At 52.7% G+C, this 57671-nt stretch carries 44 protein-coding genes and 2 tRNA genes (1 of these 46 only partly in view); 8 read left to right on the top strand and 38 right to left on the bottom strand.

Annotated elements, in window-relative coordinates:
• Positions 1 to 41: 41 nt before the first annotated feature.
• From ACNPM8_RS17640 to coaD, 12 genes are all read right to left on the bottom strand, one after another.
• Entirely contained in the window at positions 42 to 3677 is a 3636-nt protein-coding gene (locus ACNPM8_RS17640; RefSeq protein WP_448940327.1) for a CDP-glycerol glycerophosphotransferase family protein, read from the bottom strand.
• A gap of 379 nt (positions 3678 to 4056) precedes the next feature.
• Positions 4057 to 5331: a CDP-glycerol glycerophosphotransferase family protein gene (locus tag ACNPM8_RS17645; RefSeq protein ID WP_448940328.1), complete on the bottom strand. Its 1275-nt coding sequence runs from the start codon at positions 5329 to 5331 to the stop codon at positions 4057 to 4059.
• Between the two features lie 46 nt (positions 5332 to 5377).
• The gene (locus ACNPM8_RS17650) at positions 5378 to 5839 is read right to left on the bottom strand and encodes an adenylyltransferase/cytidyltransferase family protein (RefSeq protein ID WP_448940329.1); all 462 of its coding nucleotides are present in this window, start codon (positions 5837 to 5839) and stop codon (positions 5378 to 5380) included.
• Between the two features lie 156 nt (positions 5840 to 5995).
• Positions 5996 to 7093, bottom strand: a complete 1098-nt coding sequence (locus tag ACNPM8_RS17655) for a stealth conserved region 3 domain-containing protein (RefSeq protein ID WP_448940330.1) — start codon at positions 7091 to 7093, stop codon at positions 5996 to 5998.
• 480 nt (positions 7094 to 7573) lie between these two features.
• Complete coding sequence (locus ACNPM8_RS17660) at positions 7574 to 8464, bottom strand: glycosyltransferase family 2 protein (RefSeq protein ID WP_448940331.1); 891 nt, start codon at positions 8462 to 8464, stop codon at positions 7574 to 7576.
• Positions 8465 to 8503: 39 nt separating this feature from the next.
• A complete protein-coding gene (locus tag ACNPM8_RS17665; protein ID WP_448940332.1) occupies positions 8504 to 9325 on the bottom strand; it encodes a CDP-alcohol phosphatidyltransferase family protein in 822 nt (273 codons plus the stop codon).
• A complete protein-coding gene (locus ACNPM8_RS17670; protein WP_448940333.1) occupies positions 9322 to 10359 on the bottom strand; it encodes a glycosyltransferase in 1038 nt (345 codons plus the stop codon). Before ACNPM8_RS17670 ends, ACNPM8_RS17665 begins: the two co-directional genes overlap by 4 nt.
• 7 nt (positions 10360 to 10366) lie before the next feature.
• On the bottom strand, positions 10367 to 11086 hold the full coding sequence (locus tag ACNPM8_RS17675) for an ABC transporter ATP-binding protein (RefSeq protein WP_448940428.1): 720 nt from the start codon (positions 11084 to 11086) through the stop codon (positions 10367 to 10369).
• 148 nt (positions 11087 to 11234) lie between these two features.
• Positions 11235 to 12083, bottom strand: a complete 849-nt coding sequence (locus tag ACNPM8_RS17680) for an ABC transporter permease (protein ID WP_448940334.1) — start codon at positions 12081 to 12083, stop codon at positions 11235 to 11237.
• A 143-nt stretch (positions 12084 to 12226) separates the two neighbouring features.
• Positions 12227 to 13291 (bottom strand): LCP family protein, encoded by a 1065-nt coding sequence (locus tag ACNPM8_RS17685; RefSeq protein ID WP_448940335.1) that lies wholly within the window; start codon positions 13289 to 13291, stop codon positions 12227 to 12229.
• A 113-nt stretch (positions 13292 to 13404) separates the two neighbouring features.
• The gene (galU, locus tag ACNPM8_RS17690) at positions 13405 to 14307 is read right to left on the bottom strand and encodes a UTP--glucose-1-phosphate uridylyltransferase GalU (RefSeq protein ID WP_448940336.1); all 903 of its coding nucleotides are present in this window, start codon (positions 14305 to 14307) and stop codon (positions 13405 to 13407) included.
• A gap of 55 nt (positions 14308 to 14362) precedes the next feature.
• Complete coding sequence (gene coaD, locus ACNPM8_RS17695) at positions 14363 to 14833, bottom strand: pantetheine-phosphate adenylyltransferase (RefSeq protein ID WP_448940337.1); 471 nt, start codon at positions 14831 to 14833, stop codon at positions 14363 to 14365.
• Positions 14834 to 14943: 110 nt separating this feature from the next.
• Here coaD and ACNPM8_RS17700 point away from each other — a divergent pair, with 110 nt between their 5' ends.
• Entirely contained in the window at positions 14944 to 16155 is a 1212-nt protein-coding gene (locus ACNPM8_RS17700) for an aminotransferase class I/II-fold pyridoxal phosphate-dependent enzyme (RefSeq protein WP_448940338.1), read from the top strand.
• The gene (locus tag ACNPM8_RS17705; protein WP_448940339.1) at positions 16152 to 16934 is read left to right on the top strand and encodes a spermidine synthase; all 783 of its coding nucleotides are present in this window, start codon (positions 16152 to 16154) and stop codon (positions 16932 to 16934) included. The genes ACNPM8_RS17700 and ACNPM8_RS17705 overlap by 4 nt, the downstream gene beginning before the upstream one ends.
• Here ACNPM8_RS17705 and rsmD read toward each other — a convergent pair.
• Genes rsmD through ACNPM8_RS17725 form a run of 4 tightly spaced genes read right to left on the bottom strand, consistent with a single transcriptional unit; the run spans position 16911 to position 21741 of the window.
• On the bottom strand, positions 16911 to 17495 hold the full coding sequence (gene rsmD / locus ACNPM8_RS17710) for a 16S rRNA (guanine(966)-N(2))-methyltransferase RsmD (RefSeq protein WP_426734633.1): 585 nt from the start codon (positions 17493 to 17495) through the stop codon (positions 16911 to 16913). The two genes, ACNPM8_RS17705 and rsmD, sit on opposite strands and share 24 nt — an antisense overlap.
• Positions 17496 to 17514: 19 nt before the next feature.
• Entirely contained in the window at positions 17515 to 19701 is a 2187-nt protein-coding gene (locus ACNPM8_RS17715) for an ATP-dependent DNA helicase RecG (RefSeq protein ID WP_448940340.1), read from the bottom strand.
• Positions 19694 to 20662, bottom strand: a complete 969-nt coding sequence (locus tag ACNPM8_RS17720) for a DAK2 domain-containing protein (protein ID WP_448940341.1) — start codon at positions 20660 to 20662, stop codon at positions 19694 to 19696. Before ACNPM8_RS17720 ends, ACNPM8_RS17715 begins: the two co-directional genes overlap by 8 nt.
• Positions 20663 to 20685: 23 nt before the next feature.
• Positions 20686 to 21741, bottom strand: coding sequence for an LCP family protein (locus tag ACNPM8_RS17725; RefSeq protein WP_448940342.1), 1056 nt, complete (start codon positions 21739 to 21741; stop codon positions 20686 to 20688).
• A gap of 195 nt (positions 21742 to 21936) precedes the next feature.
• Here ACNPM8_RS17725 and ACNPM8_RS17730 point away from each other — a divergent pair, with 195 nt between their 5' ends.
• The gene (locus tag ACNPM8_RS17730; protein WP_448940343.1) at positions 21937 to 22332 is read left to right on the top strand and encodes a DUF3515 domain-containing protein; all 396 of its coding nucleotides are present in this window, start codon (positions 21937 to 21939) and stop codon (positions 22330 to 22332) included.
• A 77-nt stretch (positions 22333 to 22409) separates the two neighbouring features.
• Here the strand turns inward: ACNPM8_RS17730 and ACNPM8_RS17735 are convergent, their stop codons facing one another.
• From ACNPM8_RS17735 to leuC, 6 genes are all read right to left on the bottom strand, one after another.
• Positions 22410 to 23522, bottom strand: a complete 1113-nt coding sequence (locus tag ACNPM8_RS17735) for a D-alanine--D-alanine ligase (protein WP_434690153.1) — start codon at positions 23520 to 23522, stop codon at positions 22410 to 22412.
• Positions 23522 to 24562, bottom strand: a complete 1041-nt coding sequence (locus ACNPM8_RS17740; RefSeq protein WP_448940429.1) for an NAD(P)H-dependent glycerol-3-phosphate dehydrogenase — start codon at positions 24560 to 24562, stop codon at positions 23522 to 23524. Before ACNPM8_RS17740 ends, ACNPM8_RS17735 begins: the two co-directional genes overlap by 1 nt.
• A 27-nt stretch (positions 24563 to 24589) precedes the next feature.
• On the bottom strand, positions 24590 to 25273 hold the full coding sequence (locus ACNPM8_RS17745) for a lysophospholipid acyltransferase family protein (RefSeq protein ID WP_105661158.1): 684 nt from the start codon (positions 25271 to 25273) through the stop codon (positions 24590 to 24592).
• A 95-nt stretch (positions 25274 to 25368) separates the two neighbouring features.
• Positions 25369 to 26688 (bottom strand): UDP-N-acetylglucosamine 1-carboxyvinyltransferase, encoded by a 1320-nt coding sequence (murA, locus tag ACNPM8_RS17750; RefSeq protein ID WP_105659152.1) that lies wholly within the window; start codon positions 26686 to 26688, stop codon positions 25369 to 25371.
• Between the two features lie 257 nt (positions 26689 to 26945).
• Positions 26946 to 27551, bottom strand: a complete 606-nt coding sequence (leuD, locus tag ACNPM8_RS17755) for a 3-isopropylmalate dehydratase small subunit (RefSeq protein ID WP_448940344.1) — start codon at positions 27549 to 27551, stop codon at positions 26946 to 26948.
• Positions 27552 to 27565: 14 nt separating this feature from the next.
• On the bottom strand, positions 27566 to 29005 hold the full coding sequence (gene leuC / locus ACNPM8_RS17760; RefSeq protein ID WP_448940430.1) for a 3-isopropylmalate dehydratase large subunit: 1440 nt from the start codon (positions 29003 to 29005) through the stop codon (positions 27566 to 27568).
• A gap of 122 nt (positions 29006 to 29127) precedes the next feature.
• Here leuC and ACNPM8_RS17765 point away from each other — a divergent pair, with 122 nt between their 5' ends.
• Complete coding sequence (locus tag ACNPM8_RS17765; protein ID WP_105659150.1) at positions 29128 to 29853, top strand: IclR family transcriptional regulator; 726 nt, start codon at positions 29128 to 29130, stop codon at positions 29851 to 29853.
• A gap of 27 nt (positions 29854 to 29880) precedes the next feature.
• Here the strand turns inward: ACNPM8_RS17765 and thiL are convergent, their stop codons facing one another.
• The 9 genes from thiL to ACNPM8_RS17810 all read right to left on the bottom strand — a co-directional run bounded on the left by thiL (position 29881) and on the right by ACNPM8_RS17810 (position 40033).
• Complete coding sequence (gene thiL / locus ACNPM8_RS17770; RefSeq protein ID WP_448940345.1) at positions 29881 to 30897, bottom strand: thiamine-phosphate kinase; 1017 nt, start codon at positions 30895 to 30897, stop codon at positions 29881 to 29883.
• A 6-nt stretch (positions 30898 to 30903) separates the two neighbouring features.
• Positions 30904 to 32547, bottom strand: a complete 1644-nt coding sequence (locus tag ACNPM8_RS17775; protein ID WP_448940346.1) for a GTPase — start codon at positions 32545 to 32547, stop codon at positions 30904 to 30906.
• Complete coding sequence (locus ACNPM8_RS17780) at positions 32547 to 34313, bottom strand: dynamin family protein (protein ID WP_448940347.1); 1767 nt, start codon at positions 34311 to 34313, stop codon at positions 32547 to 32549. The genes ACNPM8_RS17775 and ACNPM8_RS17780 overlap by 1 nt, the downstream gene beginning before the upstream one ends.
• Positions 34314 to 34412: 99 nt before the next feature.
• A tRNA-Glu gene (locus ACNPM8_RS17785) sits at positions 34413 to 34488 on the bottom strand.
• 48 nt (positions 34489 to 34536) lie between these two features.
• Positions 34537 to 34608 (bottom strand) — tRNA-Gln (locus ACNPM8_RS17790).
• A 691-nt stretch (positions 34609 to 35299) separates the two neighbouring features.
• Complete coding sequence (gene gltX, locus ACNPM8_RS17795; RefSeq protein WP_448940348.1) at positions 35300 to 36805, bottom strand: glutamate--tRNA ligase; 1506 nt, start codon at positions 36803 to 36805, stop codon at positions 35300 to 35302.
• Between the two features lie 101 nt (positions 36806 to 36906).
• On the bottom strand, positions 36907 to 37671 hold the full coding sequence (locus tag ACNPM8_RS17800; protein WP_448940349.1) for a fumarylacetoacetate hydrolase family protein: 765 nt from the start codon (positions 37669 to 37671) through the stop codon (positions 36907 to 36909).
• A 93-nt stretch (positions 37672 to 37764) separates the two neighbouring features.
• Entirely contained in the window at positions 37765 to 38859 is a 1095-nt protein-coding gene (locus tag ACNPM8_RS17805; RefSeq protein ID WP_448940350.1) for a branched-chain amino acid aminotransferase, read from the bottom strand.
• Positions 38860 to 38974: 115 nt separating this feature from the next.
• Complete coding sequence (locus ACNPM8_RS17810) at positions 38975 to 40033, bottom strand: 3-isopropylmalate dehydrogenase (protein ID WP_426734658.1); 1059 nt, start codon at positions 40031 to 40033, stop codon at positions 38975 to 38977.
• Positions 40034 to 40228: 195 nt separating this feature from the next.
• Between ACNPM8_RS17810 and ACNPM8_RS17815 the strand changes: the two genes are divergently transcribed.
• Together ACNPM8_RS17815 and ACNPM8_RS17820 are read left to right on the top strand one after the other, a co-directional pair.
• Positions 40229 to 41449 carry a sensor histidine kinase gene (locus tag ACNPM8_RS17815; RefSeq protein WP_448940351.1) on the top strand — a complete coding sequence of 407 codons (1221 nt, stop codon included), beginning with the start codon at positions 40229 to 40231 and terminating at the stop codon, positions 41447 to 41449.
• Positions 41450 to 41456: 7 nt separating this feature from the next.
• On the top strand, positions 41457 to 42149 hold the full coding sequence (locus tag ACNPM8_RS17820) for a response regulator (protein WP_426734661.1): 693 nt from the start codon (positions 41457 to 41459) through the stop codon (positions 42147 to 42149).
• A 76-nt stretch (positions 42150 to 42225) separates the two neighbouring features.
• On the opposite strand, the gene metG is transcribed toward ACNPM8_RS17820, so the two are convergent.
• Together metG and ACNPM8_RS17830 are read right to left on the bottom strand one after the other, a co-directional pair.
• On the bottom strand, positions 42226 to 43776 hold the full coding sequence (metG, locus tag ACNPM8_RS17825) for a methionine--tRNA ligase (protein ID WP_448940352.1): 1551 nt from the start codon (positions 43774 to 43776) through the stop codon (positions 42226 to 42228).
• A gap of 57 nt (positions 43777 to 43833) precedes the next feature.
• A complete protein-coding gene (locus tag ACNPM8_RS17830; protein ID WP_448940353.1) occupies positions 43834 to 44841 on the bottom strand; it encodes an NYN domain-containing protein in 1008 nt (335 codons plus the stop codon).
• 796 nt (positions 44842 to 45637) lie between these two features.
• Here ACNPM8_RS17830 and ACNPM8_RS17835 point away from each other — a divergent pair.
• On the top strand, positions 45638 to 47272 hold the full coding sequence (locus ACNPM8_RS17835) for a hypothetical protein (RefSeq protein WP_448940354.1): 1635 nt from the start codon (positions 45638 to 45640) through the stop codon (positions 47270 to 47272).
• Between the two features lie 4 nt (positions 47273 to 47276).
• Complete coding sequence (locus tag ACNPM8_RS17840) at positions 47277 to 49955, top strand: bifunctional glycosyltransferase/CDP-glycerol:glycerophosphate glycerophosphotransferase (protein ID WP_448940355.1); 2679 nt, start codon at positions 47277 to 47279, stop codon at positions 49953 to 49955.
• 189 nt (positions 49956 to 50144) lie between these two features.
• On the opposite strand, the gene ACNPM8_RS17845 is transcribed toward ACNPM8_RS17840, so the two are convergent.
• The 5 genes from ACNPM8_RS17845 to ACNPM8_RS17865 form a co-directional block, all read right to left on the bottom strand.
• Positions 50145 to 52508: an accessory Sec system protein Asp2 gene (locus ACNPM8_RS17845; RefSeq protein WP_448940356.1), complete on the bottom strand. Its 2364-nt coding sequence runs from the start codon at positions 52506 to 52508 to the stop codon at positions 50145 to 50147.
• Positions 52509 to 52693: 185 nt separating this feature from the next.
• Positions 52694 to 54289: a phosphoglycerate dehydrogenase gene (serA, locus tag ACNPM8_RS17850; protein ID WP_448940357.1), complete on the bottom strand. Its 1596-nt coding sequence runs from the start codon at positions 54287 to 54289 to the stop codon at positions 52694 to 52696.
• A gap of 459 nt (positions 54290 to 54748) precedes the next feature.
• The gene (gene wecB / locus ACNPM8_RS17855) at positions 54749 to 55948 is read right to left on the bottom strand and encodes a non-hydrolyzing UDP-N-acetylglucosamine 2-epimerase (RefSeq protein ID WP_448940431.1); all 1200 of its coding nucleotides are present in this window, start codon (positions 55946 to 55948) and stop codon (positions 54749 to 54751) included.
• A complete protein-coding gene (gene wecC / locus ACNPM8_RS17860; protein ID WP_448940358.1) occupies positions 55941 to 57224 on the bottom strand; it encodes a UDP-N-acetyl-D-mannosamine dehydrogenase in 1284 nt (427 codons plus the stop codon). Before wecC ends, wecB begins: the two co-directional genes overlap by 8 nt.
• 151 nt (positions 57225 to 57375) lie before the next feature.
• On the bottom strand, positions 57376 to 57671 hold the final stretch of the coding sequence (locus ACNPM8_RS17865; protein WP_448940359.1) for a glycosyltransferase family 4 protein. Its footprint extends 1456 nt past the window's final position; only the last 296 of its 1752 coding nucleotides appear in the window; its start codon lies beyond the right edge, outside the window; its stop codon occupies positions 57376 to 57378.

Here is a 57671-nt window from a genome sequence, read left to right on the forward strand (position 1 = left end):
TTCTTCGCCCCACCTCTTTCGGTCTGGCTAAACTCCGTCGCCTAGGATTTCACCGGGCTAAGTAGCTCCTCAAACTGGGCGAGCGCACCAACTTGGTATAGCTCTGCGTCAAATTCCTTCTCTGCCTGATAGCCATCTAGGTATGCTTGCATTCCATCGATCAATCCCTCGGCCGAGTTTTCTACAAGTTGCCCGTAACCGCCAACAAGAACACTATGTGAGCCAACAACGTCAGTGGAAATTGCTGGTAGACCTAGCATCATTGCTTCAATCATCGCCAAACCCTGGCCTTCGTAGTCAGAAGAAAAGACAAAGCAGTCGGCCGTCTTCAAAGTTGGGAATGGGTTGGACAGCAAGCCGGTGATTACGACACGCCCGGTGAGCCCGCGTGCTTTGATTTCCGTTTCCAGGTCACTACGCAGTGGACCATCTCCGATCAATAACAATCGGGTTTCCGGATGGTCCGCATTGATCTTTGCGAATGCTTCGAGCAGCTTCAGTTGCCCCTTTTCAGGAGACAAGCGTGCCATGTTGGCAAATACCTTAAGATCATTACCTTCGAAGCGATGCACTGGCTCCGCTGCTTCGGACCACTCTAAAGGCTTACGCAGATCCAACAAGTTCTCTGAGACGGTGAACTGGTCAGGAAGAAGCCCGAATAGCTCAGTCAATTCTTGCTTGTTCTGCTGGCCAACGCTCTCAGTAACAGAAACCAATCGGTCATAGTGACGATAGGTGGCAAATAAGCCCGGCATAGTACCGAAACGCAGCTTCCACTCCCCTACCATGTCATTGTGCAGGTAAATGTAGTTGCGCTTCGCATGAGTATGGGACGCAGCAAACAGCATGGCCCAGAATCGCGAGTAACCCTCGAAATCGATGGCTACATCGAAGCGTGCGTCCCCGAAGGAACGCTGCATTTCGCGTTCCATCGTGTTCAGATGGATGCGCTCGGCTACCGGAGAGGCGAAGCCGCGCTGCGCGTGGTAACTATCGGAAACCCAACGCTCTTCGGCCGACATGATAGTTGCACCTGCGCGCGGAAGAATCTTCACATGATCAGGAAGCGCATCGAGGATCTCCAGCGATTCTGCATTGCTTCCAACAGCGCTCATGTCCACAGCAACCGACACCAAGTATTTTTCTGGATCAAGCGAGCCGATCAAATTGGTGAATGCAGTCGCAATGCCGTTGGGCTTGAACGGACCCTGATAGAACAACAGCTTGATCCGCTCATCTTGTGGTGGCTCAAGCAAATAGCTCTCGTCATCTAGGAAGAAGAAATCAATAACCCGCTGGGTGGCTTTCCCGTCCTCCATGGAAGCAAATTCAGCCACGTTCTTCTCTAAGTTTTCGTGCGGGACTATATCTCCGCTGCTAAGTTGGCGATTAAGTTCAACGCAGACTTCCTCAATCGAGTCCAAGACGTGGCCAGGCCAGGTAGAGCGCTCGAAGTACAGGCCACGTTCTGCATCATAAGCTTCAAAGTCAGGCGTGTAGAAAATGATTGGCTTCTTGGTTGGCAAGAAATCATAGAAGATTGAGGAATAGTCGGTGATCAGTACATCAACTACGGCCAAAAGCTCATTTGTATCAATCGCAGCAGGCACGACGGTAGCGTCCAAGGCCGCATCGCCAATAAGCTGTTCAGCGAAACGATGTGCCCGGAAAAGCATGTGGTGTTCACCTTGCGCCATCGCCGCCAGATCCTCGACCAGACCGGTGACGTCGTAAGAGCGATCCGTTAGCTGACCACGCCACGTTGGCGCAAACAAGACAATCTTCTTGGTGCTGTTCGGATCGATACCGAGAATCTCCAGGATTTCCCGTCGTCGTACTTCGCTCATATTGATCATCTGATCAATTCGAGGACTACCGGTCAGCGCTACCTTCGCGGGGAACAATCCGTCAAGGTCATGGTCGGTGCTGAGGGTTTTAAGTGTGTGCGCATTTGGAACCATCATATGAGTGGTTTGAAGGAAGTTGCGCTGAACGTTACGGTGCTCTGCGACGCCGTCCTTGACTAGCTTGCCCATATACTTCAAGGGTGTGCCATGCCAGGTGTTCAGAACTCGTTGCCCTTCCCGACGGGCAAAGTATGTTGGGAAGGTCGCGTTGTTCACCAGGTACTTAGCGGTTCCAAGCAACCGGATATATTTGTCCGAATGCTGCTTTACAATCGCTACATCCGGTTCTTCACTCAGCTGAGCAGGAACTTCGGAATATTCGTTATAGACCCACGCGAAACGGAAATTTTCAAAGCGTGGATCCTTCCGCATTTGTCGGAAAATCGCCAGCGGATGGCAATGGACATTTTTTCCATGTGACGATTCGAAAACTACTAGCTTCTCATCTAGCGGTTCTATTTCTCGCGCATGGATAGCCAATGCTCCCCGTCGACGGCCAAGTCCCTTCAATGCGCTTCCGAGCCCCGCCACGGAGATCTCTGTGAACAGCAGCATGCCCACATAGTATTCACACGCCGATTCGAACAGCCCAAGTTCTGCGAAAGCATGTCCAGCTTTTGCCTGCCACTGGCGCTCGGTAGAGGAAGAATGCCACAATGCTGACGCATAGGCAGAAGCAGCCGTCTCCCAGTCTCCACTAGCCGCAGCAATCGCACCGTGCTGGCGATGGTAGTTTGCTCGTGCTCCCGCGGCTTTAGACCCTCTAAAGCTACCGTTCAGATAGCCCCAGGCCTCTGCCGCCTCACCGAATCGAGCACTGGCTTCCTCGAACCGGCCTAGTTGTTTAAGCCCATACGCATAACGGAACAACGCAACCGCTGGTTCAATTCTTTTCTGTTCTGGCAACAGGTCAACAAATTCAGAAAAACATGCTACCGATTCTAATTGTTCTCCTGCGCGAGCGAGTAGTCGTCCACGGGCATACCCAGCTAATACTCGCTCTTCAGCGGTATCTGCATAGTTCTCCGCGCGCTGGAAGTATTCGTTTGCCTGGCGGAACTCGAAAAGTCTTGCTGCCGTTTCGCCAGCACGGTAATTCAAGAGGTATAGATTGGACTCACTTGAACCATTCTGCAGTTCAAGTTCGTAGGCATCCAACGCTCGATTCCAGTCTTCTTCATTTTCATGGATTTTGCCTACTCCAACGTTCAGAACCATCTTGTCTGTGGAGCGAAGCACAGCGTTAGAGTACGCGTTTTGGGCTTCAGCGGTTCTACCCAGTTCTTCTAAACAACGACCAAGACCGTACCAGTACCTAGGCTGTTGGTCATCCAAGTTCAAAGCCTTTTGCAAGTACTGCTCAGCTTGCTCAAAACGAGACATGAAGGATGCCGCTTGCGCAGTCAGAAACATCCAATTTGCGTCGTCTACATGCTGACTTTCGTATTGAAGGCGAACATCTAGTTCGCGCCAGCGTTGACCAGTCTCAAAAAGGAATTTCGCGATAGCCGCGGAAGCTGCTGGATCGTTGGGGAAATCTGCCACCAATCCGTCGAGGATAGCTGATGCGAGATCTGGTTTACGGGCCAGGCGCGCGCAACGTGCCCAGCGCATCCGCCAAGTAATTTTGCTTGGGTCTCCATCGCAGGCAGCTGCAAATAGTTCGAGGGAACGCTCATATTTTTTCATTCGCTGCATGTTCATGGCGAGCGTTTGAATCCACCCATAACGGTGCGGCTGACGGGCAATGGCAGATTCAAGCTCGTTCATGGCCGCTTGATATTGCTTGCACTTGTACAGACTGTATCCGTAGCGGAATTGCACTTCTGCCGACTTGGTCAGGCCTTTGCTTAATGTCTGACCGTAGTAGATAGCCGCAATACGGTATCTACCTAGTCGTTCAATTCGACGGCCTACGCCGAGAGCTATACGCGTACGAAAAATATCCACCGGGGTCCTTCAGAAGGGGGTCTTAACCATAGGCGCCAGCTAAACAGTGCCTATGTACCATCCGATTCTCTCGCACGCCACGGCCGAATTGCCTAATTAAGGGCAGAGTGTTGTTGGTTTGAAAACACAACGACAAGAAAGACGACCCCAGATCCCTACGATGATAGGAATTTGGGGTCGTAATCAAGTGTTCTGCTGATTAGTTGTGCCAACCTCGGAAGTTTTGCAACTTGCTCTCGCGTTCGTCGATGAGCTTTTTTACTACGGCTTGGAAGCGCTTGGTGGAGTCCCCTCGGCCTAATTCGCCGAAGTAGAACTTACGCATTTCATTTCGTTGCTCTTTATGCCGATCATGCACCAGCGCGTCATTAAGAACTTCGCTCACGTTTGCCACAGTGTCACGATCAATGACATGACATGCCTTAGCGACTGGAGCATCCCTGTGCAAGATTTCGCGATTCGTACGACGATCTGAAATCACCAATGGATTGCTAGGCTGAAGGTACAAATAGTCCAGCCCTACGCTTGATACATCTGTTATCAGTGCATCAGTGGACTCAAACATCGCCAAGATATTGCCCTGTTCAGAAATAACGTGCGTCGCACCGGATTCATTGGCGCTACTAATAAGATCCATAATGCGTGAATGGGCTTGGGCAACACCATGATTCTTGCTTGTCTGGATACGAGGATGGGGCTTGTAAATAATCCGCCAGGATGGATTCGCCAGTAACGCTTCAACGATGGCGACCCCATACGTATCCAACGAGGTGTAGTTGTTGTCGTCGTTCTCGCCTTCCCATGTTGGCGCGTACATCACATCCAACTTGTCGCTCGGATCCAGCTCCGGCACAAAATCGATGTCCAGCTGCGGACGGCCGGTGACTTCAAGCTTGGTGTGGTCAAAATCGATCAGCATCGCCTCGTGACGCTTGATGGCGGCTGGGCCAGCGACGAAGACCTTGTCGTAAGCCTTCGCCTTGTTCGAGACCATCGACAGCTTGTCGCTCTCACCGTGGTTCACGTGAACATGCACCAAACGAGGGTGATCAAGAGACTGGAAATTGCTACGCGAGTTATTCGTATAGATGACCAGCTTGAGCTCGTTGTCGTCATACAAATCCATCAGATCTGAGAAGCGACGGATGTATATCCTCGGAAGATCGGTGAACTTCTCGGCGGCTTTGAAAGCGCTCAAAGTTCGGAAGACCAACAGAACCTCTTGCTTCACATGAAGTTCTTCAAGTACTGGTAGCCACTGAGTTACTTGGTAAATTTTGTCTGCGCCATCGCCGAAGTACACCGCGACAGCACCAGGAACAGGAATACCGGAAACGCCAACATTGAGAATTCCAGGGCGGGAATTCAAGCCCATTACCCGCGATAGTCGCTTTGCCCCTGGACGGCGCCCCACCTTCATCAGGGCATTTTTGACGCTGGATTTAATAGTGGCTGAAATATGGTCGCTAGACATAGGAACTTTCAAAAATCAAGAAAAAGCAAGTGTGCAAACGGAATAACTAGCTCAGTTCTTTCACGATCTGGCTAAGCGTGTCTAGCGTATCCTTCAAGGAATCCACGTGGCGCTCATCAAATTGGCTCAGGACGCGCTTCAACTCGGTTGTGGAAATGCCCGATGTGCGTGGAAGGTAGACAACTTCGACTTCGTCACCGAGGTCGTCAAACTTGCCCTTCCAGTCTTCCCCGATGCCGAAGACCTTGGCATCGTACTTCTTGATATCCAGGCGCTTCTGTTCCCAATTCTCTTCCGGGATGGCTAGATCGACGTACTTTATGGCTTGCACGATCTCACGGCGCTGTTCGAACGGTACTACCGGCTTCTTGCCCTTGATTGCGTTGAACTCATCGGTGGAAACGCCAACTACCAAACGGTCGCCCTTTTCCTTAAGGCGCTTCAAGATGTTTAGGTGACCAATATGGAAAAGGTCAAACGTTCCATAGGTCAGTACCGTCTTGGTCATTGGATGCCTCCTGCTGTAATAAACGGTAGCCCCAATTCTGTAGCGCTACCGCACCTGTCGCTGCACCGCAGCACCTGGTACTTTTCTTACTTGAACGATAAATAATGCTTCACAAGTTTTTCATGCCGAACTTGGTGAAACCTGAATGCTTCCGGATTACTTTTCGAAAGATGACTTGTACGGAAACAGCGTATCGAGAACTTTCTTGGCCAGCTGGCCACGTTTTTCCGTACCACTCACACTCGACACTTCATTGAAGCAGAACATCTGCGTGCCGCGTCCGCGTACCAGTCGATAGAGTTTCATCGGCAAGTGTTCGCCACCAAGATCAACATAAGAATAATCGATATCAACAGGAACGCCGATACCTTCAGCTGCCGCAACGTAGTGTGCCAAAGAAGACGGTAAGGAAATATCGTCAACGTGCCTGAACTTGTGCCTTGCAGTGGACTTAACCTCAGCCTTAAACGAAGACCGGACTATCTCGTGGACGCTCTTCCGTTGCGGGTGCGCTACATGGCGGAACTTTAGTGCAGTTGTCTTCCCATATTTATCCTGGATCAAGTCTGCATTCAATTGAGCTGCCAGGTTTACTGCAAGCCTAGGGTTCGTCGCTTCAGCATAATGTGCATTGGCCAAAGAATACTTAACGGCACCGCTGCCGGTGTAGAACACATTTGGTGACATCGGCCTCCCAAAGAAGATGTCATCATTCACATAAATGAAATATTCGGACAGGCCTCTGATATTGGAAAGCTGCGTTTCAATCGCATGTGAGTTGAACGTTGGTAGGCATTCTTCGGGAGAATCAAATATCTCGCTGTGACTCACCAGCTTGATTTTGGAATTTTCCGTGTTGAGCCAATGCGGAGCTTGACCTGCAGTCACCAAGTAGATATTACGAATCCATGGCATATTCATTTCCAGAGAGCGCAACGAGTACTTCAGTTCGTCGCGAGAAGTGTACCGCGCCAAATCACGGCTGCTCGGATGTGATGCACCGGCAGGGATTGACTGCTTAAATTCGCGATACGCTTTTTGCCATGCTGGATCTGCCGAATCAACCCACGTGTATACGGCATCTACTGGCTCTGTGAAATCTTGAATATCCGGCATCAATGATTTGCCATCGGAGTAGACAGCCCATATCGAACCTAGACCCGAGTGGCGTCTAAACGATGCGCCCTGCTCAGCCGCTTGGGAATGGACCGTCCAAACGCTCAACGCACCATAGCTCGCTGCATCCAAGCTCACTTTCGTCAGCTTGTAGCCAGCCTCCTGTAGTGCTGAAGAAAGCTTTTGCCACCCCGACTTCGAAACCGTCGAAACGCCACGTAGCCGATCATCAAGATACTCGATCCCTAAAGATGTTGCTACGGCGCGCGAACCATCAATGCTAATTGATCGGATTCGTTCGATATCAAGATCTAGTGAATTTTGGCCGCTCGTAGACCACGTGAGGATCTTCTCCCAGAATGCATCGGGTAGCTTACGACCAAGCTGGCCCCTCCATCCACGGAAACTCAAATCTCACACCATCCAGCACTTGTTGGTAAATCGCGACAGGCAAATTCGCTTCGCTACATTCAGGAACATTTTACAGGCTGTTCACTTTAAATTTGAACGACCAAAAAACCATATTAGTCTAAATCAGTTAATCCGTTACACGATACAACCACATCTACTGGCTCAGCTGAGCATCACGGCTCAGAGCAGTGTCCACAACTCCGAAATCTAAATAACGGGCGGACGTCCGGACAGCGTCATTCGCAACACCGTGTTCCAACGAAGCTTGGCGCGCGGTTCCTGGTACCAGGGACTGCCCTTCCATCCTGCTTTCCAACCCGCTAGGTACTGCTTCACTGCAGACGAGTTTTTCCGCAATCGCAAGCACTCGATTAACGCCCATGAAATTGGATAGATCCATAGGAATGGAGCCGGCAGGTTACGACGAGCAAGCCAAACACGATTGCGAGCATTCAATCGATAGAACTCATCGTGACGTCGAGGATCGACCACGGGATGCCCGATTCTCATATCACCTGCATACCAAACGTAGGTGCCGGTATCCCAGATCCGCCAGGCAAGTTCGATACCTTCATGGGCATACCAGAAGCCCCCCGCCCAGCCGCCAGTGGCTTCGAAGAGTGCCCGAGTGGTAACTAGGCAGGTCTCCCCCACATGGAAAACCTTGCTTGGCTCTGCCGCAGTTCGTTTCTTCAAACGGGGGATCCAACGCGTAGGATCCATATCACTATTTTCAGGATCCGTGATCCTTGGCTGCAGCAATCCGAGTTTTGGATAATGCTTAAAACGCGCTATTGCGGTAATTAAGAAATCATCGTCTAGGAACCAAGAATCGTCATCCAGGAAACAGAGATACTCACCCGAAACTTGGGAAACTCCCGCGTTTCGGCCAGCAGGAATCCCAAGATTCTCCGGGAGGTGCTGCGTTTTTATGGTTTCGGGAATCCCAGTAGGGTCCCAACCGTTGCCAACTACTACGGCATCGATTTCTACGCCGCGTTGGGATAGCAATGAGTCCAAGGAACGACGAAGCTCAATGGGACGGTTGCCCATCGTTAGAACAACCACGCCGATCTGCGGTGTTAGCGGCTGACTCATGCGCTACCCTTTCAATTCAAATTCAACGGTGGAGCGGTTCTAAACCTTCAACCGCGCAGAAACCATATTCGAGAGAAAATGACCCATATTAACTAGGAGGCACGCCGGCAGAAGAATCCAAATCAGCCATTTCTCTGCAAGTCCAGGGGCACCGCTAACTACCGAAATTATGGAACAAGCCAAAATGATCAAACTCAGTTCCACAGCGTGCAACAGCTTGTGGAAGGGTAGGAACTTCGCCAAGGAGCGCAACCGGCCAATCACCGTGTTCGTAGGAACCGCACGTGCGGCTGCCGTGTCCGGCAGTTTCGGTAGCCCCGCCATACCGCGGGCGGCATGGACCATAAGTGATTGTGAACGGTTCAGCACTAGAAGCACAGCCAAACAGGCGCCCATGAATAGAGTAGGCCAAGCTTGGGTTGCTGTTGCACCGTTTGTTGAGAGTTCTTTGAAAACGCGATACCCAAGGGCTATCGGGATCAAGGCCTCTGTTGTGTGGTGCCCAACCATATCGATGAATATGCCACGCGGGGATTGGGAGGCGCGCCAACGTGCGACTTCACCATCCGAGCAATCGAAGTACAGCTGCACCTGCGACAACGCCACGGCCAAGACTGGCCCCCAAATACCGGGGATAAGCAGGGCCAATGACATGCACCAGCCGGCCATGATCATCAAACCGGTAACGCCGTTTGCACTGATCCTAGTGCGGACCAATACTGCAGTCAGATAAATAGAGATATGACGCAAATAGAGCTCAGCTGTCCAATGTTCAGCGTTCTTGCGCGCCTTTACTTCTGGCGGCTGACACACGGCGCGCAGCTGATCCAGTGTGGGATTCTTGGGTCGTTCTACGCTCACTTAACGCGTCCTTTGTCCACAGTTCCTGCGGCACCGAATATACGTCCCTTGATATATCCCGCTGCCCAAGGCAGGTGGATTGCTTGGAACGCGCCGGCAGTTAGTACCTTTTCCGGAACCCCCCGCGCACTGGATTTGAGACCTGCGGCGAGAGTCGCGGCGGTATAGACAACTGGAGCTAGTCGAGCCGTATCGAACAGTAACTGAACTGGTCGAGATACGTGTCCCCGAGTCAGCGGAGCTGCAACCATCGCGAGAATACCTGATATTATCCCAGCCAGTAGAACGGGTGGCATGTCGTGGCGAATTGATTTGCCTTCAGGGAAACGCCGGGCAATCTCTCCTCGCCAAGTTCCCGATGCATATGACTGACGAGCCAATGCCTTGAAATTATCACGGGGGTAGTAACCCACCTTCAATTCTGGATCGAACCAGACCTTGTGACCAGCTTGACGTATTCGCAAGCAAAGCTCCCAGTCCTGGGCTCGCCACATGTCTTCATCATAGAAACCGACTTCATCGAATACCTCGCGACGGAAAATACCAAGATACGCGGACTCGGCCTCCCCCTCTGGAGCGCCAGAGTGATAAGCCGGACCACCAAAACCAAATTTTGAGTGGTAGGCGGCCGCGATAGCGCGTTGTTTCGGAGTGCGTCCCCGCGCATCCATCAGCCCTCCGACGTCATGCGCTCCTACTCGGAAAAGCGTTTCCACACCACGGCGAGTGTAGTTTGCTGGTAGCTCACTGTGCGCATCCACACGCATGACAATTGGATAAGTTGACTTTTTGACCGCTAAGTTCAGAGCAATCGGGGTACGTCCTCTAGGGTTGTCCACCAGGACAATGCGGGGGTCTGATCCAGCCAAACGCGCAGCAACTACATTAGTATCGTCGCTACTTGGCCCCAAGGCTAAGACTAGCTCTTTTTCACCATCATAATCTTGAGTCAGGATCGATCGAACGGCTTCTTCTAGATACTCGGCTTCGTTCAACACAGGCATGACGTAGGATACGCCAGGAATTTCAGTCATTCGTCTCTTACTTTTTATGCTGCTGATAGGCCTTAATGACCGTGTCTGGATCCCCGTCCATTTTCTGGACACCCTTTTCAATCCATATGCAACGGTTACAAGTTTCCTTGATGGAATTCATTGAGTGCGAAACGAGGAAGACAGTACCGGCGTTTTCACGGATCTCACGGATCTTCGCTTCACTTCGCTTACGGAACTTGGCGTCACCAACTGCCAGTGCTTCATCGACGATCAAAATATCGTGCTGTTTTGACGCTGCGATGGCGAACTTCAAACGTGCTGCCATGCCAGAAGAATAGGTCCTCATTGGGAGATCGATGAATTCTTCCAATTCAGCAAACTTGGTGATTTCTTCTCTCATCTGTTCGACCTGTTCACGGTTATAACCCAGAGCCAAGCCACCCAAGGTGATGTTCTTATCCCCAGATAAATCCGGAATCAGAGCAGCGCCGACACCCAAAAGGCTGGGACGGGATCGTGCATAGACGGTACCTGAGGCAGGTGGCGTGAGTCCAGTGATAGCACGCAACAGCGTCGACTTGCCTGATCCATTTGAACCTATAATGCCAATGGATTCGTTTTCATAGGCAACAAATGAGATGCCCTGAAGCGCATGAACCGTCCGCACTCCCCGCATCTTAGGTTGCAATAGTCTGCGTGCCCCGGCGTTGCCCACAGCTTTACCACTCGAGAAGACCTGATACTTGACATGCAAATTATCAACCATAACAACTGGTTGACGGCTTTCATCAATTTTTAGAGTGGACTGTTTAATCTGGTCAGGATGGACCACATCAATAAAGGAGGTGTCATCCGAAAAAATAGGGGCTGGCTCATATTCAGGATGTAATCCCGGGTTGATCAGGTCATCAAAACTAATTGGCACGACCGTAACGCTCCTCAGCTTTCCAGAAGAAAATAAGTCCAAAGACAAGCGCGACAATGGCCCATGCACCGATTACCAACCAGCCAAACGGATTATATTCAGCATTATCCATAATCATGGCTCGAGCCAACTGGAGTGTTTGATAGAGCGGATGGTAATCAAAGACTGTCACAAGCCAAGGCCAGCTGGCGAGAATGCGGTCTACGCTAAAGAGTACGCCAGACGTATAGAAAAGCATTCGAGTCACAAGCGGCAAGATTTGCGTGAAGTCCCGGACATGCACAGTGATTCTCGCACAGATGAGCGCTATGCCCATGTTGAATACAGTGAAAATAACAATAATCGGAACGATTCCAAACCAAGTCCATTTAGGGACTGTGCCGAGAATGACCGAGTAAATGAACATGACAATGAGCATGGGCATCAGCGTAAGCAAATTCTGAGTAATTTGCGCCACTGGCAGACTCAATCGTGGGAATGATAAAGACTGAACCAAGGCTTGATTACCTGTGATCGATTTCGCGCCGCCATTCATAGAGCTCGTGAAAAATTCGAATAAGAACACACCGATGACCACGAAGACAGGGAAATCTGCCGTTTTCTTGTCGCCCTGCAGGATACCGAAAATTACTCCATACATAACCGCGTTGAGAGTCGGCTTCAAAATGACCCAAATCATTCCCAGCCGGTTTTGCTGGTTCTGTTTTTGCACCCGAGCCTTAGCTAGCTCGTATATGAATTCACGGCGTTCCCAGGTCTGCCTCAGATAGTTGGCCAACGTTGGCCGCGCACCTACACGGTGCAAGCCACTCTTGTCGGCCTCCTCTGCAACTGTCATGCCCAAAAGTCCTCATTTTCTTATGCAAACTACTGCTCTGTTCGTGAGCAAAGATGTTCAAAGTCTAGTGGATAGCTCGTGCGAACCTCACACTTCGCCATGCGCAACACACGAATTGTCATGTCAGTCACCTTGGCCAAATTCTACTCTGGCGGATTAGCTGCAAGGTACTCCCCCATAGAGTCAGTACGAAGCGCTTCACCGATTTGTCTAATGGCCGTCTCACTGGCCAGTTCAATTGATTGACCATCGACGCTGGTTGCTGTGCCCGCGGTCGGCATCGTGAACATTGCCATGTTCTTTGTATCGACATTCTTCAACTGCAGGCCAAGCCCAACAAGAGTTGCAGCATCGAAATTCTCATCTAGGGTCAAATATGGGGAAACCTTATCTACGATTTCATAGAGCTTGGCAGGATTTGTAAGAGTTCCAGAAGAAAGCACTTGGTTAGCGGCCGCAGCAATAAACGTTCGCTGATTCATCACCCGCTGATAATCCCCATTCGAGAAGGACTTGCGCTCGCGCACGAAACGAAGAGCGCGGTCCCCTTCAAGTGTGATTTCACCAGCGGGATAAAAATAGTCAGTGTCGTTCGCGGTAAACTGCTTTTCGTTATGTACTGTCACGCCACCCAAGGCCGTTGAGAGTTCCTTGAAACCTTCAAAATCGATCATAGCCACATGGTCGATTTTAGTTTCAAATAGCCCCTCGACAGTTTGCAAGAGAAGTGGAACGCCACCTAATGAGATGGCCGCGTTCAGTTTGTTTTGACCGTGCCCAGGGATGTCCACATACATATCGCGCACCATCGACATCACGTAAATCTGGGAACGATCTTCTGGAATATGAACCAGCATCATTGAGTCGCTTCGTTGCGATACCGCGCCTCGTAAGGCTGCCGATTCTTCCGTGTCACCATCAGCGTGATCGACACCCAGCATTAATACGTTCATGGATTTATCGTCAGGATCTTTGATCGGACGAGCTCGCTGTTCCGCTTCAGAGAATTCCAAAGCCACTGTATTAGATTTCGTATTGAACTGCCGTTGCAGGTCAAACAAGATGTACCCGAGACCAATCAAGGCGACTAGAAAGATGACTACCGCTGAGACAACGATGCCCTGCGTTCGTTTTTTCCGTTGCCGGATTGCTCGGTTCTTCGCACTACGCGTTAGAAGTACCAAGTTCCCGCCTTCTTGTTTTTTCAATTCAACTCCACCCGAGCCACGGTCCCCAATGTCAGCGCCGTCTGGGGCGACTTTGCGCAATGAAAAAGACTACCCAAGATAATTGTGATTATCCTGAGTAGCCTTGGTCATATCTAAGCTTCGAAGCTCTGCACAAAGGACTTCAGCCATGTCTTCAACCCTGGGCCTAGCTCCTCATTTTCAACAGCTAGGCTAATGTTCGCTTGTAGATAGCTAAGCTTGTCGCCCGTGTCATATCGACGGCCCCGAAAAACAACCGCATGCACTCCTGATCCTTCACCTTCAGAAGTCGCCAGTTCTTCGAGAGCATCAGTGAGCTGGATTTCATTTCCACGTCCCGGAACAGTATGCTCCAGTATCTGGAATACCCGGGGATGCAGTAAATAGCGTCCAATAACTGCAAGATTACTTGGAGCTTCTTCAACACTTGGCTTTTCAACTAGGCCACGCACCCGAACATAGTCTTCACCTTGAACAGGCTCCACATCGGCACAGCCATAGGAACTAATTTGATCCGGTTCAACTTCCATCAAGGCGATCACAGATCCGCCGGTCTTTTCCTGTACCGCAATCATCGTGGTCAGTAGGTCATCGTGCTCGTGGATTAAGTCATCGCCAAGCAGTACTGCAAATGGCTCATCACCTACATGCTGTTTTGCGCATAAGACCGCGTGTCCTAAACCCCGCGGATCCCGCTGGCGAATGTAATGAATATCGCCTAGCGCTGTGGCTTCCTCCACTAACGAAAGCTTTTTCTTGTCGCCCTTCGCCTCCAAGGAAGCTTCCAATGAAGGAACTCGGTCAAAGTGGTCTTCAAGAGCGCGCTTGTTTCGTCCGGTAATCATCAGGACATCATTAAGCCCAGCACGAGCAGCTTCGGCGACAACATATTGAATCGCTGGCTTGTCGACAACAGGGAGCATTTCCTTGGGCATTGCTTTTGTTGCTGGAAGGAATCGTGTCCCTAAACCGGCTGCCGGAATGACCGCTTTAGTAATGGCGCGAGGTGCAGACATAGTGTTGAATCCCCTATCTTCGGATTAGTTAATGGCGACAGTATTACGCAACTACCTACGGATGAGTAAGCCTTTTGATTACAGCGCGCGGGAAGTACTCATCTACGTCCCCGCCAAGAGCCTGTACTTCCTTGAGCAGAGATGATGAAAGATGCGTGTATCGCGTATCAGCCTGAAGGAAGACCGTTTCAACACCTGTCAGATGCCGATTCATCGTGGCCATGGGAATCTCATAGGCGTAGTCAACAGTGCTACGCAATCCCTTGACGATTGCTTCCGCTCCCTGCTCCTTGCAGAAATCAGCTAGCAGGCCCTGGCCCATCGGCACAGCGGAAACCCCACGCAGTCCACCGACAGTTTCTTCTACCATGGCGACTCGTTCGTCTTCGCTGAAGCGATACTTCTTGGAGTAATTAGTGGAAACTGCCACGATCACCTCATCAAAAAGGCTCGACGCGCGCGCAATGATTTCGACGTGTCCATTATGAATTGGGTCAAAAGAACCCGGGCATACCGCTCTTCGCATGAACTGAATCTATCAAGAACTCATGTCAAATTAGCGATCTGGTGTGAATGTCTCGTAAAGATTCCATGACTTAATACCCTTGTTCCTGTGTACGAGACGATAATGGACTCATGAGCATTGCATTCACTCCATGGCAGCGAGCCGCATATGGTGCCAACCTACTAGATTCCAATGGACAGCCCGGAGTGACAATCTTTGAAGAAATCACCGCATTAGCGAATCATCACAAGGCCATCAACCTAGGCCAGGGGTTCCCCGATTCCGAGGGTCCACCAGAAATCAAGAAAATTGCAATCGACGCAATACAAAATGGCGCTAACCAATACGCACCAGGTTCAGGGACGTTGAACCTCCGCGAAGCTATCGCTGCGCATCAGGAGCGGTTCTATTCGTTGAAGCTTGACCCGGAGACTGAGGTCGTCGTTTCCACTGGCGCGACTGAAGCCATCGCCGCTTCTCTGCTGGCTTTCCTGGAACCTGGCGATGAAGTTGTGACCTTTGAGCCTTATTACGATTCCTATGCAGCCATGATTGGGTTGACCAACGCTGTGCATAAGGTCGTTCAGCTCAAGGCTCCGAATTTCGAACCAAATTTGGATGACCTTCGGCGTACGGTCACTGACCAGACGCGGGTAATCCTCGTGAACAATCCGCATAATCCAACTGGCACCGTATTAGATGTTTCAGTGCTCCAAGAAATCATTGCCCTGGCACATCAGCACGACTGCATCATCATCGCCGACGAAGTCTATGAACATCTGACTTTCGGTGTGCGACATGTTCCTATCGCGAGCCTGCCCGGTGGATCAGAACGGACCATCACCATTTCTTCAGCGGGCAAGTCCTTCTCCTTTACCGGCTGGAAAATAGGCTGGGCAACCGGTCCTCGCCAACTGATCACTGCTGTCCGTACAGTGAAACAGTTCCTGACCTACTCCTCGGGCCCAGCTTTCCAACCCGCAGTAGCGCAAGCCCTGCAACTTCCAGACGCCTTCTTCGAGCGCTTCGCTGCCGATCTCGGACAGTCGGGAGAAATTCTCGCATCAGGCCTGGAAACAGCTGGCATCCCAGTGATTCGCCCAAAGGGTACCTACTTCTTGGTTGCTGATGTACGTGGCTTTGAATTGAATGATGCTGCTGAAGTAGCACGAATGATGCCCGAGCGCATCGGCGTTGCAGCGATACCGATGTCGGCCTTTGTCCATCCCGAAAACCGAAGTGATTATCAGGGTCTGCTGCGCTTCGCCTTCTGCAAAAAGCCTGACGTGATTTCCGATGCGGTTCAGCGATTGCAGCGCCTGCCAGAGGTGCTCTCCAATTGACACGAAAGCCGGCTAAACGGTGGCTTGGTTTCGTCCAGGAACACGCCACGATTTACGACGATGACTTGGTCCCCGGGTCAAAAATACTCGCCATAGGCGACGCGCCCCAGTCGCATGTCAATCTTTCGCATCCGGAAGAAGTCTTCTACGAATATCTCGCGCGCATTGCCAATCATCTGAAGGTCCTGCGCCCAGAAGAGCGTCCAATGAAGATGCTGCATCTCGGCGCTGGCGCCTTGACTCTGGCTCGCTGGGCGAGTGTGGTTTATCCATCGAGTACTCACGTAGCTGTAGACATTGAGCGGGAACTTCTTGATTTCGTTCTCACGCATCTGCCTTTGCCTCAAGGCTGCGACCTGTCTCCAATTGTTGCCGATGCAAGGAGCGTGCTTGCTGAACAACTGGTCGATGAAAAATTTGACGTCATCGTTCTGGATATCTTCTCTGGGCCGGACGCACCAGAACACCTCACCACCGACGGCTACTACGCAGAACTCAAGAATTCATTGGCCAACGACGGATTGCTGTTTGTGAACATTGGCGATGATCCTCCCTTGGATTTCACTTGTTCTCAAGTTGAGGCAGCAGGTTCCAGCTTTGAATTCGTGATGCTGAGTTCAAGTCCGGAAATGTTTACCAACCGCTTCCCCGGGAACTTGATATTGACAGCGTCCCGCCAACGATTCCGGGACGATCTAATACTCCAATGCCAGGCAGCGGGACCATACCCGTCAGAAGTTCGCCATTCGATGGATCTAGATGGGTTCTGCAAACCATAGGTGCGTTTCGCCGTATTTCTTGTCGGCGAACTTCTCCATGGCGCTCGGCCATGTTGGTTCTGGTGAACGACCGGAACGCTCGACGATCACGGTGGCATCTTCAGCTAGGATTCTGGATATCTTCTCGAGCGTGACAGCTAGTTCTTCTTCAGTCAGCGGGTAAGGAGGATCCAGCAAGACAACGTCAAAAGTCTTGCTGGGCACTCCAGAAACCGCGTTGTAATAACCATCAAGGACGCTATCAACGCTCCCGCGCTGAACCGACACTGTATCGGTCTTCAATACCTTATTCACCAGTGCCGCATTTTGCTGGCAAACAGAGACCGCTTTGGGCGCCTTTTCTACAAGAACAACCTGCCGCGCACCGCGACTGGCTGTCTCGACTCCTAGCGATCCTGATCCTGCAAAGAGATCCAGTACTCGTGCACCGGAGAGGATGTCCCAGCTTTCCAAACGGGAGAAAAGGGCCTCTTTGACCCGGTCCGTTGTAGGGCGTGTTGCATCACCAGGTACGGACTTCAGTGGACGCCCGCCAGCGGCGCCAGCGATTATTCGGCTCATTGCCTAGATCTACCTTCAATCAGTTCTTATTCAAGTATTCTTTGGTGGGTTCATCAAGCCAATTCCCGGCAGCCACCAGGAGCCCGGGGTGTTGACGTCCCCAGTTGCCATCGGCAAGGAGGAGACCCGCATCGGTTCTCGCCCGCTCAATAAGCGAGCGATCCTTGATGATGCTCAGTTCCCGCAACGACGATCGGCTACCCGATTGCTGAACGCCGAGGATGTTTCCTTCTTTGCGTTCTGCCAAGTCTGCTTCGGCTAGCTCAAAGCCATCGATTGTTGACTCGATCGTCTTCAAACGTCCAACCGACGGATGGTCCGCGTCCAACCATGTGGTCATGAGGCACGTCCCGGGAAATCCGCCACGGCCTACGCGGCCACGCAGCTGGTGGAGCTGCGAGATGCCAAAGCGCTCAGCATCCATGATCACCATCAACGTCGCATTATGAACGTCAACACCGACTTCAATGACTGTGGTAGAAATCAGCACGTCAATTTCGCCACGTGCAAAGGAATCCATGGTTTCTTGCTTGTCTGCTGCATCCAGTTGCGAGTGCAACGCTTCGGTACGTATCCCAACAAATTCAGGCATACCACCCAGCAACTCCTGCATGGCTTCGACGCTCATGGTTTGTCCGGCAGAATCTTCATAGGTCGCTAGGAGAACGCCTTGTTCCGCTGTCGTGTCTGAAATTCTTGGACACACCACATAGACCTGGTGGCCCTTCTCCACTTCCTCAATGATCCTTGAGAACAACCTGTCGCGGAAACCGGTCAGCTGCATGGGCACAATATGCGTTTGGATCGGTGCGCGCCCGGCGGGCAGGCGCTTGATTGTCGACGTGTCCAAATCGCCGAACACGGTCATAGCGACGGTTCTCGGGATCGGCGTAGCGGTCATAACCAGGGTATGCGGAACAGAGCCAGCTGTCTTAGCCCGCAAGGCATCGCGCTGTTCAACGCCAAAACGATGTTGCTCATCCACGACGACTAGGCCAAGTTCAGCAAATTGCACCTGATCGCCCAGCAGGGCATGCGTACCAATCACCAGTCCTGTTTCACCGCTGGCAATACCTAATAGGGCTTCACGACGCTGTGCAGTTTTTGCCGAACCTGTCAGGAGCGCGACTCCAGTTCCTTCGCCTTCGCCGAACAATCCGGGTTCTGCAAGGTTGCCAAGCATCTTCTTGATAGACGCATAGTGCTGTGCGGCCAGGACTTCTGTCGGTGCAAGGAGTGCTGCTTGGCCTCCGGCATCGATCACCTGCAAGATGGCACGTAGCGCGACAATGGTCTTGCCGGAGCCCACCTCTCCCTGCAGCAATCGATGCATCGGATGTGGCTGTGCCAGATCGGCAGAGACTTGTTCGCCGACAAGGAACTGGTCTTCAGTGAGGGTGAACGGCAGGATGGCATCAAATTTATCGGCCAGTCGTCCTGGCACCTGTGGACGCGCGATAGCTTTCTGCGCTCCCAACTGGCGACCGCGTTCCCCTAATGCCAGCTGCAGCATGAAGGCTTCTTCAAAGGCGAAGCGCTGTCGAGCCACGTAAGCCTGCTTGATTTCTTTGGGAAAATGTCGATCCAAGAACGCTTGATGGCGTACTGGGTAATGATGGGTGCGTAGGAGTTCTGCTGGAAGAAATTCAGGAAGATTCTGATCTGTGAATTGTTCCATCAACAACGCCATCAAATCCCTGATGCGCTTATTCGGCATCTTCGCCGAAGCCGGATAGATCGGGATAGGGCGCGGATCCGCTTGTGATACTTCATCCAGGATTGCGTATTCGGGCTGGCTCAGCTGCAGGTGGTCCTGGTACCAGCCAACCTTGCCGCTGAACATTGCAATAGTTCCAATATCCAAGTCGGTTCGGGCTTGATAACCATTGAAGAAGGTCATCTTCAGTTCTTGGCGGCCTGCACTTAGCTCATCGCTAACGGTCACTTCAAAAATGAAACCGCGACGCGAGTGCATCTGTCGCTGGCTAACGTCAACCACCTGGGCCACAACGGTGACGTGCTCGTCAAAGGGAAGCTCTGAAATTGGCGTAAGTTCGCCTACTTCGACGTAGCGCCGCGGAAAATGCCAGAGGAACTCCCCCACTGTGCTGTAGCCGAATGCCTTTTCCAGCGCGGTGGCGTTCTTATTTCCGAGGAATGTTGAGAGTTCTGCATTCTCAAACGTGGTCGGCATTGTTTCAGCCATCGTTGGTGCACAGATCGGTGACGCTGATATTGACTGGGTCACCATGTTTCCTTATCAGTTCCAACGCCGGTTCGGCTTCAGGCACGTGGACGTGGACACGCCATCTGTAGGTGTCTTCCTCCAGCTGGTTAACGGGAGACATGATCACTGAGTTGCCCATTGAATCTAGCTGTCCGCGCAGCGTGGCGGCGCCCAAGGCGTCTAAGGAAACGGTACACATCACCTCAACACCTGATTCCGTTTCTTCAGTCAGATGAATGTGAGGGTCTTGCAGTCGGTAGCCGTGGAAGTCGTCGTAGGAATCAAAGTCGGTGGATTCGCTCCGAATAGCGGCACAGAGTTCATCAATTATGATCAGCATTCCGACGGCTCCAGCGTCGACAACGCCAGCGTTAATGAGACTCGGAAGTTCAGATTCTGTACCTTTGACGGCAAGTTGCGCTGCTTGGGTCATTTGGGTGAGAACAGCATCGAGCGCTGCTCGACTATCCGGATCTGTCTTCAAGTGCGCCAGCGTTGAGCCAGCCGCCAAAGAAATTGCGTTGATCACCGAAAGCATAGTGCCTTCGACGGGTTCGCTGAGAGCCGACCATGAACGCACCTTGGCTCGTTCAAGACCGAGCGCAAGCAATGGTGCAGTTAGTCGTTCGTGACCAATCCACGGCTCGCTTAGTCCGCTCAAGAAGACTGCGAGTAGAGTTCCTGAGTTGCCGCGCGCTGATTCCATAGAAGCCCGCGCGGCAACTTCAAGAAAACCGCCAATGTCGTCGCTTTCCAATTTGCTAATGGCGTCATGCCCCGCTCTGGCGGTCAGATACAGGTTGCTACCGGTATCTCCATCTGCCACTGGGAACACGTTAATCGCGTTCAACCTGTCAGAGTGGTTCCCGAGACTCTTGACGCTTCGGGCGAGCCACTCTCGGATGGCGCGCACGGAGGTATCGAGTTTGTGGGGAGTCATGGAAAGTCGTTCCTTAGGTGGTCTTACTGCGACAAGTCGGTTGATGAAACGAATTCATCGACCGTGTCATTCTGCAATGCTTCGCCAAACTTAGCAATCGTATCCATGTCCGGAATGACGATTGACTGCCCATCAGCTGAACGGCCTGGACCGTTATTTGGCAAGGTGAAGAATTCCATATCACCGGAACGGACGTTGATCATCGAAGACGCTATTGACGCAATTTTACCCGCGTCCAAAGTCTCGTCAACGGCCACATATGGTGCGATTTCTTCAACTACGGACTGAATCTTCGTGGGGCTGGTCAGAGTTTCCTTGGAAAGTATTTGACCAATCAAAGCCTTGACGAACAGCTGTTGATTCTTCACACGACGGTAGTCGCTTCCACCTGGTCCGGTGAATGCCTTACGCTCACGGACAAACGCTAATGCTTCGTCTCCGTCGAGCGTCTGCACGCCCTGTGGGAAGAAGTAGCCTTTGACATGAACAGGACTGAAAGCGATCGGGTTATCGACGGTTACACCACCCACAGCATTAGTCAGGCCCTTGAAGCCTTCAAAGTCAATCGAAGCTACGTGGTTGATACGGATGCCGAAGAGACCTTCAAGAGTTTCCACAGCCTTTGGAACACCGCCGCTGGCGAATGCACGGTTAATCTTCGCAGTACCGACGCCAGGGATATCTAGCCAAGTATCGCGCATGATCGAAGTGACAAAGACGTTTTTTCGGTCCGAAGGTATATGCACCAACATCATGGTGTCGGAGCGTCCGCCACCCGGGAGCGTCGCGAAATCATCATCCGACGCATCATCGCTACGCACGGCACGGGTATCGGTACCCAGCAGAAGTACGTTTACCGCATCCTTCGATTCTTCTTTAACCTCCGGACGCGTTTCCTCCGCAGGAAAAGCATCCGTTATTTTGGTGCTGTTGTCATTGAAAGTTCTACTGAGGTTCCAGGCGTAACCGCCAGCGACAAGTCCTGCTATAACCACCAGAGCAAGGATGCTCAGGATAATAGTTCGACCCGTCCGCTTCTTTGTCTGGCGTGGTCTCACCGAATGCTCTTCAAACGACATATGCTACCTTTCACAGTTTCAACTGACTACATCTTATCTTTCAGACTGTCGATGTAGGCTTATAACGTGTTTAAAATCAGTGTCTCCGCACGACTGTCACCAAAACTTAACCGAATAGTGGGTCGTGGTTCAGCAATAGCCGGAATAGGGCTACTTTCCGTAATCGGGCTAGCCGGGTGTGCTTCAGTCGCTTCCGTGGATGCTGCCCCGGACGCAGCCAACCCGCTTTGTGCGGAAATGATGGTTGTCCTGCCCGAAGCCATCGATGATGCCGAGCGTCGTTCAACGACCTCGCAGGCAACCTCGGCCTGGGGCGACCCGTCAAAAGTTGTCTTGCGTTGCGGTGTCGAAGTTCCAGGACCCACTACTGACCCCTGCGTATCCGTGAATGACGTCGACTGGGTAGCGAATGAGGATGAAGAATCAGGTATCTGGACCCTGACTACTTACGGCCGGACGCCGGCGACCGAAGTCGTCTTGGATCCTAACGTCATCCCGTCAAGTACCGTACTAGCCACGCTGTCGGATGCAGCCCAGAAGATCCCGGCTTCCAAAAAGTGCGTCAGTGTTGACAAGTCAGTTAACTTGTAAGCGGATCGTCTACAAGCAAAGCGTGAGGGTGTGTTGATTCTTCAACACACCCTCACCCTTTAACGGCTATTCCCGGATTAGCGCAAACCGATATTCCGGTCGGTAGCCAGCCCAATCAGCTCATCAATAAGTTCACGGTACTCAATTCCCGTTTTGGCCCACATTTGCGGGTACATGCTTGAAGGCGTGAAGCCAGGCATGGTGTTGATTTCATTGATGATCCATTCCCCTTCAGGAGTGTAGAAGAAATCAACTCGAGATAGGCCTTCTGCATCAATAGCGTCGAAGGCCTTCACTGCAAGTTCGCGGATCTCGCGAGTGGCTTCTTCGCTCAGATCCGCTGGGCAGCTGAGCTCGGCGGCGGCGCCATCAACATATTTCGCTTCAAAATCATAGAAAGTGTGCTCATTATCTGCCACCGCGATTTCGCCTGGCAATGAGGCACGCGAAGGTTCGCAGCCGCGGCCTTCAAGAACACCGCATTCGATTTCACGGCCGACAATCCCCTGCTCGATGATCACCTTGGGATCTTCAGCACGGGCAATTTCAATAGCGGCACGAAGCCCCGAAGACTCGTCTACCTTGGTGATGCCTACCGAAGATCCTGCACGGGCCGGCTTGACGAACAACGGGTACTGCAGGTCTTCGCAACGCTTCATGGCAGCTTCGCTGTTGCGCAGCCACTGCTTGTTGGTGATGACTTCGTACGGGCCTACTTTGAAGCCTGCTCCTTCGAAGACTACCTTCATGAAATGCTTGTCCATGCCCATCGCGCTGGCTGCGATACCCGAGCCAACGTAGGAAACGCCAGCCATTTCCAGCATGCCCTGGATTGATCCATCCTCGCCAAATGGACCATGAAGCAACGGGAAGACCACGTCGATCTCGCCCAGATCTGCCACCGTGGAGTCCGAGTAGGACAGCAATGATGTCTTCTGCGCGTCGGTGGAAAGATGCACCGGATGATCCACCGAGGAAATTTCTGGCAGCTTGCCAGTATTGAGTGCCCAGCCTTCTGGATCCTCGTCCAGCAGGGTCCAGCCGCCGTCGCGGGTGATACCCACCGGAACAATTTCGAAACGCTCGCGGTCGATGGCGTGCATGACGCCGGCCGCAGTAACGCAGGAAACGGAGTGCTCTGAGGAACGGCCACCGAAGAGCAAGAGGACGCGGAGCTTGCGTTCAGTCATTAGTGACGTTCTCCTTCAGATTTCAATTCACGCGCCAACAGGCGTGCAGCCATATTTTCAACGCTCAAGGTGCCCTCCAGGACCATGACCACTGCTTCGGTGATTGGCATTTCCACGTGATGGGCCTGGGACAAGTCGAATACGGCACGTGCTGACTTGATGCCTTCCGCAGTCTGCGACATGCGGTCATTGACCTCTTCCAAGAAGAGCCCCTGGCCAAGCAGGCGTCCTGCAGTGTTGTTGCGGGAGAGCGAGGAAGAACAGGTAGCCACAAGGTCGCCTAAGCCAGAAAGACCTGCCAAGGTGTCCAAACGGCCACCCAGGGCGAGGACCAAGCGAGTGGTTTCAGCCAAGCCGCGCGTGATGACGGTGGACTTGGTGTTATCGCCCATTCCCATGCCATCGCACATGCCAACGGCAAGGGCGATGATGTTCTTGACGATTCCGCCAAGCTCAACACCCAAGACATCGTCATTAGTGTAGGGACGGAAGTATGCAGCGGAGCACAGTTCAGCAATCCACTGCGCAATATCAGAATCGGTGCAGGCCACGACCGAAGCCGTTGGCTGCTCGCGTGCGATTTCCATTGCCAGGTTTGGTCCGGACAGCACAGCGATCTGCTTTGCAGGCAGCCCGGTGACTTCGGCGATGACCTGGCTCATGCGCAGATCGGTCCCGCGTTCAAGACCCTTCATCAGTGAAAGCAATACCGCACCGGGTTCAAAGAATTCTTTGAACTTCGCCAATTCCTGGCGCAACGACTGAGCCGTAATAGCCAAGACGACAAGGTCAGCGTCGTTGAGAACGGTCTTCGGATCCGATGATGCCGTGATGTTTGCCGGAAGCTTGGTTTCGCGCAGGTAGCGTGAATTGGTGTGGCGTTCATTGATTTCGTTGGCGGCGTCTTCGCGACGGGCCCAAATCTGAACGTCGATGCCCTTGTCTGCAACGGAATCAGCAAGCACCTTGGCGAAGGTTGTCCCCCAACTGCCAGCGCCCATGACGGCGATTTTGCGTGGTAGCGGCTTAGTCAATGTCAGTCCTCTGGAAGGTGTTGATCAAGGTAATTAGTTATCCGGGGTATCGAAATTGCGGCCAGTCTTCGACTGGCCATGCTTGCTGGGATCCCAACGCGCAGCTGGTGCTTCTTCTTGGCGCAGTTCTGCGGTCAGTGCGGTGATCGCGTCCATGATGCGATCGGTGGCTTCTTGCAGCACTGCACGAGTCCGCGGGCCATCACGCAAGTCATCAAGATCCACTGGCTGGCCAACTGACACCGTGACGTGCTTTCGCGGGAACGGATACATTTTCTTGGAATAGCGCGGCAGCAGCTCCTGGTCGCCCCAGTGAGCCATCGGTACCACTGGTGCGCCAGTCTGCAGGGCCAAACGTGCGGCACCGGTTCGTCCTACCATTGGCCACAGAGCAGGGTCGCGGGTCAGCGTCCCTTCCGGGTAAATGACTATGACCCCGCCGGCGTCCAGGACTTTTCGGGCCGCGGCCAGCGATTCGCCAGCATTGGATGCACTGCGTGACACCGGAACCTGTCCGGTCTCGCGCAGCATCCATCCGAGCACTGGGATCTTGAACAAGGATTCCTTGGCCAGCCAGCGTGGCAGCCGGCCATTGCTGTAAATAGCATGGCCGACAACCAGCGGATCAATCTCGGTCAGGTGATTGGGGCAGAGGATGTACCCGCCCGGAGGGAGGGTTTCGAAGCCCTTCCACGTTTTGCCCATCAAACCGTTCATGGCAGAACGGACAATGCCCGCCAATAGCGAGAAAACCCGTTTAGTCTTAGCAGATTCGCCAGGGGCCAGAATCTTTACCACGAATCGGATCCCCTTTAGTTGCTCAGCTCGACATTTGCGCCCAGGGCCTGCAGCTTCTCCATGAAGTGCTCGTAGCCTCGGTTGATGATCTCAATGCCGGTGACCTTGCTGGTGCCTTCGGCAGCCAGAGCAGCGATCAAATGGGAGAAACCGCCACGAAGATCAGGAACATCGATGTCGGCACCGGTCAGCTGCGCTGGGCCTACGACAACAGCAGAATGCTTGAAGTTGCGCTGTCCGAAGCGGCAAGGGGTGGAGCCGAGGCAGTCGGTGTGAACCTGGACGGTGGAACCCATGCGAACCAGCGCATCGGTGAATCCGAAGCGGTTCTCATACACAGTCTCGTGAATGACCGATACGCCCTTGGCCTGGGTCAGGGCCACTACCAGCGGCTGCTGCCAGTCAGTCATGAAGCCCGGGTGAACGTCGGTTTCCAGGATCAGTGGGTTAAGGTCTCCACCTGGGTGATAGAAGCGAATGCCGTCGGACTTGACGTCGAATTCACCACCGATCTGGCGGTAGACGTGCAGGAAAGCAGTCAAATCACGCTGGGTCGCGTCCTGGACGAAAATATCGCCCTTGGTGACCAGCGCGGCAGAGGCCCATGATGCGGCTTCGTTGCGATCAGGCAACGCGGAGTGGTCGAAGCCCGTAAGCTTCTCGACACCCTGGATGCGGATCACGCGGTCGCGGTGCACGGAGATGATGGCGCCCATCTTCTGCAGAAGCGAGATCAGGTCAAGGATTTCTGGCTCAATGGCCGCGTTGCTGACTTCGGTGACACCCTTGGCTCGAACGGCCGAGAGCAGTACCTGTTCGGTGGTGCCGACACTTGGGTATTGCAGTTCAACCTTGGCGCCGGTCAGCCCATTAGGGGCCGAGATGCGGATGCCATCGGCAGCCTTGTCAACGATCGCTCCAAAGTCGCGCAGCACTTCCAGGTGGAAGTCAATCGGACGATCGCCGATGCGGCAGCCACCCAGATCCGGGATGAACGCTTCGCCCAGGGCGTGGATCAATGGTCCGCAGAAAAGAATAGGGATACGCGAGTCACCGGCATGGGCATCGATCGCCTGGTTCGAGGCGGTCTTGACCTGGGTAGGGTCCATGGTGAGATCGCCGGTTTCAGGGTCCTGGTCAACCTTGACACCGTGGATTTCAAGAAGGCTGCGCACGACAGCTACATCTTTGATCTCTGGTACGTTGCGCAATACCGAAGGGGTATCGCCAAGCAGAGCCGCGACCATGGCTTTTGGCACTAGGTTCTTTGCTCCGCCGACTCGTACGGTGCCCTTGAGCGGGACACCACCATGGATCGTCAGGATCTTACCCATGTATGAATTACCTCATCGCGTAGTCGTTATCGCCCGCCGAAGCTTCTAGGCTTTCGAACTGGCAGGACTAAGTAAGCATACCGCCTCTGTACCTGCCAGTATGCCCAGATCATCTCGTGGCGCACACATTGTGAGCATGCTTTCAGACAGACCTATTATGCTCTGCCGAAAATCATTCCATCAGGAATGCAATAATCCGCTCACCCCTAACAACGTCAGGGAGGAGCGGACCATTCCAATTACTTTGAACTCGTTGCTTAGCCTGCGGTTTGTGCCGGCAAAGTTTGCGGCTTATGCGCAGGACGCTTGGCTTCGTATGCGGTGATATCTTCCTCATGCTGCAAGGTCAGGCCGATATCGTCCAGGCCTTCCATCAAGCGCCAGCGGGTGTAGTCGTCAATCTGGAACGGTGCCGAGATGGAACCGCACTGGACCGTACGCGATTCCAGGTCAACGGTGACCGTGGTGCCTGGATTGTTCTCCAGTTCCTTCCAGATCAATTCAATGTCGCTCTGGGCCACTTCAGCAGCAACCAGTCCCTGCTTGCCCGAGTTGCCACGGAAAATATCGGCAAACCGAGCGGAGATCACAGCCTTGAATCCGTAGTCCTTCAACGCCCAGACAGCGTGCTCGCGCGAAGAACCGGTGCCGAAGTCGGGACCTGCCACCAGCACGGAGCCGGTATTGAAAGGTTCCTGATTCAGGATGAAGTTCTCATCCCGTCGCCAACCCGCGAACAACGCATCCTCGAATCCGGTGCGGGTGATGCGCTTGAGGTAAACGGCAGGAATAATCTGGTCCGTGTCCACATTGCTCTGGCGCAGTGGAACACCAATACCGGTGTGGCTGACAATCTTTTCCATGACGGTGATCCTTCCTAGACCGAAGCCGGTGCGTTGACGAGGTCGCTGGGCGACGAGAGGGTTCCACGGATAGCGGTAGCCGCGGCCACCAGCGGCGACACCAGGTGGGTACGTCCGCCCTTGCCCTGTCGTCCTTCGAAGTTGCGGTTGGAGGTGGACGCGCAGCGCTCCCCCTCGGCCAGCTGGTCCGGGTTCATGCCCAGGCACATGGAGCAACCTGCAAAGCGCCATTCAGCACCGAAATCCTTGAAAATCTGGTCCAGGCCTTCAGCTTCGGCTTCCAGCCGAACACGCGCCGAGCCGGGTACCACGATCATGCGGACATCAGGATCCTTTTCCTTGCCCTTGATGACCTGGGCAGCTGCACGCAGGTCCTCCATGCGGGAGTTGGTGCAGGACCCCAGGAAGACGGTATCCACGCGGATGTCCTTCAGCGGAGTGCCGCCGGTCAGACCCATGTAGTTCAAGGCACGCTCGCAGGCCTTGCGGTCATTCTCGTCTTCGAAGTCTTCCGGAGAAGGCACATTCTCGGACAGCGAGACACCCTGGCCGGGGTTGGTACCCCAGGTGACAAATGGTTCGAGTTCGTCTGCATTCAAGAAGACTTCAGCGTCGAAGCGCGCGCCTTCATCGGTGTGCAGCTGCTTCCAGTCCTCGACGGCGGCGTCCCAGTCTTCGCCTGCCGGTGCATGCGGGCGTCCCTTGACGTATTCGAAGGTGGTCTCGTCCGGAGCGATCATGCCGGCACGGGCGCCAGCCTCGATGGACATGTTGCAGATGGTCATGCGGGCATCCATGGACAGCGAGCGAATCGCAGAGCCACGGTACTCCAGCACGTATCCCTGGCCGCCACCGGTACCGATCTTGGCGATGACCGCCAAGATGATGTCCTTGGAGGTAACACCAGGCTTCAAGGTGCCTTCGACGTTAATGGCCATGGTCTTGAACGGCTTCAAGCTCAGCGACTGGGTGGCCATGACATGCTCGACTTCCGAGGTGCCGATACCCAAAGCAAGGGCTCCGAAGGCGCCATGGGTCGAGGTATGCGAATCACCGCAGACAACAGTCATGCCTGGCTGGGTCAGACCCAGCTGCGGACCTACCACGTGAACGATGCCCTGTTCCGTGTCGCCCAAGGAGTGCAGGCGAACGCCGAATTCCTTGCAGTTATCCCGCAGGGTGTGGATCTGGGTGCGGCTGGTCAGGTCGGCAATGGGCTTGTCAATATCCAGCGTAGGAGTGTTGTGGTCTTCGGTCGCAATCGTCAGGTCTGGACGACGCAGCGGACGGCCAGCCAGGCGCAGGCCCTCGAAGGCCTGCGGCGAGGTCACCTCGTGCAGCAGGTGGAGATCAATGTAGATCAAATCCGGCTGGCGGGCTTCACCTTCACCTTCTCCTCGGCGCACAACATGTGCATTCCAGACTTTTTCTGCCAATGTCTGGGGCGACTGCATGGCGGACATGCGACACACTCCTCAAGCTACGAACATTTGATACTCCAACTTTGACACTTCATAGATCGACTTTTCCAGTATGCGGACTTGAATCTCAAATACTGAGACGTGATACTGGAACTATGACAACAGGCAGCGGCGTAGGCGTACTGGACAAGGCAGCAGCCATTCTCAACGCATTGGAGAATGGTCCCACTTCCTTGTCCCAGCTGGTGGAACTCACCGAGATTTCGCGTCCTACGGTGCACCGTATTGCGCAATCGCTGGTTCACCATGGATTGGTGGGACGCGACATGCATGGCCGCTTTGAGTTGGGGAACCGTCTGGTGGAACTCGCCAGCGCCGCTGGCGAAGACCGATTGGTCAGCGCGGCGGGACCCGTTCTCATCAAGCTTCGCGACCTCACCGGTGAAAGCACGCAGATTTTCCGCAAGCAGGGCGATTATCGTGTGTGCATCGCCAGTGCTGAGCGTCCAATCGGCCTGCGTGACACCATCCCTGTTGGAACCCAGCTGTCCATGAAAGCCGGCTCGGCAGCCCAGATTCTGCTCGCCTGGGAAGACAATGAACGCATGGTGGATGGATTGCATCACGCGCGTTTCACGCCGACAATTCTGGCCGGGGTCCGTCGGCGTGGTTGGGCCCAGTCGCTGGGAGAACGCGAGCCAGGTGTTGCTTCCGTATCCGCACCAGTTCGCGGGCAGTCCGGACGAGTCATCGCGGCACTGTCCTTATCCGGCCCGATTGAACGGCTCACGCGCCAGCCAGGGAAGATTCACCACGAAGCCGTGACTAGCGCCGCCCACGAGCTTTCCGAACTGCTGCGCATCCAGAATGACCGTGCGTAGCCAGCTCATGAAGAACGTTCGGAGCAGCTAGCCGAAGTGGTCAAAGCCTGTCTCAGGCTTTGCGACCTTGCCATCAAGTTTCACCACTGCGCGGCGACCATTAGCCGGCTTGGCAGCACCAATTACGGTGAATTCCTCTGGGATTTCAATTCCCTCTGGGAAGGCAGCAAGGAGTCCAAAATCTTCGCCGCCGTACAGTACCCACGACATCGGATCGGTGCCGGTCAGTTCTGACGCGGCTTCCAAGCGAACAGCATAATCCTGCAGCGCGGAAGACTCTAACTCGAGATTCACATGGCTGGCTTTGGCCAAGCGCCCAGCGTCACGGATCAGCCCATCAGATATGTCCATCATGGCTGTAGCACCAGCTTCCGCGGCACGCGGGCCGGATTCCAACGGTGGCACGGGACGGCACTGCGCCTGGACCAGCCGGCGCACCGCCCGGCTCCAGCCTTGTTCGTTGCGATCATGCTCAAGCATGGAAAGCCCTGCCCCAGCAGCACCGACACGTCCTGCCACGGCAATGCGGTCGCCAACTTGGACTCCGCTCCTCAGGACCTTGCCATGCTCGCATTCGCCCAGAACGGTAGTGGTAACGGAAATTTCTTGGGACTTCCCGAGGTCTCCCCCGAGAATGGTAAGTTCCTGTGCGCCAAGTCCCTGAATAGCCTCGGCTATGCCGCGGCTGAAGTCCCTGACCCATTCCAAGGACGTGTCCTTCGGCAGGGACAAAGAAATCACGGCGCCAGTTGCGTGACCGCCCATCGCATTAATGTCCGAAACATTTTGTGCAATGGATTTCCACCCGATGTCATAGGCTCTGTGCTCTAGCCCGCTGGGCCAGATCAACCGAAAATCTTGATTCTCAACCAGGGTATCCACGGAGACGAGAACTTCCGTTCCGCGCACGCGCAGCGCGCCTGCGTCGTCGCCGGGCCCGAGACTTGCTTGTTCAGAATCAAGCAGCGGCAACATCGCGTCCAGGATGCCTTGTTCCCCAAGGTCACCTACCGTTGCATCGACGTTTGGTTGGTTTGTAGTCACAGAGTTCTAATCGGCTTTCTTGGCTGCTGAGGTGATCAATGCTGAATAACTATTGAAGGTGTCCAAGTGCTGGTCAACAGGATCAATCACGGCCTGCCTGACCAAGTGGGATACCGAGCGTTCAATGTTCTTCAACGCTTTCCTACGCTTAACTTTAGCGACTATTCGGTTGACAAACGAGCAAGCCAAGCCAAGGACAATACCCAGCAGTATTCCTATGAAAACCAGCAGCGTCGGGACGGCGATTCCTTCGACCCGGGGAGCCTGCGGCAGGTCGAATTGAAAGTATCCAGCCACCGGATAGCCTGCGAGCCACAAGGCTCCGCCCAGGGCCGCAACAAGTGCCACCCATTGGATGACTTTGACTACCGGCCACCACCACGAGGACCGTTCAACACCCAGCGGTGTGCCGGCTATAGCCGCATCGATGCCGTCATCTAGTACCTCCGTATTCGCGTGCACCTTTTCACGCAGTGGCTCTTTCCAGCTTTCCGGAAGATCGTTGGAAGCCTCGGAAACATACTGGTTAATGCCATGTTCGATAGCCGAAGCCTCCGCGACAGAAAGCTCTGGACGCGAAGTCAAGGACAATTCCGGGTCTTCATGCCGGCGCCCAAGATTCATCCGTTTCAGCGGATCGTTGCGCAGCTTGACCAGCCACGTGGTCAAAGGCCATCCTGTTCGCGAAGCACCCCGAAGCAGGTAGGAGGTCTCCACTGCGTCAGCAATGTACTGGGCGCCGTGCGCTTTTGCGATCACACGATCCAGCTCTGCTTGGTGCAGCTGGCTAGGCAGGCGCACCTTTTCCACCTGGAGTTCCTCACTGAGGCGGTGGATGACTTGATCAACATCTGCGCGGAGCCGACGCGTGGAAAGTGCCTTGTTTTTCGCCGCGGCCGCAATCTTGGCACGCACATCTGCGATCCCTTCGCCCGTGGCAGCAGAGGCGCAAACGATGGGAAGGTTCTCCAAGCCGGAGGTTGCCAAGATGCCGCGCAAGGAATCGACGACTTGCTTGCGTTCTTGTTCTGCAATCTTGTCAATCTGGTTCAGGACGATCAGCAGGTTCCCCTGCTGGCTGCGCAAGGAATTGAGATATCCATGGTGTATTGACGCGTCGGCGTATTTCTGCGGATCAAGCACCCATACCAGATAATCCACTTGGCCCACCAAACGAGCAGCAATCTTGTGGTGATCCACTGCCGTGGAATCCATGTCCGGTAGGTCCAACAGCAAGAGACCGGAGTCGAACTTCTTTTTATTTCCAGGTTGCGCCCGGCTGTCCTGATCGCCCATGACGTGACGAGTAGTAACTTCCAGCCAGTCCAGTAACTCGCTTGATCCTTCTGGTTCCCAGATTGCAGCGACAGTATCAGTAGTAGTCGGGCGGATGACACCCGTGGCCGCCAACTCATGCCCTACCAAAGCGTTGAACATCGTTGATTTTCCGCTGCCCGTGGCACCGAAAAGTCCTACAACCACATGTTCGGATGAAAGCTGGCGCCGAGATTCAGCACGCGTGATAACGTCCGCGGCTAGATCGATGGTTTCTGGTTCCAGATATGGTTCTGCAAGCTGCATCGCTTCCACGATGCTGTTGATTTGAGAGTTGAGACCGCTGACTGCTCTGAGAATCTTGCGCTCGGACATTAGTGAGCCCCTTTGCTGCTCAAGGCTGAGGTAATCTTGCCCAAACGATCGGCAAGCTCCGGCTGCGATTTTGCAGCTAGCTCGTCCAGGTAGATCGACGAGGTCCTATCCAGTAGATCCCGTGCCCGGGTGTCAAGCATCTTGCGGGCTTTGGTGGCCATGCGACGTACCGCATCCTCGCCAAAAATTGCTTCCAGCAGTTTCTGCCCTACCAATGCGGAGCCGCCGGCAATACCGATTTCCAGACCGGTGAGGCCCGCTGTTGACGCAAAGACCACGACCATCAGGATGACCGCCACCCCGTTGACTCCAAATGCCGCCATGCGGGCCGTCTTGCGCTTCCCGGCGCCCTCCTGCCGAATCATGTCCAAGACATCTTTTTGCCAAAGCCGGATGCTTTCCGAAGCTTGCTCATTGAGATCCTGTGGCGGGCGCGGCGATTGCAGATTAGAGCGTAACGCTTGGCCAAATGGCGTGTTCTTCCACGACCTGTCAACGTCGTGGCAGGCCTTGGTTGCCTCGGCAATGAAGACCATGTGCAGGCCTGATTCGATGGCTTGTTCAACACGATGGGTCGCTGGCGGTTTTCCCGTCAAGAATGCGCCAACACGATCCCTCATCCGTCCAATGGCGCCTTCGATTCCGCGCAGCAGCTCGCCCGCTCCTACGAAGTCCTGCCACCGGGCCAGGATTTCGCCACGCAGCAATGAGCCGTCATTGAGCGAATCGTTAATTCTGGCCAGCGATTGCTCAAAGCGCTCATTGGTAATGGCGCGCAATTCAACGAGCTGTTTCTCCTGCTCTTGCAGTTCAGCGATAAGCTCACTGACATCTGCGGTGGTGCGCCGCAACGCGCCGTCAAGTGTTTGGGCCGCAATCTGCTGTCGTTTAGCGGAATCTGCTGCCAGTGAGTTCAGCCACGCGAGCAAAGGTTCCACGTGCTCACTTGGAATCAATTTCTGGTCATCCAGTTGCGTCTCGTTCAGGACATGCAGCAACGACGGATCCAGGTCCTTCTCGCTTAACAGGCGTTTCAAATCCGGAACAATATCGTCTTCGGCTCCAGGTGGCACCCTGTTCAAGACGACGCAGACGGTAATTTTCCGTGCGCCGGCTTCGGTGAGCATATCCCAAGGAAGAGCATCGGCGTATCTATTGGCTGTGGTGACAAAAATCCACAGATCTGCTGCGTTCAGAAGCTGGCCCGCCAATTCCCTGTTCTCGTCGGAAACCGAGTCGATATCCGGGGCATCGAGGATGGCCAAACCTCGTGGTACCTGCTCACGGGGCGTCATCAACAGCGCATGATTACTGGCTGCTCCGGCAACGGCATTGAAGCCACGTCCGGCTACGCGTTTAAGTTCGGGAAGAATCCGTTCAGATTCAAAGAAGGATTGGTCAACAGGGTTGAAAGCCAAGACCGGAGTCCGGGTGGTCGGACGCACGGCGCCGGAGAGACTGACAGGTTCTCCCAGAAGGGAATTGACTAGAGTCGATTTGCCCGAGCCCGTGGAGCCACCGACGACCACCAGTAGCGGTGCGCCGAGATTCGAAACTCGTGGAATCAGGTAGTCCGAGATTTGATGCAATGCCTTGTTGCGCAGTTCTTCGAACGCAGAGGCTTCTCGTGGCTGGCCATTTACAAAGGAAAGCTCTTCGAGCAGCTCCTGGAGCTCGCTCAAACGAGCTGTGGAATCACTGCCAATTTCGGTTTGCGATGCAGTTTCCTGCCCTGAGCTCTTAGCCAGATCTGAATTCGACTCCATGAGAACTATCTTGCCTCATGCCAACAGGGAATCCCGCGAGCCTGATGCAGATTTTGTCCGGGAAACGCAAAAACCGCGGAATTTTCCGCGGTTTTACTGTGGTGACCCCAACGGGATTCGAACCCGTGTTGCCGCCGTGAGAGGGCGGAGTACTAGGCCGCTATACGATGGGGCCGTATGCTGAAGACAAATCTTCAGCTCACCAAATCTCTTTGGTGAAGCGCTGGGATACCAGGACTCGAACCTAGAATGACGGAACCAGAAACCGTTGTGTTGCCAATTACACCATATCCCACTGTGACTTGGCCTTTCCGGAATTCAGCTGAGCATCATTCCGGCCACTGCCGTAGCACGAGATAAAACTATACCGGCCTAATGTTCAGTACACAAATCGAGCCCCGCGACCGGTATCCCACGCAGAATCCGCGGAAAATCAGCAGAGAACAGGCCAGTCATCCCAAATCCGTCACTAGCCAGCCAGGGAAATTCTTGTGAAGTGAAGCACTGTCCGTGAGAAAATACTGGAGTCCCGCGTCAACGGCACATTGATAGCCGCCAACAGGGTCATCCCCTATGCAAAGCGCCTGTGCCGGCAGACCCTCTAGTTCAGCGCACCGGCCAAGGAACGGGGCAAAAATGGGGTTTAGGAGCACCGGTGATATCGTAACCAGCGATCCAAGGCGTATAAGCTTATCCGCTGGGCGCGGTTAATCCTCCCAAACTGTACGCACGCAGCAACCGCACTGCCCGCTTTTCCATAAACGTGCGCTTGCCTGCGATGCACCTCTCCCGGGCTTAATCACCCTCAACCGCAAAAGCTGCCGCCATTCCGGCTCCGACATGGACGAGAAACCGCGGATTGCGGACGTTTGCAAATCTACGAGCGCGTCATCAAAATCAAAGCGAACGCCTCGGACAGGACCAGTCACAGGACTGGAACCATCCGAGGCGCTCAAAGTGCTTTTCAGCGGGCTTTCGGCGAATAGCTAGCGGGACTCACCAAATGCGCGCAAACGCTTGAGGCTCGACTCGCGTCCAAGAATTTCCATGGACTCGAAGAGCGGTGGAGATACGCGCTTTCCGGAGATAGCAACGCGGGCTGGTCCGAATGCCTGACGAGGCTTCAGTTCCAGTTCGTCCACGAGCTTCGTGCGCAGTGCTGCCTGGATGGTTTCGGCGTTCCATTCGGTAAGGGTTTCGAGGCCCTGGACAGTAGCATCGACAACCTCAACCAGGTTTGCCGGCATTCCCTTGAGCGCTTTCTCGTCGATGATAATTTCGTCATCAGACTTGAAGAGGAATTCAAGCATGTCGGTCGCTTCACCCAACAGGGCAATACGTTCCTGTACCAGTGGCGCAGCCTGGTCCAGGATGTCGTTTTCACGTTCAGTCAGTTCTTCGCCCACCAGGCCAGCGGCCTGCAGGTAAGGAACCAAACGATCACGGAAATCCTGTGCTTCGAGCATGCGCACGTGGGTTCCGTTGATTGCTTCTGCCTTCTTCACATCGAAGCGGGCAGGATTGGACAGCACATCTGCTACATCGAAGGCTTCTACCAGCTGCTCACGCGAGAAGATATCTTCATCAGCACTTAGCGACCAGCCAAGAAGCGCGAGATAGTTCAGCAGGCCTTCCGGGATGAATCCATTGTCGCGGTGCAAGAATACGCTGGATTCTGGATCACGCTTGGAGAGCTTCTTGTTGCCCTGTCCCATAACGTATGGCAGGTGGCCAAAACGCGGCATGTACTGGGCAACGCCGATATCGTGCAGCAACGCATACAAGACGACCTGGCGTGGGGTCGAGGACAACAGGTCTTCGCCACGAAGTACGTGGGTAATGCCCATCAGCGCATCATCGATTGGGTTGACTAGGGTGTACAGCGGCTTGCCGTTGGCGCGCACCACCACATAGTCGGGAACGGATCCAGCCTTGAAGGTGATCTCGCCACGTACCAGGTCATTGAAGGTAATGTCGTGATCCGGCATGCGAACACGCAATACCGGTTCACGACCCTCGGCCTTGAACGCGGTTTTCTGCTCATCGGTCAGTTCGCGGTCGAAGTTGTCGTAGCCCAGCTTCGGGTCACGGCCGGCTGCCTGGTGGCGTGCTTCAACTTCTTCTGGGGTCGAGTAGGACTCGTAAAGATGGCCTGCAGCGCGAAGCTTGGCAATGACGTCCTCGTAGATCTCACCACGCTGCGACTGGCGGTATGGCTCATGCGGACCGCCCGCGTTGACGCCCTCGTCCCAATCGATACCCAACCAAGCCAGAGCATCCAAAAGCTGGTTGTAGCTTTCCTCGGAGTCACGCTTGGCATCAGTGTCTTCGATGCGGAAGACCATTTTGCCGCCGGTGTGACGCGCGTAGGCCCAGTTGAAGAGGGCAGTACGGATCAAACCTACGTGAGGGGTACCAGTTGGGGATGGGCAAAAACGAACGCGTACCGGGGTATCTTCGGTAACAACGGGAATCAACGAAAGATCAGTCATGATGTTTTCATTCTATGCCTTCTGCAAAGAAACTTGCAGTTAAAGCGCGAGGCTCCCGATCACATTAGCGATCGAAAGCCTCACAACATCAGTGATGGTTCCTAGCGACGGAAGACGGTTCGCAATGAACCGATACCTTCGACTTCCACTTCTACAACGTCGCCTGCATTTACTAGGCCGACACCCGCAGGAGTGCCAGTCATGATGACATCGCCTGGCAGCAAGGTGAAAGCCTCGGAAGCACGAGCAACTAATTCGTTGACCGGCCAGATCATGTCGTTGGTAGTTCCATCTTGGCGAACCTCTCCATTGACGCGGCTGATAATTCCCAGATCATCCGGGTCGGCAATCTCGGTCTCAATCCACGGGCCCAGCGGGCAAGAACCATCAAAGCCCTTGGCACGAGCCCACTGCGGATCGGTGCGCTGAGCATCGCGGGCAGTCAGGTCGTTTGCTACGGTGTAGCCGAAGATCACGTCCTGCGCCTTGTCGGCTGGAACGTCCTTGCAGATACGGCCGATCACCACGGCAAGTTCACCTTCGAAGGAAACTTCATTTGAAAACGCCGGCAGGGTGACGGGGTCTCCATGGCCGACTACGGAAGTATTCGGCTTCAAGAACATCAGCGGCTCAGCAGGAACTTCATTTCCAAGTTCCTTGGCGTGCTCGCGGTACGTGCGACCAAAGCCCACGACCTTTGAGCGAGGGATGATCGGGGCTACCAACCGAACATCATCCAAGGAGTGCGTAGCACCAGTGGTCTTGATCCCCTGGAAAAATGGATCTCCAGCCAAAACATGAATATCGTTACCGTCGACGACGCCGTACAGCGGGTCGCTATCTACTACTAATCGTGCAATGCGCATACCGATAGCCTATTGCATAACCATCTTCAACGTAGATTATATAAATAGGTAGCCGGCGTGATCTACGCCGGCTACCTACAATATACGTTCCTATTACGCCAAACGCTCCAGCCAACCATGACGGTCTTCCACGGTACCCCGCTGGATTCCCAGCAGTTCTTCGCGAATGGACATGGTCACTTCTCCGGCTGCAGCGTTCTCATCGCCGATGAGCTCTTCGCCGTTCTTCAGCAGGCCGATAGGGGTGATCACCGCTGCTGTACCGCAAGCAAAGACCTCGGTGATATCGCCCGAGGCGATGCCTTCACGCCACTCATCCAAGGTGATCTTGCGTTCTTCCACCTCCATGCCGCGATCCTTCGCGAGCTGGATGACCGACGAACGGGTCACGCCTTCAAGAATGGTTCCGGTCAACGCTGGGGTCACCAGCTTGTTGTCCTTCGTTACGAAGAAGACATTCATGCCCCCGAGCTCTTCAACGGCATTGTCATTGAAGGAGTCAAGGAACAGAACCTGCTTGCAGCCGTTTTCTTCAGCTTCCAGTTGGGCTACGAGCGAGGCCGCGTAGTTGCCACCGCACTTAGCCGAACCTGTACCGCCTCGGCCTGCTCGTGCGTAGTTCTTCGATACCCAAATGGCCACTGGCTTGAGTTCGCCACCGAAGTAATTTCCTGCTGGCGAGGCGATGACGCGGTAGGAAACCTCACGCGCTGCACGCACACCAAGAAATGCTTCGGTAGCAATCATGAATGGACGCAGGTACAGGGCTTCACCGTCACCGGTAGGAACCCAATCGATATCCGTTGCTACCAGCTTGCGCAGCGAGTCGACGAAAACGTCTTCATCCAGCTGCGGGAGCGCTAGGCGCTGAGCGGACTTGTTCATGCGGGCAGCGTTGGCCTGCGGGCGGAAAGTCCATACCGAACCATCGGCATGGCGGTAGGCCTTGAGACCTTCGAAGATTTCCTGGCCATAGTGCAGGACTGAAGCGGCCGGATCCATGGCGATAGGGCCGTATGGCTCTATTCGAGCATCATGCCATTCACCGTTACGGCCCCTATCGTCTGCTGACCAGTCGATGACTGCGGTGTGGTCAGTGAAGAAGTCTCCGAACCCAGGATTAGCCAAGACGCCGGCTCGGTCCTGTTCGCTCTTGCGATTCGTTGAGAGATTTTCGGTGAATTCCATCTACCCTGGACTTCCTAGTTCAATATACAAAGAACGGATGCTCCACGCCTCAGCGGAACATCCGTTCGTGGAATTTGCCACTGGCTATTAGCTAACCAGAAACGTCACTTTCAGCTTATGCCAGTAACGCCACAATTGCATCGCCAATTTCACTTGTGGTGCGATTATCGGTCAATTCTTGACGTGAAGTGATCTCTTTTTCAACAGCTTGCTCAACTGTGCGAGCTTCTTCAGCCAGCCCGAGGTGATCAAGCATCAGTGCCACGGACAGAATCGCCGCGGTTGGGTCTGCCTTCTGCTGGCCGGCAATATCCGGAGCCGAACCATGAACCGGCTCAAACATCGATGGGTAGGTACGGTCCATATTAATGTTGCCACTGGCTGCCAGGCCAATACCACCGGTAATGGCGCCGGCCTGGTCGGTGAGGATGTCGCCAAAGAGGTTGTCAGTGACAATCACGTCGAAACGCGATGGATCCGTGGTCAGGAAGATGGTAGCCGCATCCACGTGCAGGTAATCGTGGGTAACCTCTGGGAATTCCTGCGCCACCATTTCGACAGTGCGCTTCCACAAATGCCCCGCGTGCACCAGCACGTTGTGCTTGTGCACCAGGGTGACGCGCTTGCGTTCACGCTCTGATGCACGGCGGAAGGCGTCGCGGACAACACGTTCCACACCGTAGGCGGTATTCACCGATACTTCGGTAGCGATTTCATGCGCGGTGCCCGTGCGCACAGAACCGCCGTTGCCTACATAAGGGCCTTCGGTGCCTTCGCGAACCACCACGAAGTCAATTTCACCGGGGTTAGCCAGGGGGCTCTCAATTCCAGGATAGAGCTTAGCCGGACGCAGATTCACGAAATGATCCAGCGAGAAGCGGAGCTTCAAAAGCATTTCGCGCTCGATAATTCCTGACGGAATGCGCGTATCTCCAGGGGCAGCGCCAACCGCGCCGAAGAGAATGGCATCGTGCTTCTTAAGAGCTTCCAGCGTCGCTTCCGGAAGTGTTTCGCCAGTCGCCAGCCAATGCTCTGCACCAAGCTTGTAGTCGGTCAGCTTGATCTCGTTCTTGCCACCGTTAGTGACGAACTTCAGAACCTTAACCGCTTCGGCAACAACTTCTGGGCCAATACCGTCACCCGGAATGACCGCAATATCAATTACATTTCCCATGGCACAGATTCTATCGACTAGCGTCCGCCATTTGAGAGTTCATCTCAAATAATGAGATTTGATGAGTTTCCGCCGACATATTTCCTCCCTGGGCATGAGGCATCGCCGTCTTCATTGCCGATAACCTTGGAGAAACAGATCCTTTGCTTCGCTATAAGGATCAACAGTTACTAACACGTCGAATTGCAGGAACCCTTGATCTTTGCCAATCCCCACCGTCGAATTGACGGTTGGATCCGCGAGAATCCCGGACGAGTAGATTTCATCACCGGCCTGCTGTACACGCTGTTCTGCATTCCAGCAGCCCTCAGCCTCGCTTCTTCAATGTCAGTTGCCGCCGTTCTCGCCGTGCTGAGTCTCTCTCTTCTCCAGTCAGCGCCGCTGATGGTGCGGCGCCGTTGCCCATGGGCAGCGACCCTCGTTGTCGCCATCGGACATCTATTGCAACTGGGCTTTGACGGGCTAATGATGTTCTCGCAAGTATCCGTTCCAATTATGGTTTACACCATGGCTGTCTACGGGAAACGCTGGCAGTCATTCAGCACGCTGGGGCTGGGTCTGATTGGCGCGTTATTGGCGACGTTCAGCATGTTCGGCGCCTCAAGGTACTCGCCTGATCCATCACCCGTCTTTACCTTCGACATGATGATCTCTTTCGTGGGTCTTGCATTGGTTGTCACCCTTTCCTGGACCTTCGGTGACTTAGCGCGCACGAGACGTCTGGCCATGAAGTCCCTGAGGGATCATGCCGAACGCCTCGAGAAGGAACGCCTCACCGAGCGCGCTCTGGCAGCTTCCGACGAGAGAAACCACATTGCCCGCGAGATGCATGACATCGTGGCCCATTCGCTCTCTGTCATCATCACCCAGGCTAACGGGGCACGATATGCGGCGGCGAAAGACCCGGAGATTGCCATCGAGACCCTGAAGACAGTTTCAGATACTGGCCGCGCTTCACTGAAAGAAATGCGCAGGCTTCTGGGAGTTCTACGCAAAGATGAGGAATTGGAGAATCGCCCTCTTCCGTCATTGGCAAACGTACCTGAACTCGTAGAAAGCGTTGCCGTGTCCGGACTGAATGTCCATCTCGAAACTTCTGGAACCCCGCGGAAAGAACTACCGGCAGGCGCGGAGCTCACAATCTATCGATGCGTTCAAGAATCGCTCACGAATGTCATTAAACACGCTGGTCCTGACACGCAGACCCAAGTCCATATTGAGTGGACTTCCCGAGGCTTGAATTTGAGCGTCAGCGACGATGGGCGGGGTGCCGGTTCCATCGTCCTCGAAGGCGTAGGACAAGGTCTGCAGGGAATGAAAGAACGCGTAGCCTTATATGACGGTACCTGCACTGCGCTCCCCCGGACCGGGGGCGGTTTCGCCGTTAATGTTTCCATCCCTTACACCGAGGACTAATATTCAAATGCCTAAAACAGATGCCATCAAGGTCGGCTTGGTCGATGATCAGCTCTTGGTTCGCAGTGGCTTCAGAATGCTCATTAATTCCCAGGAAGATATGGAAGTCATTGTTGAAGCTGGCAATGGCCGTGAAGCACTAGCTGCACCACTAATGGCCCAGGCGGATGTCATCTTGATGGACGTGCGAATGCCGGAAATGGACGGCATCGAAGCTACCGAACGCCTATTGGATCCAGATAAGAAGGCCGCGGATGGTCCCAAGATCATCGTCCTGACGACTTTCGACATGGACGAATATGCGCTAAGCGCCATTCAAGCCGGCGCCAGCGGCTTTCTTTTGAAGGATGCGCCCCCAGAAGAACTCTTGGAATCGGTGCGCACGGTCAATCGCGGCGATGCCGTCATAGCGCCATCGACCACTCGACGGTTGCTGGACCACATGGCCCCAATGCTCAAGAAGAGCTCGTCACAGCACAAGGATCACCTGATTGCCGCTGTTGAATCGCTGACACCTCGCGAGCGGGAAGTGTTTGGCTTGATTGCAGAAGGCTTTTCCAACCCGGAAATCGCAGAAAAACTATTCCTGTCAGAAGCTACAGTCAAAACCCATGTGGGCCATATTCTGGCCAAATTGGAAGCTCGCGACCGGGTCCAGGCTGTAGTCATCGCCTACCAGACCGGAGTCGTCACACCCTGACTGAATGAAAAAATTGAGGTGTTCTGCTCGGATTCAAAATCAAGCAGAACACCTCAACTTCCTCTCAGGAAAACTTTTACTTCTCTTCCTCGTAGCGTGGGAACACAGGCGAAGGAGCTGGGAGCTCAGTGCCTGGGACCAAAGCGCTATCAAAGGACTCGAAGGTTCGCGCCGAACCTTCACCAACTGCCAACGCATTGAGCATAGAAGTCATGGCCTGGGGCAATACTGGCTGAAGCAGCAACGCCACCTTGCGGACAATCTCAATGGTCACGTACAAGACTGTAGCCATACGCTCAGGATCGGTCTTCTTCAGCTTCCATGGTTCCTGCTCAGCGAAGTAGGCGTTGGTGTCGCCCAGAACGTGCCAAACGGCTTCAAGTGCCTTGCTGAATTCCTGACGCGAGAAAGCATCGCGGTTGATTTCCAGCAGCTTGCCGGCTGCTTCCAGAATCTGCTGATCAGCTTCCAGCAATTCGCCCGGGGTCGGGACTACTCCCCCACAATTCTTTGCGACCATCGAAAGTGAACGCTGTGCAAGGTTGCCGAAGTTATTGGCCAGGTCACCGTTAATACGGGCAACGATGGTCTCGTGGTTGTAGCTGCCATCGGCACCGAACGGAACTTCACGCAGGAAGAAGTAGCGTACCTGGTCCAAGCCATAACGGTTCACAAAATCATCTGGGGAAACCGTGTTGCCTAGGGATTTGGACATCTTTACACCGTTATTGTGCAGGAATCCATGGATCATGACGCGCTTAGGCAATGGCAGTTTTGCAGACATCAGGAATGCTGGCCAGTAGATCGCGTGGAATCGCGAGATGTCTTTGCCGATCACGTGGACATCTGCCGGCCAGTATTTCTGGAAAGAAGCAGACTCAACGTCCGGGAATCCAACGCCCGTCAGGTAATTGGTCAGGGCGTCTACCCAGACGTACATTACATGCTTCTCGTTGCCCGGTACCGGGATGCCCCAATCAAAGGTCGTTCGAGAGATCGAAAGGTCCATCAGACCGCCTTCGACAAACCGTACTACTTCATTGAAGCGGGAACGTGGCGCGCCGAATTCAGGATTGTTCTGGTAGTACTCCAGCAACTTGTCCTGGTACTTGGATAAGCGGAAGAAGTAGGATTCTTCTTCAGTCCAAGTAACTTCGGTGTCGGTTTCAACGGCATAACGAATGCCGTCCTCGCGCACTTCCGTTTGGTCTTCTGTGTAGAAGGCCTCATCGCGTACCGAGTACCATCCTGCGTACTTATCCAAGTAAATGTCATCATTGGCTTCCATGCGGCGCCAGAGTTCCTGCGCAGCCGCATGATGGTCTGCATCAGTGGTACGGATGAAGCGGTCGTAGCTAGTGCCCAGCTCATCATTCATGGCCTGGAACGCATCCGAGTTACGCTGAGCCAGCTGAGCCGGAGTGATCCCAAGATTCTCTGCGGTCTGCATCATCTTCTGGCCATGCTCGTCAGTGCCGGTCAAGAAGAAGACGTCATAACCATCTAGGCGCTTGAATCGAGCCATAACGTCGGTAGCCACTACCTCATAGGCATGCCCAATGTGCGGGGTACCGTTCGGGTAAGAAATAGCCGTGGTGATGTAAAAAGGTTTCTGCTGAGAAGTCACGATATAAATTTACCTTAGCTAGCATCAGAAAGCGGATTTCCAGATTGTACTGACTCGTCACATGATCTTGTCCAAATACTCCCAGAAGGCGCCTCGAAGCGTGCGGCGGATGATCTGCTGATCAGTTTTCCATTCGCCAAGCACTTGAGCGCAATCCTTGAGCAAAGTCCTGTCAATTTCGGGTGGCAGCTGCGGCTTGTCAGCGATTAGTTCTACTACGTCAGACTGTGTCGTGAAGGCAAGCCAGGATTCAGCAACCTTTGCGCCGATCTCTTCTGCAACCTTCAACTCTTGTTGCTCATAAGCGGCAGAACCCTGATAACCAGAACTTTCACCACCACTGGAGTAGATCACCACAGGTTCGGCTTCCGGTTCAACGGTTGGCCTGATAACTGGCTTCTGAGCCATGACGGCAGGAGTAGGAACCGATGGCTTCGCTGCTGGCTTCGCTGCTGTCTCCAAAGACGCACTAGCAATTAGAGACGTCTTTTCAGAATGATTCTTGTCCCATTCCAGAACCTTGGTGAATGCGCTATCCAATAGTTGATTAGGAACGATTTCAATGTAGTCAGCGGTCAAAGCCAGGTGTTCAGCCACCGAGGCTACTCCAAGACGGCTATCGGATTTCGCTACGCCTAGTAACACTACTTTCATGCCCAAGTCTTGTGCTTCTTCGACGGCCTCGGCGAGGTCGTCATCGCCGGAGACCAAGTAAGCAATTGAAGCCGAGCCATTACGGGCAACCCCCACAAGGTCCAGGGCCAGTCTCAGGTCCACGCCTTTTTGCTCGCCGTTATAGGAGATACGGCCTAGGCGCACTTTAACGCCGGGTATTAAGCCAATCCGCTTATGCTGTTCAGTAAATAGTCCGTCTTTCGAGGCGTCGTACCAATAAACGCGGAGGTTATTAAGACCCGTGTTCTTCTTTACGGTTTGCACGATCCCGCGAACCAGCGCCTCGTAATGTGTCGTGAAGGCTGAACGCAAAGTTGTTCCAGCGGCTCGATGACCGCCTAGTGAGAGTAGAAATCCGGCATCAATAAATATCGCAGTTTGGTTCATCATGTTTCGATCGTACTCAGACAATCAGGAAACGGTCTAAGTTCACTCACTAAAATTCACTGAGTCTCGACAGGTAATACCCGTCCTGATGCAATGCCAATCCTTGATGGCTCATAAAATGCAGCGGTAGTCTTCATGAGTACTTCAGACTTCAGGACGCAACTCGCCGGCGGCCAACCAGCTAACGAGATATTTAGGAGAATCTTGTCCACAAGCGTTGCGAAACCATTCTGATCCCCTGCAAGCAACCATAGCGACGTCCCGAGCGGCACTAGCTACCACATCATTAGCTAGTCGGGTTGCCTTCGCCGTCGTATTCATGTTTTCCACAGGGAACTTCACACAACCGATCTATGAAATTACGAATCAAAAAGGCCGACACCTCAGTACAGATCTGGTTATAACAAGCAGGTGAACACTCCCTTGGCACTAGACCAATCCATGAGCAAGCCGAACAAGCATCGAATGGATCCTGCCCTACGTAATGATTCGCACTACGGTCGTCATGACACACGCGGACGCGCAGGATCTACAAGTGCTAACCAATACTATTGTCCAAGTGAAAATATCGGCGACAATCGCGAAGCGCTGATTAACATCTGAAAGACCACGTCAGGGATGCATTATCCACGTTACTTACGAATTGGAATGCACAATGCAGCATCTCGCGGGACTCCACTAGAACTGGAATTCATGTGTTTGAGAACGAACACTAAAGTTAACGCCAAATGAACTTATATCTACCAACATGATAAGTTAGAGGGCGCGCCGTTCAAGAACTTTACACATAGGAGCAAGCGTGGCACGAGTATTTTCGGAGTTTGAGTACGAGGATCGAACCGTAGAGTACATATTTCGCCCTCCTAAAAGAGATCGGCGCCACCTCTTAGTAATATTCTCTGGCGGTTTCGTCGGTGGAATAGATTTTGCTGGACAAAGCACGAATCTAATCGAGTCCGCCATTCTCTGGATACGAGATCCGCACAACTCGTACTACATTCAAAAAGGTGCTGACCCATGGTACTCACACTCTGCAGATGCGCTCATCGGTGAACATGTGTCCTTGCTGAATATAACCAAAGATGATGTCGTATTGCTCGGAGCCTCCAAGGGTGGCACTGCCGCTCTCTACCATGGCCTATCCGGAGGATACAAGAATATCGTTGCTTCTGCTCCACGAATTCATCCTGCCAAGGGCAACAAGCAGCAACGACCACTAATCGTAGAAGAGTTAGTTGGCTCTAATTCACTTGAAGCGGAAAATGCATTCGACCAAGTGATTCCAAATCTATTAATGGCTAGCCCCAAAGAGAAAAATATTTACATCTTCACTTCGCTTGCCGATAATCAATATTCGACTGATATCGAACCCAATATTCCACTCTTTGAGCAATATGCAAATTTTAACCTAATTTGCACTGATTCCGCGTCCGTTAACCAGCATGAGGACGTCACACTATACAACATCCAACCGATAATGAGCATAATCGGATTGTTAACGGATGGATTCGCCCCAAAGCTAGACCGCTATGAAAACGGCCTCAAGTCAACCGGAAACCTGCCCCGAAGCGTTGAGAACTCGCCATTCTTCGAAACGTTGGTCAACGATGTAGACCAATTGGAAGTTCGCCCAGACGGCCTTTGGATCGCTGGCCGTTCCTTCATCCGAGGCTACGATACCTCTGAATATGGTTCTGCACGCCGGTACTTGCAACTACGAAAAGGCAAGAAAATTCATCGGGCTTACCTTGGAGGATTGAAGGACCGAAGGAACAACCGGGACTACTTTGACCACGAGTCAATAAGCTATGCCGCTGGCGGATACGCGCCGCAAGGAAACAAACCTATTCATCTAGATGACCTAGATCCAGGTGCTTATGAAGCGCGCATGCAGGTTACGACAGAAAGTACGACCTTAGTGTCGAACGAATTCAATGTCCGCTCAACATACTCCTTTCATGCAATCAAGGATTTTGTAATTTCCGTTGAGTCTATCGGATCATCTATAAAGCTAACCAAAATGCCAATCCATCTCAGAACGACCGTAGATGGTCAATACACGCTTGAACAGTACTGGCTTAAAGACGGAAAAATCCATTTGTCAGGACGCTTCTGCCTGAACAACATAGATATTTCGGCTTGGTCCGATGTTGAATACCGACTACTTTTCCTTGATGAAAGTACTCGCCATTCCGCTAGTCAAGTGTCGTTAGCTAAGTACAATCGAGAATTGAATCCAATCTCTTGGAGAGACAATTCGAAATCGAATTATTCAACGCCACGGCATCGCGGAATAACATTGCCTCAATTGTCACCTGGGAATTATAGAATAGCCCTTATTGGCTCGTTCAAGAAATTTATTCAGACCGTCGATACGAATCTAACCCTGGTAGTCGGCGATAATCCAAATGACGTCCAACTAGTAAAGTATTGAGCCGTTGACAACTTTAAAAAATCCTTTGATCTCAGTTCTCGTAGCAGCATATAACGTCGAACAATTTATAGATGCTACGCTCCAATCATTCGATGATCAAATATCTGGCCTCGATCAGATTGAAATCATTATTGTGAATGATGGGTCCACCGATTCTACATTGCGACTAGCTGAAATTTGGGCTTCGGATAAGCCAAACGTCAAAGTAGTCGATAAGGCTAATGGTGGCGCAGCAAGCGCCAGAAAGGTAGCCCTGGAGAATGCAACCGGAAAATGGATAACGTCGGTTGATCCAGACGATATACTGGACGACAAGTATTTCGAGGAGATCCTTAAATTCCTTGAACTTGATGGCGCACACAATGCCCATATGCTTGTGACTCGCATCTTGACTTTAAATGACGCAAACGGTCGATTGTCGAATAATCATCCGCTTGAGTATAGATTTCGTCACGGCACCCGCATCGTTTCCCTCGTTGATGAACCAGATATAATTCAGCTAGGTGCCACAGCTCTTATATTGCGTGAAGTATTAGAAAGTAATTCTCTTACGTACGACACTCGCATCGAACCAACATTTGAAGACGCCCATTTGCTCGGCCGCTATTTGTCTAAGTTCGAGGAGCCATTGGTAGGCCTTGTACCTCGCGCCAAATACTACTATCGCAAACGCGCCGACGCATCTTCCTTGGTTCAAAGCAGTTGGTCTAAGCACGAGCGCTTCAGCACCGTGCTACGTTTCGGTTATTTAGATCTCCTGAAGCAAGTTCATTGGACCTATGGATACGTGCCAACATGGGCTCAGAATATGGTTCTTTACGATATATTCTGGTATTTTAAGGAAGATGCCGGACAGTACTCTCGTGCAGCTTGGATTGACGACACACTTCGCGACGAATTCATGGAACTTATGCGCGAAATTTTCGGATATATAAGTGTCGCGACCATTAATCGATTTTGGATCAATCCCATATGGTGGACTCTACGGCAAGTGGTTATCACTTATTTCAAGTGCGAACCGAATGAACTTCGAATCGTTCAGTGGTCTTCTTCAGAGGCCAAGCAAGAAACGAATTTTTCCATTCTCCAGCATCCTCATCACGAAACTAATATCGATGTCTGGTGCGATGGTGTGTTGCTTAAACCAACGTCTGAAAATTTCGTCGTGCACAAGTTCTTCGACGTACCTATGCTCCGCGAACGTGCAATTACTGTACCTCACGGTCGCGGTAAGTATACTTTTATGGCCGATGAGGTTCGATACTACGCTACAAGAGCAAAAACAAAGGTCCCAGCGGCGAACATCAACCATTCTAAGATCGTTCTTAGCTGGAAGGATACTAGAAACTCCCACCGTAAAATTCAAAGTAGAACCATTCGCAAGCTGTTTTCCCTTAAGAAAACCATTTATCTGCGCATGCTTTCTACAAACCAGAGTTTTGCAAAGGTAATTTATCAGGGTGTCAATTCTCTCGTAAGAAGCCGAATAGCAAAATTTAAGCGTGTCCAGGCGAACAAGAAGTCAGAAGCGCTCTTCGAAATGGCCAAAGCAAAGCATGTTTCGAATAAATACCGTGACGCGTGGATTCTAATGGACCGCCCAGATAAAGCGGATGATAATGCCGAGCATCTATACCGTTTTCTCCAACAGAACCATCCAGAAATCAATATCGTTTTCGTTTTGCAAAAGACATCGTCGGATTGGGAGCGTCTTTCCCAAGAAGGATTCCGATTGCTGGAGCCTGGTTCCGACGAACTAGTTTTGGCTGTGCTAAACGCGAAATTCCGCATCTCCTCTGATGCAGTGGCAGCTTGTATGTACCCAGTCCCTCGCCAACTGGTGAACAAAGGTACTAGCAAGTTCATATTCTTGCAGCATGGTGTACTCATGAACGATCTCTCACGATGGCTTAATCCTAAGGACATTGCTGCAATAGCGGTCTCTTCTGTAGACGAGGAACAGGACTTGGTTGGTGAAAATTCTCCATACGTTTACAAGAGAAACCAGGTCCTTTCAGTCGGCCTTGCGCGATTCGATCAGCTACGCAATCTAAGCAACCAGACGGATCCGGTTAGAAAGACCCGGATCGTGGTTATGCCTACTTGGCGGCAACATCTTCGCGACACAGCAACAAGAATTGAATCACCCGAAGAACGTCAAAAGTACTTGGAAAGCACACAATTCTTTACAGAATGGATGAAGGTTCTTCATTCTTCACGCTTGCGGCAACTCTGCGAGCAACAGGGAGCTAGTATTACATTCATCCCCCACCCAGCGCTTCGTGAAATTATCCATTCGGTGTCCTTCCCTAAACATGTGGAGGTGGCTGACATGTCAAAGAACTCGATGCAGCTGCTTCTTTCAGAGGCAGCCCTATTCGTAACAGATTATTCGTCCGTAGCATTTGATGCTTCATTTATTGGTTGCCCCACGATTTACTACCAATTCGATAAAGACGAAGTGTTTTCAGGCACGCACAATTTCCGTGTAGGATATTTCGACTATAAGACTCACGGACTTGGCCCTGTCCTTGAGAATTCCGACGACACAATAGACGCGATCTACGCATATACTAATAGAACTTACGATGACAGCACATATAAAGAACGTCGTATGAAAACCTTCATAAATAACGATTCCAATAATTGCTCACGAATTGTTAAGGCTATCCAGGGCATCTAATAGAAAAGCTATTCTATTAGTCGAGCCCTGTACGGACTCAGAACCGTAAATCTGCGGTCAAGTCGTTAGTAATATGCGTGAAGGTCAAGCACGATGTGCTTGACCTTCACGCATGTTTAAAAACTACATGTATGGCGAACGTATCCGGAAGCAACTGTACGCTTATGGGATACGCCTTCAGAATGATTCTTATCCATTGGTTCGCACTAGCAGTTCCCGGTAAAGCAACTGGTAGAACTCGGACTCGTAGTGGACTGGCCCGGGCCCCCAAAGATGCTTGGAATCTCCAAGTATGTCCTTGAAATCCATCTTCACTATTTCACACGGAACAATCGATACGAAAACAGCTTCAAGTTTATTCCAGTAATCATTTTGCTGATCAACGAATTTTTTGCTGAATGCCTTCGTTACGCCATTCGCACGGTGGTGAGTCACGCACCGAGTACTATTGACTAAAACTTTCGTTTCAGGTGCTTGCCCTGCGAGTAAGTCGCGGAATCTCTCACATGCTTGACTAAAGAGATCAAGGTAAGCCGACTCATCGGTCCACATAGATACTTTAGAAGTTTGATCGATCTGCTGGTAGAACTGAGCTTTCCCAATCTTCCAGTCATTGTCCGTTACCCAGGTACCGTCATAGCCGATCACTCCGAATCGTGAATCTGTGAAGAAATCAACAAGAATTATTTCGGGCGGCTGCTTAGCAAATGCTGCCACATAATCCTTCGCGAAATCTTGTCTCACTACCCGGCGATCATGTTCACCGAGATCCAATATTTTTTGATCTGCGATGTGGGTCGGCCGGGCCATGAGCGAAATCAATGAGGACTGGAACGCTTGTCCAGTTATTGAGAAATTACGCCTCCAATTAGGAGTAATTTTCGAGTTAAAGACATCTCGCGAGACACAAGCACCAATGATGTCAATTGTCGTCGAATGTTCTTTCTGAACATCGACAACGATATCCAGTTTCGGCGAAGCAAAAATACTTGTAGCGGCGAGCCCCACTACTCTAACTTCATATTCACCCTGCGGCAAAGAGGATAGCTCGATACCCTTGTAGCCTTTGGTGGCGTAAAAGGCTTTGGACTGATCATTAAAGAAGTTGCCAGTTCGTTCAGCAATATCCAACTTATGATCACAAGCAGCTGGGCGATAGATCCTCTCACCTCGCGAAATCTCGCTGAACTCCACGAAGTATCGGACCGATTTCCAATCTTCAATATCTATGCCGGGAGGAACGAGGTACCCCTTAAGAAAAAGTTTACTCTCCAAAATCTCATTCTGAATTGGGTCGAAGTAGCAATCAGAGTTTGACAAATTTTTGAATGAAACCACTGATAGGCTAAATTCTTTGTCATTTTTTCTTAAACGGTACACACGTCCATCATGATAAGAGGTTAAGTCAGCTGTTGCTCCGAGATCGCGAGCAGAAGATTCTCGAACGCCATCCACCTCCACAGCCAGACTAAGTTCGTACTTCCCATCCGGCAAACCAGTAACGTTAATGCCCTTATGCCCAACTGTGGCAAATGAAGCATGTGAGTGATTGATGAATGGTTCGCTGTAATATTTACCGTTAACATTCTCATCAGATATTTGCCCTAAAGGGGAAGATATCTTATGATTTTTTCCGTTGAATACTAACCAATTTTTCTGACTGCCCCATGTATCCGAAACGTGATTTTCAAAGAGCGCATATCCAGTCAAAAATAATCTTCCATTACGTATGAAAGAACTTTCAACAGAAGCGTGCATCTCACCGAGACTAATGTTTGGAGTTCGTGCTTCAATTTGCTCAGGTCGCCCTGCACCGTTTCCAATTTCACCGATAATGGGCTGAATGTCCTCAGCAAGAAGAGAAAGGATAGCTATAATTCCAGGCACATTATACTTTGTAACTTGATTATGGCGAGTGATGAGCGGAGTCTCAGAGGTGATTAGGTTGAAATTATCGAATTTTCTCATCAATGAGAGATTGGGTACAATTTCTGATTCGTACTGATAATCTGCAGGAGATGTGAATAAGTAGATATTTTTCTCTTTGTTCGAATATTCTAACTCCCTAATAAGAATGTTATCGAGTTCGAGCAATTCCTCTGGTGAACCCGTAGGTGTCATAGAAGTAATGCATTCATTCCACGCACTGGTAATATATCTTCCAATAAAAAATTGCGGAACTGTAATTACAATATTTCTGTAGCCAAATCTGGCAGCATAATAAAGTGCGGCAGATCCACCTTTTGAAAAACCCGATAGGGTGCATTGGTGTTTATTGAGTCCGAGCTCGTCAAGCTTAGATTCAATGAACTTGTTTATTTTATGCGCCAGATCTTCTCCTCGTCGATGCCTCATATAATAGGAGTATTTGCCGTCGAAGCAATCATCAATCCAAAGAATATTAGCTGTCAGTTTAGATAAAGCTTTTCCCTCAAAATCGAACGTTCCCTTTTTTCGAAATCCTGAAAATATTACAATTAGGTGCTTTCGATCATATTTTGCTTCTTGAAACTTATATCCAATTTGTATATCATCGACTATTAAATTTTCCATCTATAACCTCATTAATTAAAATAGCTTTCAGGGGACGGTTTACTCGCTCGCTCCACCGTTTCTCGTGGCTGGTGAAGCTTCTGCAGTACAACTACGATACCAACTCAAAAGACTGCTGATGATCTGCGCAATGCAAATCGTCAGCAGCCTTTTTAGCAATCGGTCGAACAGTTACATTTTATGATTTAGTCGGCCAGGTTAATCTCTCGCGCAACACTTGCGCCGATGGCAGCACCAACGACATCCAGAACGCCCTGTGGCAACGCCGAATCAATATTGATGACCGCCAAAGCTTCCGACTTCTTCTCATCGCGCGATACCTGCATACCGGCAATGTTGACGCCCTGCTCCCCCAGCACATTACCCAGCGAGCCAACGACGCCTGGACGATCCGCGTAGCGAACGACGATCATGTGATCCGAAATAGGGATTTCGATTTCGTGGCCGTTGATGCCTACGAGCTTCTCGATCTGCTTAGGACCGGTCAAGGTACCCGCTACAGCAAGCTGGGTGCCCTCATTGGTGGATCCCTTGATAGTCAGCTGGTTGCGGTATTCAGGCGAATCAGGGGTGGTGATCAGACGGGTAGCAACACCACGCTGCTCAGCCAAGACCGGGGCATTCACATAGGACACCTGATCTGAAACAACGTCCATGAAGACGCCCTTGAGTGCCGAGAGCTCCAGGGCCTTGACATCCAGTGCAGCGATCTCGCCGGCAACTTCAACATCAATGCTGGTCAGCGAGCCGGAAGTCAACGCGTTGAAGATACGGCCCAGCTTCTCAATCAGCGGGATACCAGGGCGCACGTTCTCATCAATGACGCCGCCAGCAACGTTCACAGCATCCGGGACCAATTCGCCAGCCAGTGCCAGTCGAACCGACTTGGCAACCGAGACACCGGCCTTTTCCTGCGCTTCATCGGTTGAAGCCCCAAGGTGAGGGGTGACGGTGACGTTTTCGAATTCAAAGAATGGAAGATCGGTGCTTGGCTCCTTGACGAACACGTCAATGCCGGCGCCTGCAATCTCTTCATTCTTCAATGCTTCGTAAAGCGCATCTTGATCCACCAGGCCACCGCGGGCCACGTTGACCACGTACGCGGACTTCTTCATCTTGGTGAAGGCGTCCTTGCCCAGCATGCCCAGGGTTTCCGGGGTCTTTGGCATATGGATGGTGATGAAGTCGGCCTCAGCCAGCAACTCGTCCAAGGTAAGCAAAGTGACACCCAGCTGTGCAGCACGGGCAGGAGTGACGTATGGGTCATAGGCAACAATCTCCATGTCGAAGCCCTGCAGGCGGGCAGCAACCAGTGCACCGATGCGGCCCAGTCCGATAATGCCGGCTTTCTTCTCGAAGAGTTCAACGCCGGTGTAGGCGCTGCGCTTCCATTCGCCGTTCTTCAGCGATGCGTTCGCAGCAGGAATTCGACGTGCCAGGGACACGATGTGGCCCACGGTCAATTCAGCCGCGGAGATGATGTTGGAGGTTGGAGCGTTTACCACCATGACGCCAGCCTGGGTGGCTGCCTTGATGTCTACGTTATCCAGGCCCACGCCGGCACGGGCGATAACCTTCAGGTTCTTTGCTGCGGCGATAGCTTCGGCATCCACCTGGGTTGCGGAGCGAACGAGGATTGCATCTACCTCGGCAATGGCTTCGAGCAGCTGGGAGCGGTCAGCTCCGTCGGTCTGACGAATTTCAAAGTCGGGGCCGAGAGCAGCAACGGTTGCTGGGGAGAGTTGTTCGGCCAGAAGTACGATTGGCTTGTTGTCAGACACGGGTGTGGCACCTTTGCGATTTCTTGGGCTGATGCTTGCATGGAAGCAGCTATTTTTCACTGCCTACATTTCCAGAGTAGCGCTATGCATCCCCCGTTTTCCCTCGAATTCATGCATGTTACGCAGCGAAAAGCCGACTTTGTGAAAACTTTCACTTATTCGATAGACTGTGTCGTTCACCCAGATAACCGCCACCATTATTGCACTTAAAAGGCATTTCATCAGCAATTTTTCATGCATGCTAAGCCCTTGGTGAAGCCTGACTCGATCCCCTTGTCGTTATTGATCGTTCCTCACTTCGCGGCCAAGGATGCCTTCGCTTCAAATGTCGCGATTATTGATTTGCCGCGCTGCGCTGGATGGCCAGTGTCGTAGCTTAATAGGCGAAACACCGGCTGCCCCGTTTCATGGGGCTTACCGGTGTTCTGTGTAGCGTCCGCCTCAACGCTACTGTCAGTTCTAAGCGACCAACCGCCGTTTGGTTGCACCCTCAGCTTCAGCCTCATCGTAATCGATGCTTCCGAATTCACCGATACGTGCACCGATACCCAGAAGCTCGGCAATCGCGGCAACAGTACGTTCTGCGGCCAACCCATCGCCATATGGGTTGACTGCGTTGGCCATTTCTGCGTAAGCACTTGGGTCATTGAGAAGCTGGCTAACCGAATCCACGATGCGCTGTTCGTCCGTGCCGATGAGTCGCACGGTTCCTGCAGATACGGCTTCGGGCCGTTCCGTGTTCTCTCGCATGACCAGGACCGGCTTACCCAGGCTTGGGGCTTCTTCTTGGACGCCGCCGGAGTCCGTGAGGACCACATTGGCGGCATCCAGAATCCGAGTAAATTCACCGTAGCTCAGCGGTTCAGTCAGAGTAATGTTCTGAATGCCATCGATGCTTGGAAGCAATGCCTCGCGGACTACCGGGTTCCGGTGCAATGGCAAAACAAACTCCACGGTTGGCTCGGCCTGGGCGAGACGAGCCAACGCCCTGGCTATACGCCGCATTGGCTCGCCCTGATTCTCCCGGCGGTGCGTAGTCACCAGCACAATACGCTTGCCGCTGGCCACCAGCTCCTCTAGCTTCTGGTCTTCAAAGGCAACACGCTTCGCAACTACTGTCAGCAGCGCATCAATCACTGTGTTACCGGTAATCACGATGTCGTCCGGTTTTAGATTCTCGCGAACCAGGTTGTTGCGGCTAACTCGTGTAGGCGCCAGATGCAAGGCGGCCAGCTGACTCGTAAGTTTGCGGTTGGCCTCTTCCGGGAACGGCGAATACAGGTCATGACTTCGCAGGCCTGCTTCGGCATGAATTACAGGGATGCCACGGTAGAACGCAGCCAATGCTCCTGCTGTTGACGTCGTAGTGTCGCCCTGCACGATCACCGCATCTGGTTTTTCGCGTTCAAGTACATCATCAAGCCCCTTGATGGTCTTGGTCAGTACGCCGTTCAATGTCTGGCGAGGTTCAATGATGTCCAAGTCGTAATCAGGGGCGATGTCGAACAAGGCGTTCACCTGGTCCAGCATTTCCCGGTGCTGTCCGGTTACTGTCACTACGCAGTCAAACTGGTCGTTATTCTTCAACGCGGTGACAATCGGAGCAACCTTGATGGCTTCTGGACGGGTGCCGTAAATCGGCATGATCTTCTTAGGCATGGATATTCTCCAAAACGTCAGGCTCTTCGTTGTTTCCTTGTGCGCGGAAACGCCACTGTCCACGGGTATCAATAACCCGCTTGCCCTCGAGCTGCGCCGGCTGAACATCTGCGTACTCATCATGATCAACGAGCAGTACAACAGTCCCTGCCTGCTCGATAGCGTCAGCAGTGTCTGCCAACTCGACGTTTTCTATCGCCGCGAATGAGGCCGGCAGTAGCTCAACATTTGGTTCCGAAATGACGAATCGAGTTTCTGGATTATTCTTGGCCAGGACCAAGGCGATCTGCAGCGCCGGAGACTCTCGAAGGTCGTCGATGTTCTTCTTGAAGGCAAGTCCCAGGAGCGCGACTACAGGATCAGAAGCCTGTGACATCAGCTCTTCAGTCTTCGCGATGACCCAGTGCGGCTTAGCATCATTGGTGACACGTGCCTGGCGAATCAGCTGCGCCTCCTCTGGTGCGGCGGCAACGATGAACCATGGGTCGACTGCGATGCAGTGTCCCCCAACACCTGGGCCCGGCTGCAGGATATTTACGCGCGGGTGGTGGTTAGCCAACTCGATGAGTTCCCAGACATTGATACCCAGCTTGTCCGAAATGGTGGACAGTTCATTTGCGAAAGCGATATTAACGTCGCGGTAGGAGTTTTCTACCAGCTTTGACATCTCTGCAGTAATAGCATCTGTAGTCAGTATCTCGGCCTTGCAGAACGTCTCGTAAAGATTCTTGGCTAACTCAGCGGCCTTCGGAGTAATACCGCCCACGATTCGGTCGTTGGTTACCAGTTCCTTCATGACATAACCAGGCAAAACGCGCTCAGGGCAGTGAGCAACCAGAAGCTGATCCATGTCCAGGTCCGGGCGAGCGGCAGCCAGATGACGGGCAAGATGTTCGGTGGTACCTGGAGGAGACGTGGATTCGAGAATCACCAGTTCATCACCGGTCAGCAGTGGAGCAATGCCATCCGCTGCGGCTTCGATGTAGCTGAGGTCAGCTGAGTAATCATCGTTGAATGGAGTAGGCACGGCCAGAATGTATGCATCTGCGGCTCTGGTCTCCAAGCTAGCGGACAGCATGCCAGCCCCCACGCCACGAGCAACGAAGTCACCGAGTTCTGGCTCTACGAACGGCACTTCGCCATTATTTACCGCGACTACGTTGCGCTCATTGACATCAACGCCATGAACCCGAATTCCGTTTGCGGCAAGAATTGCGGCGGTCGGCAGACCAATGTAGCCCAAGCCGATGACGGATACTTCTTTAATGTCAGTCACGTAGATGACTTCCTACTCCCTAGAGGGAGCTACTTGCAGATTGCTAACAGCTCCAAATTGATTTTCCTGAGGACGGAAACAATCCAGTTGTTCCACCTCTCATCACTAAAACTAGGGATCGATAGTTAATGGCAAGTAAACAGGTGATTGACTATCGAGAATAAATTCCCTTAAGTTTGCGTGAACAAACTGTCCAGACTCGGTCGGATAAAACATTCTTGCGACCTGACTGGCCCAAATGTTGTCTCAACGTTGGATCAATGAGTAGTTTTTCCAGAGCTTCACTCCACGCCATTACGTCTTCGGGTGGGACAAGAACCCCATCAACATTATCTCGAATTAGTTCTTCAAGCGCCGGCAGTTTGGAGGCCAGCACAGGAACACCACTGGCCATTGCTTCTACCGGTTTCAATGGGGTGACATCACGGGTTACTGATAGCGCCTTAC

This window comes from Glutamicibacter sp. AGC46, from assembly GCF_053543715.1.

Excerpts from the sequence above, each read along its gene's own strand:
- ACNPM8_RS17640 (WP_448940327.1), bottom strand. The coding sequence starts at position 3,677 with ATGAACGAGCTTGAATCTGCCATTGCCCGTCAGCCGCACCGTTATGGG.
- ACNPM8_RS17645 (WP_448940328.1), bottom strand. The coding sequence starts at position 5,331 with ATGTCTAGCGACCATATTTCAGCCACTATTAAATCCAGCGTCAAAAAT.
- ACNPM8_RS17650 (WP_448940329.1), bottom strand. The coding sequence starts at position 5,839 with ATGACCAAGACGGTACTGACCTATGGAACGTTTGACCTTTTCCATATT.
- ACNPM8_RS17660 (WP_448940331.1), bottom strand. The coding sequence starts at position 8,464 with ATGAGTCAGCCGCTAACACCGCAGATCGGCGTGGTTGTTCTAACGATG.
- ACNPM8_RS17670 (WP_448940333.1), bottom strand. The coding sequence starts at position 10,359 with ATGACTGAAATTCCTGGCGTATCCTACGTCATGCCTGTGTTGAACGAA.
- ACNPM8_RS17675 (WP_448940428.1), bottom strand. The coding sequence starts at position 11,086 with ATGGTTGATAATTTGCATGTCAAGTATCAGGTCTTCTCGAGTGGTAAA.
- ACNPM8_RS17680 (WP_448940334.1), bottom strand. The coding sequence starts at position 12,083 with ATGACAGTTGCAGAGGAGGCCGACAAGAGTGGCTTGCACCGTGTAGGT.
- galU (WP_448940336.1), bottom strand. The coding sequence starts at position 14,307 with ATGTCTGCACCTCGCGCCATTACTAAAGCGGTCATTCCGGCAGCCGGT.
- coaD (WP_448940337.1), bottom strand. The coding sequence starts at position 14,833 with ATGCGAAGAGCGGTATGCCCGGGTTCTTTTGACCCAATTCATAATGGA.
- ACNPM8_RS17700 (WP_448940338.1), top strand. The coding sequence starts at position 14,944 with ATGAGCATTGCATTCACTCCATGGCAGCGAGCCGCATATGGTGCCAAC.
- rsmD (WP_426734633.1), bottom strand. The coding sequence starts at position 17,495 with ATGAGCCGAATAATCGCTGGCGCCGCTGGCGGGCGTCCACTGAAGTCC.
- ACNPM8_RS17715 (WP_448940340.1), bottom strand. The coding sequence starts at position 19,701 with ATGGCTGAAACAATGCCGACCACGTTTGAGAATGCAGAACTCTCAACA.
- ACNPM8_RS17720 (WP_448940341.1), bottom strand. The coding sequence starts at position 20,662 with ATGACTCCCCACAAACTCGATACCTCCGTGCGCGCCATCCGAGAGTGG.
- ACNPM8_RS17725 (WP_448940342.1), bottom strand. The coding sequence starts at position 21,741 with ATGTCGTTTGAAGAGCATTCGGTGAGACCACGCCAGACAAAGAAGCGG.
- ACNPM8_RS17735 (WP_434690153.1), bottom strand. The coding sequence starts at position 23,522 with ATGACTGAACGCAAGCTCCGCGTCCTCTTGCTCTTCGGTGGCCGTTCC.
- ACNPM8_RS17745 (WP_105661158.1), bottom strand. The coding sequence starts at position 25,273 with ATGAACGGTTTGATGGGCAAAACGTGGAAGGGCTTCGAAACCCTCCCT.
- murA (WP_105659152.1), bottom strand. The coding sequence starts at position 26,688 with ATGGGTAAGATCCTGACGATCCATGGTGGTGTCCCGCTCAAGGGCACC.
- leuD (WP_448940344.1), bottom strand. The coding sequence starts at position 27,551 with ATGGAAAAGATTGTCAGCCACACCGGTATTGGTGTTCCACTGCGCCAG.
- leuC (WP_448940430.1), bottom strand. The coding sequence starts at position 29,005 with ATGCAGTCGCCCCAGACATTGGCAGAAAAAGTCTGGAATGCACATGTT.
- ACNPM8_RS17765 (WP_105659150.1), top strand. The coding sequence starts at position 29,128 with ATGACAACAGGCAGCGGCGTAGGCGTACTGGACAAGGCAGCAGCCATT.
- ACNPM8_RS17775 (WP_448940346.1), bottom strand. The coding sequence starts at position 32,547 with ATGTCCGAGCGCAAGATTCTCAGAGCAGTCAGCGGTCTCAACTCTCAA.
- ACNPM8_RS17780 (WP_448940347.1), bottom strand. The coding sequence starts at position 34,313 with ATGGAGTCGAATTCAGATCTGGCTAAGAGCTCAGGGCAGGAAACTGCA.
- gltX (WP_448940348.1), bottom strand. The coding sequence starts at position 36,805 with ATGACTGATCTTTCGTTGATTCCCGTTGTTACCGAAGATACCCCGGTA.
- ACNPM8_RS17800 (WP_448940349.1), bottom strand. The coding sequence starts at position 37,671 with ATGCGCATTGCACGATTAGTAGTAGATAGCGACCCGCTGTACGGCGTC.
- ACNPM8_RS17805 (WP_448940350.1), bottom strand. The coding sequence starts at position 38,859 with ATGGAATTCACCGAAAATCTCTCAACGAATCGCAAGAGCGAACAGGAC.
- ACNPM8_RS17810 (WP_426734658.1), bottom strand. The coding sequence starts at position 40,033 with ATGGGAAATGTAATTGATATTGCGGTCATTCCGGGTGACGGTATTGGC.
- ACNPM8_RS17820 (WP_426734661.1), top strand. The coding sequence starts at position 41,457 with ATGCCTAAAACAGATGCCATCAAGGTCGGCTTGGTCGATGATCAGCTC.
- ACNPM8_RS17830 (WP_448940353.1), bottom strand. The coding sequence starts at position 44,841 with ATGATGAACCAAACTGCGATATTTATTGATGCCGGATTTCTACTCTCA.
- ACNPM8_RS17845 (WP_448940356.1), bottom strand. The coding sequence starts at position 52,508 with ATGGAAAATTTAATAGTCGATGATATACAAATTGGATATAAGTTTCAA.
- wecB (WP_448940431.1), bottom strand. The coding sequence starts at position 55,948 with ATGCCTAAGAAGATCATGCCGATTTACGGCACCCGTCCAGAAGCCATC.